Annotated in this window: 48 protein-coding genes and 1 tRNA gene (2 of these 49 only partly in view); 36 read left to right on the top strand and 13 right to left on the bottom strand. The window is 60.4% G+C overall.

The features are described from left to right. The 7 genes from ACHZCU_RS06555 to galE all read left to right on the top strand — a co-directional run. Nucleotides 1-1109, top strand: partial view of a sn-glycerol-3-phosphate ABC transporter ATP-binding protein UgpC gene (locus ACHZCU_RS06555; RefSeq protein ID WP_319518132.1) — the 3' portion only. The gene continues 1 nt to the left of window position 1, outside the view; the window shows 1109 of its 1110 coding nt (coding positions 2-1110); the start codon is cut by the window's left edge — 2 of its three bases fall inside, at nucleotides 1-2; the stop codon is at nucleotides 1107-1109. Nucleotides 1110-1145: 36 nt separating this feature from the next. Further along, nucleotides 1146-1880, top strand: a complete 735-nt coding sequence (locus ACHZCU_RS06550) for a DUF624 domain-containing protein (RefSeq protein WP_319518131.1) — start codon at nucleotides 1146-1148, stop codon at nucleotides 1878-1880. A 14-nt stretch (nucleotides 1881-1894) separates the two neighbouring features. Further along, nucleotides 1895-3154 carry a sugar ABC transporter substrate-binding protein gene (locus tag ACHZCU_RS06545; RefSeq protein ID WP_319518130.1) on the top strand — a complete coding sequence of 420 codons (1260 nt, stop codon included), beginning with the start codon at nucleotides 1895-1897 and terminating at the stop codon, nucleotides 3152-3154. Nucleotides 3155-3324: 170 nt separating this feature from the next. Beyond that, complete coding sequence (locus ACHZCU_RS06540) at nucleotides 3325-4482, top strand: galactokinase (protein WP_319518129.1); 1158 nt, start codon at nucleotides 3325-3327, stop codon at nucleotides 4480-4482. A 41-nt stretch (nucleotides 4483-4523) separates the two neighbouring features. Continuing rightward, nucleotides 4524-5561 (top strand): UDP-glucose--hexose-1-phosphate uridylyltransferase, encoded by a 1038-nt coding sequence (locus tag ACHZCU_RS06535; protein WP_319518128.1) that lies wholly within the window; start codon nucleotides 4524-4526, stop codon nucleotides 5559-5561. 80 nt (nucleotides 5562-5641) lie between these two features. Beyond that, nucleotides 5642-8677 carry a glycoside hydrolase family 2 TIM barrel-domain containing protein gene (locus ACHZCU_RS06530; RefSeq protein WP_319518127.1) on the top strand — a complete coding sequence of 1012 codons (3036 nt, stop codon included), beginning with the start codon at nucleotides 5642-5644 and terminating at the stop codon, nucleotides 8675-8677. 39 nt (nucleotides 8678-8716) lie between these two features. Continuing rightward, nucleotides 8717-9709: a UDP-glucose 4-epimerase GalE gene (galE, locus tag ACHZCU_RS06525; protein ID WP_319518126.1), complete on the top strand. Its 993-nt coding sequence runs from the start codon at nucleotides 8717-8719 to the stop codon at nucleotides 9707-9709. Nucleotides 9710-9734: 25 nt separating this feature from the next. Here galE and ACHZCU_RS06520 read toward each other — a convergent pair whose 3' ends face one another. Then, on the bottom strand, nucleotides 9735-11273 hold the full coding sequence (locus ACHZCU_RS06520; RefSeq protein WP_319518125.1) for a DHA2 family efflux MFS transporter permease subunit: 1539 nt from the start codon (nucleotides 11271-11273) through the stop codon (nucleotides 9735-9737). Then, nucleotides 11266-12441 (bottom strand): HlyD family secretion protein, encoded by a 1176-nt coding sequence (locus tag ACHZCU_RS06515; protein WP_319518124.1) that lies wholly within the window; start codon nucleotides 12439-12441, stop codon nucleotides 11266-11268. Before ACHZCU_RS06515 ends, ACHZCU_RS06520 begins: the two co-directional genes overlap by 8 nt. Nucleotides 12442-12579: 138 nt before the next feature. Between ACHZCU_RS06515 and ACHZCU_RS06510 the strand changes: the two genes are divergently transcribed. Beyond that, the gene (locus ACHZCU_RS06510; protein WP_319518123.1) at nucleotides 12580-13179 is read left to right on the top strand and encodes a TetR/AcrR family transcriptional regulator; all 600 of its coding nucleotides are present in this window, start codon (nucleotides 12580-12582) and stop codon (nucleotides 13177-13179) included. Nucleotides 13180-13206: 27 nt separating this feature from the next. Here ACHZCU_RS06510 and ACHZCU_RS06505 read toward each other — a convergent pair whose 3' ends face one another. After that, complete coding sequence (locus ACHZCU_RS06505) at nucleotides 13207-14373, bottom strand: pyridoxal phosphate-dependent aminotransferase (RefSeq protein WP_319518122.1); 1167 nt, start codon at nucleotides 14371-14373, stop codon at nucleotides 13207-13209. A gap of 166 nt (nucleotides 14374-14539) precedes the next feature. Here ACHZCU_RS06505 and ACHZCU_RS06500 point away from each other — a divergent pair, with 166 nt between their 5' ends. Next, entirely contained in the window at nucleotides 14540-18043 is a 3504-nt protein-coding gene (locus ACHZCU_RS06500; RefSeq protein ID WP_319518121.1) for a PAS domain-containing hybrid sensor histidine kinase/response regulator, read from the top strand. 18 nt (nucleotides 18044-18061) lie between these two features. Here ACHZCU_RS06500 and ACHZCU_RS06495 read toward each other — a convergent pair whose 3' ends face one another. After that, entirely contained in the window at nucleotides 18062-19105 is a 1044-nt protein-coding gene (locus ACHZCU_RS06495; RefSeq protein WP_106307833.1) for a DUF475 domain-containing protein, read from the bottom strand. Between the two features lie 500 nt (nucleotides 19106-19605). Here ACHZCU_RS06495 and ACHZCU_RS06490 point away from each other — a divergent pair. Then, nucleotides 19606-19679: transfer RNA gene (locus tag ACHZCU_RS06490), tRNA-Gly, on the top strand. A 173-nt stretch (nucleotides 19680-19852) separates the two neighbouring features. Here ACHZCU_RS06490 and ACHZCU_RS06485 read toward each other — a convergent pair. The 5 genes from ACHZCU_RS06485 to ACHZCU_RS06465 all read right to left on the bottom strand — a co-directional run bounded on the left by ACHZCU_RS06485 (nucleotide 19853) and on the right by ACHZCU_RS06465 (nucleotide 25651). Beyond that, nucleotides 19853-21370 carry a tripartite tricarboxylate transporter permease gene (locus ACHZCU_RS06485; protein ID WP_319518120.1) on the bottom strand — a complete coding sequence of 506 codons (1518 nt, stop codon included), beginning with the start codon at nucleotides 21368-21370 and terminating at the stop codon, nucleotides 19853-19855. After that, nucleotides 21367-21945, bottom strand: coding sequence for a tripartite tricarboxylate transporter TctB family protein (locus ACHZCU_RS06480; RefSeq protein WP_319518119.1), 579 nt, complete (start codon nucleotides 21943-21945; stop codon nucleotides 21367-21369). The genes ACHZCU_RS06485 and ACHZCU_RS06480 overlap by 4 nt, the downstream gene beginning before the upstream one ends. A gap of 142 nt (nucleotides 21946-22087) precedes the next feature. Then, nucleotides 22088-23080, bottom strand: a complete 993-nt coding sequence (locus tag ACHZCU_RS06475; RefSeq protein ID WP_319518118.1) for a tripartite tricarboxylate transporter substrate binding protein — start codon at nucleotides 23078-23080, stop codon at nucleotides 22088-22090. Nucleotides 23081-23106: 26 nt separating this feature from the next. Continuing rightward, the gene (locus ACHZCU_RS06470; RefSeq protein ID WP_319518117.1) at nucleotides 23107-23931 is read right to left on the bottom strand and encodes a shikimate dehydrogenase; all 825 of its coding nucleotides are present in this window, start codon (nucleotides 23929-23931) and stop codon (nucleotides 23107-23109) included. Next, the gene (locus ACHZCU_RS06465) at nucleotides 23921-25651 is read right to left on the bottom strand and encodes an FAD-dependent oxidoreductase (RefSeq protein WP_319518116.1); all 1731 of its coding nucleotides are present in this window, start codon (nucleotides 25649-25651) and stop codon (nucleotides 23921-23923) included. The genes ACHZCU_RS06470 and ACHZCU_RS06465 overlap by 11 nt, the downstream gene beginning before the upstream one ends. Nucleotides 25652-25827: 176 nt before the next feature. Here ACHZCU_RS06465 and ACHZCU_RS06460 point away from each other — a divergent pair, with 176 nt between their 5' ends. From ACHZCU_RS06460 to ACHZCU_RS06445, 4 genes are read left to right on the top strand one after another with little or no spacing between them, the layout of a single operon-like run. Continuing rightward, nucleotides 25828-26667, top strand: a complete 840-nt coding sequence (locus tag ACHZCU_RS06460) for an IclR family transcriptional regulator (protein WP_319518115.1) — start codon at nucleotides 25828-25830, stop codon at nucleotides 26665-26667. Beyond that, entirely contained in the window at nucleotides 26664-28469 is a 1806-nt protein-coding gene (locus tag ACHZCU_RS06455; RefSeq protein ID WP_319518114.1) for an FAD-dependent oxidoreductase, read from the top strand. Before ACHZCU_RS06460 ends, ACHZCU_RS06455 begins: the two co-directional genes overlap by 4 nt. Further along, nucleotides 28456-29073, top strand: a complete 618-nt coding sequence (locus tag ACHZCU_RS06450; RefSeq protein WP_181190782.1) for an NIPSNAP family protein — start codon at nucleotides 28456-28458, stop codon at nucleotides 29071-29073. Before ACHZCU_RS06455 ends, ACHZCU_RS06450 begins: the two co-directional genes overlap by 14 nt. A 7-nt stretch (nucleotides 29074-29080) precedes the next feature. Beyond that, nucleotides 29081-29905, top strand: coding sequence for a sugar phosphate isomerase/epimerase (locus ACHZCU_RS06445; RefSeq protein ID WP_319518113.1), 825 nt, complete (start codon nucleotides 29081-29083; stop codon nucleotides 29903-29905). A gap of 99 nt (nucleotides 29906-30004) precedes the next feature. Here the strand turns inward: ACHZCU_RS06445 and ACHZCU_RS06440 are convergent, their stop codons facing one another. Continuing rightward, nucleotides 30005-30724, bottom strand: a complete 720-nt coding sequence (locus tag ACHZCU_RS06440) for a GntR family transcriptional regulator (protein ID WP_106307809.1) — start codon at nucleotides 30722-30724, stop codon at nucleotides 30005-30007. 327 nt (nucleotides 30725-31051) lie between these two features. Here ACHZCU_RS06440 and ACHZCU_RS06435 point away from each other — a divergent pair, with 327 nt between their 5' ends. The 16 genes from ACHZCU_RS06435 to ACHZCU_RS06360 all read left to right on the top strand — a co-directional run bounded on the left by ACHZCU_RS06435 (nucleotide 31052) and on the right by ACHZCU_RS06360 (nucleotide 47862). Next, nucleotides 31052-32296 carry an ABC transporter substrate-binding protein gene (locus tag ACHZCU_RS06435; RefSeq protein ID WP_106307806.1) on the top strand — a complete coding sequence of 415 codons (1245 nt, stop codon included), beginning with the start codon at nucleotides 31052-31054 and terminating at the stop codon, nucleotides 32294-32296. 82 nt (nucleotides 32297-32378) lie between these two features. Next, complete coding sequence (locus ACHZCU_RS06430) at nucleotides 32379-33317, top strand: sugar ABC transporter permease (RefSeq protein ID WP_319518112.1); 939 nt, start codon at nucleotides 32379-32381, stop codon at nucleotides 33315-33317. A gap of 11 nt (nucleotides 33318-33328) precedes the next feature. After that, the gene (locus tag ACHZCU_RS06425; RefSeq protein WP_319518111.1) at nucleotides 33329-34159 is read left to right on the top strand and encodes a carbohydrate ABC transporter permease; all 831 of its coding nucleotides are present in this window, start codon (nucleotides 33329-33331) and stop codon (nucleotides 34157-34159) included. 40 nt (nucleotides 34160-34199) lie between these two features. Beyond that, nucleotides 34200-35126: a dihydrodipicolinate synthase family protein gene (locus ACHZCU_RS06420; protein WP_319518110.1), complete on the top strand. Its 927-nt coding sequence runs from the start codon at nucleotides 34200-34202 to the stop codon at nucleotides 35124-35126. A 51-nt stretch (nucleotides 35127-35177) separates the two neighbouring features. Next, entirely contained in the window at nucleotides 35178-36512 is a 1335-nt protein-coding gene (locus tag ACHZCU_RS06415) for a mandelate racemase/muconate lactonizing enzyme family protein (RefSeq protein WP_319518109.1), read from the top strand. A gap of 161 nt (nucleotides 36513-36673) precedes the next feature. Continuing rightward, nucleotides 36674-37735, top strand: a complete 1062-nt coding sequence (locus ACHZCU_RS06410; protein ID WP_319518108.1) for a sn-glycerol-3-phosphate ABC transporter ATP-binding protein UgpC — start codon at nucleotides 36674-36676, stop codon at nucleotides 37733-37735. Further along, nucleotides 37732-38706, top strand: a complete 975-nt coding sequence (locus ACHZCU_RS06405; protein ID WP_319518107.1) for a 2-dehydro-3-deoxygalactonokinase — start codon at nucleotides 37732-37734, stop codon at nucleotides 38704-38706. The genes ACHZCU_RS06410 and ACHZCU_RS06405 overlap by 4 nt, the downstream gene beginning before the upstream one ends. Nucleotides 38707-38751: 45 nt before the next feature. Continuing rightward, complete coding sequence (locus ACHZCU_RS06400) at nucleotides 38752-39543, top strand: TIM barrel protein (protein WP_319518106.1); 792 nt, start codon at nucleotides 38752-38754, stop codon at nucleotides 39541-39543. 242 nt (nucleotides 39544-39785) lie between these two features. Continuing rightward, nucleotides 39786-40934, top strand: a complete 1149-nt coding sequence (gene dgoD / locus ACHZCU_RS06395; RefSeq protein ID WP_319518105.1) for a galactonate dehydratase — start codon at nucleotides 39786-39788, stop codon at nucleotides 40932-40934. Then, nucleotides 40928-41578, top strand: a complete 651-nt coding sequence (locus ACHZCU_RS06390; protein WP_319518104.1) for a 2-dehydro-3-deoxy-6-phosphogalactonate aldolase — start codon at nucleotides 40928-40930, stop codon at nucleotides 41576-41578. Before dgoD ends, ACHZCU_RS06390 begins: the two co-directional genes overlap by 7 nt. Before the next feature lie 132 nt (nucleotides 41579-41710). Next, nucleotides 41711-42649: a 2-hydroxyacid dehydrogenase gene (locus ACHZCU_RS06385; RefSeq protein ID WP_319518103.1), complete on the top strand. Its 939-nt coding sequence runs from the start codon at nucleotides 41711-41713 to the stop codon at nucleotides 42647-42649. Between the two features lie 188 nt (nucleotides 42650-42837). After that, a complete protein-coding gene (locus ACHZCU_RS06380) occupies nucleotides 42838-43650 on the top strand; it encodes an IclR family transcriptional regulator (protein ID WP_319518102.1) in 813 nt (270 codons plus the stop codon). A 5-nt stretch (nucleotides 43651-43655) separates the two neighbouring features. Then, nucleotides 43656-44639 carry a 2-dehydro-3-deoxygalactonokinase gene (locus ACHZCU_RS06375; RefSeq protein ID WP_319518101.1) on the top strand — a complete coding sequence of 328 codons (984 nt, stop codon included), beginning with the start codon at nucleotides 43656-43658 and terminating at the stop codon, nucleotides 44637-44639. 143 nt (nucleotides 44640-44782) lie between these two features. Further along, nucleotides 44783-45742 carry a tripartite tricarboxylate transporter substrate binding protein gene (locus ACHZCU_RS06370; protein WP_106307771.1) on the top strand — a complete coding sequence of 320 codons (960 nt, stop codon included), beginning with the start codon at nucleotides 44783-44785 and terminating at the stop codon, nucleotides 45740-45742. Between the two features lie 63 nt (nucleotides 45743-45805). Beyond that, on the top strand, nucleotides 45806-46312 hold the full coding sequence (locus ACHZCU_RS06365; RefSeq protein WP_106307768.1) for a tripartite tricarboxylate transporter TctB family protein: 507 nt from the start codon (nucleotides 45806-45808) through the stop codon (nucleotides 46310-46312). Nucleotides 46313-46338: 26 nt separating this feature from the next. After that, nucleotides 46339-47862: a tripartite tricarboxylate transporter permease gene (locus tag ACHZCU_RS06360; protein WP_106307765.1), complete on the top strand. Its 1524-nt coding sequence runs from the start codon at nucleotides 46339-46341 to the stop codon at nucleotides 47860-47862. Between the two features lie 218 nt (nucleotides 47863-48080). Here the strand turns inward: ACHZCU_RS06360 and ACHZCU_RS06355 are convergent, their stop codons facing one another. From ACHZCU_RS06355 to ACHZCU_RS06345, 3 genes are all read right to left on the bottom strand, one after another. Then, on the bottom strand, nucleotides 48081-48269 hold the full coding sequence (locus tag ACHZCU_RS06355) for a hypothetical protein (protein WP_319518100.1): 189 nt from the start codon (nucleotides 48267-48269) through the stop codon (nucleotides 48081-48083). After that, nucleotides 48197-48400, bottom strand: a complete 204-nt coding sequence (locus ACHZCU_RS06350) for an ROK family protein (RefSeq protein WP_319519755.1) — start codon at nucleotides 48398-48400, stop codon at nucleotides 48197-48199. The genes ACHZCU_RS06355 and ACHZCU_RS06350 overlap by 73 nt, the downstream gene beginning before the upstream one ends. A 343-nt stretch (nucleotides 48401-48743) precedes the next feature. Then, nucleotides 48744-50582 carry an SLC13 family permease gene (locus ACHZCU_RS06345; protein WP_319518099.1) on the bottom strand — a complete coding sequence of 613 codons (1839 nt, stop codon included), beginning with the start codon at nucleotides 50580-50582 and terminating at the stop codon, nucleotides 48744-48746. Between the two features lie 451 nt (nucleotides 50583-51033). On the opposite strand from ACHZCU_RS06345, the gene cysD reads away from it, so the two are divergent. The 6 genes from cysD to ACHZCU_RS06315 form a co-directional block, all read left to right on the top strand. Further along, a complete protein-coding gene (gene cysD / locus ACHZCU_RS06340) occupies nucleotides 51034-51939 on the top strand; it encodes a sulfate adenylyltransferase subunit CysD (protein ID WP_106307762.1) in 906 nt (301 codons plus the stop codon). Continuing rightward, entirely contained in the window at nucleotides 51939-53837 is a 1899-nt protein-coding gene (gene cysN / locus ACHZCU_RS06335; protein ID WP_319518098.1) for a sulfate adenylyltransferase subunit CysN, read from the top strand. The genes cysD and cysN overlap by 1 nt, the downstream gene beginning before the upstream one ends. A gap of 5 nt (nucleotides 53838-53842) precedes the next feature. Further along, complete coding sequence (gene cysQ, locus ACHZCU_RS06330) at nucleotides 53843-54637, top strand: 3'(2'),5'-bisphosphate nucleotidase CysQ (RefSeq protein ID WP_319518097.1); 795 nt, start codon at nucleotides 53843-53845, stop codon at nucleotides 54635-54637. A gap of 99 nt (nucleotides 54638-54736) precedes the next feature. Further along, entirely contained in the window at nucleotides 54737-56011 is a 1275-nt protein-coding gene (locus ACHZCU_RS06325) for a WcaI family glycosyltransferase (protein ID WP_319518096.1), read from the top strand. Next, the gene (gene gmd / locus ACHZCU_RS06320) at nucleotides 56008-57126 is read left to right on the top strand and encodes a GDP-mannose 4,6-dehydratase (RefSeq protein WP_106307750.1); all 1119 of its coding nucleotides are present in this window, start codon (nucleotides 56008-56010) and stop codon (nucleotides 57124-57126) included. The genes ACHZCU_RS06325 and gmd overlap by 4 nt, the downstream gene beginning before the upstream one ends. Before the next feature lie 6 nt (nucleotides 57127-57132). Beyond that, nucleotides 57133-57671, top strand: the 5' portion of a protein-coding gene (locus ACHZCU_RS06315) for an acyltransferase family protein (RefSeq protein ID WP_319518095.1). Its footprint extends 430 nt past the window's final position; the window shows 539 of its 969 coding nt (coding positions 1-539); it begins with the start codon at nucleotides 57133-57135; its stop codon lies beyond the right edge, outside the window.

Raw genomic sequence — 57671 nt, 5'->3', positions numbered from 1 at the left:
TGTCCGGTATCTCGCTGAGAAAACTGAGAAAAACATACGGCGCGCTGACAGTCGTTCACGACATCGATCTGGAAATCGCCGACAAGGAATTCATCATTCTGGTGGGCCCCTCCGGCTGCGGCAAATCGACCACGCTCAGGATGATTGCAGGGCTGGAAGAGGTTTCGTCGGGCGAACTCTATATCGGTGACGAACTTGTCAACGATGTGCCGTCAAAGGAACGCGATATCGCCATGGTCTTTCAGAATTATGCGCTCTATCCGCATATGACGGTCTACAAGAACATGGCATTTGGTCTTCAGCTCAGAAAGGCGCCGGAAGCCGAGATCGATCAAAAGGTCCGCGAAACGGCGAAAATTCTCGATATCGAACATCTCCTCAACCGCAAGCCGAAGGCGCTTTCCGGCGGTCAGCGCCAGCGCGTGGCGCTGGGTCGCGCCATGGTGCGCAATCCGGAGGTGTTCCTGCTCGACGAACCGCTGTCGAACCTCGACGCCAAGCTGCGCGGTTCGATGCGCACGGCAATCACCAAGCTGCACCGCCAGCTCGACAGCACCTTCATCTATGTGACCCACGACCAGGTGGAAGCCATGACCATGGCCGACCGGATCGTGGTGATGAAGGACGGTTACATCCAGCAGGTCGACACCCCGCAGATGCTCTACGACCACCCGGTCAACATGTTCGTGGCCGGCTTCATCGGCGCGCCGCAGATGAACATGCTGCCGGTTACCGTCGAGCGCGACGGCGACAACTGGATCGGCCGGTTCCATGAGACGGCGTTTCCGCTGCATGTTGGCGACAAGGCAGACAGGCTGGCGCCCTATGAGGGCAAGGAAATCATGCTCGGTCTCAGGCCGGAGAATTTCCATGAATCCCAGCCCTACGATATCGAACCGGAGCTTACCTGCCCGTTTTCGGCGCTGGTCGATCTGGCCGAACCGATGGGGGCTGAAATCCACCTCAACATGACCGCGCACGGCCATGACATGATCGCGCGGGTGTCTCCGCGCTGCACGGCGAAGGATGGCGAAACCATCGAACTGATCGCCGATCTCGTCAATCCGCATCTTTTCGACAAGGAAACGGAGCAATCCATTCTTTACTAGCACAACGGGTTTGAGGGGCGCGGGAGGCGTCTTCATATGAACTGGCTGACCAACTGGATGATGCGTGAAGGACCGGGCATTCCCAAGAATGCGCCGAAGAAGAAGGGTCTTGCCCTGTTCGCCTTCATTATCGTCCGCGAGGCCTGGGACCTATTCAGGCTCAACCTGCTGATGCTGGTGTGTTCCATTCCCGTGGTCACCGCGCCTGCCGCGCTGGCCGCCGGCATGAGCATCACCACTGTGATGATCGAGGACGAAAACGTCTGGCTCTGGCGGGATTTCCGCCGCGCGTTTGGCCGTTATTTTCTAAAGGCCACGGGCTGGGGGCTTCTGGCCGCGCTGATCCTCGGCCTGTCAGGCTACGCGGTTTATATCTATGGCCAGCTTGCCCGCCATGCGCTGGTTTATGTCGTTCCGGTCGCCATTGGTGTCTGTGTCATTGCTTTCGTGGCTGCGGTCACGGTCTGCCTGTTCTCAGCGCTGACGCGGTTTCCGCTTTCCGGCAAGAGATTGCTGCAGGTGGCGCTTCTGGCAGCCCTTGCCCGGCCGCTGCCCGTGCTGACGGGCCTCGTCTTCGTGGCGGCGCTCTGGCTCATCCATATCGCCTTTTATCCGGTCACCGTGTTCACCCCGGTGGTCTTCAACTTTTCCCTTGGCGCGCTCGCACTGGCATTTTCGGCGCACAAGGCAACCGGTTTCGCGTTCTCCCGTATCAGGGGGGTGGATAGTCCGGACGCGCAAACCATGGCAACGGCGCAAAAGCGCGCCTAAACGGAGGAGTAATCATGAAAAATCTGCTCAAACTGACCCTTCTGGCAACAGTCGGCCTGATGCCGCTTGCTGCCCAGGCACAGGACAAGACGACCATCAACTGGGCGCTCTGGGATTGGGATGCAACGGCCTATTACCAGCCGATCATCGATGCCTTCGAGGCCAAATATCCCGATATCGAGGTTGAACACACCGATCTTGGTTCGGCCGACTTTCCGGCAATGCTGATGACCCAGCTTTCCGGTGGCGGCTCGGACCTCGATGTTGTTCTGGTGAAGGACACGCCAAGCTATGCAAACCTTGTGCGGACCAATCTCCTGACCCCGCTTACCGAAGATATCAAGGAAAACGGCATCGATACCGAAGCCTATGGCGGGCTGATCGAGGCGCTGACGGTTGATGGCAACATCTACGCCCTGCCGTTCCGTTCGGATGTCTGGATCCTTTACTATAACAAGGATCTGTTCGACGAAGCGGGTGTCGAGTACCCGACCAACGACATGACCTGGGACGAATTTGCCGAAAAGGCCCGTGCGCTGACAACCGGTTTCGGCGCCAACAAGACCTATGGCGGCCTGTTCCACACATGGCGTTCGACCGTGCAGCTGCCCTGCATCATGGATGGCGAACACACGCTTGATGGCGGCTCCTACGAGTTTCTTGCGCCCTGCTATGAGCGTGTGCTGAGCCTTCAGGAAGATGGCGCGGTACAGTCCTACGCCCAGCTGAAGACCTCCGGCACGCATTATTCCGGTCCGTTCTACAACGGCGCTGTCGCGATGATGCCGATGGGCAGCTGGTTTATCGGCACCCAGATCCAGAAGGTCGAATCCGGTGAATCGCTGGCGACCAACTGGGGTATTGCCCGTTATCCGCATATCGAGGGCGTTGAGGCCGGCACCACGGCGGCCACGGTCACTTCGATCGGCGTTGCGGCCAATTCCGAGCACAAGGATGCGGCCATGAAGTTCGCCAATTTCATCGCCGGACCGGAAGGCGCAAAGGTGATCGCGGAAACCGGCACCTTCCCGGCACTGATGACCGATGATGCCCTGGCGACGATCGCCGCCAAGGAGGGCTTCCCGGAAGACGAGACCAGCAAGGGCGCCCTGAAGACGGTTCGCAGCTATCTCGAAATGCCGGTCAACCTGAAGGCGGCCGATATCGAGGTTGTGCTCAACCGGGCGCATGACAACATCATGACCGACAACATCTCGATTGAAGATGGATTGGCGGATATGGATGAGGGCGTTCAGCAGGTCCTGAACAAGTAACCCGCTTCGTAAAATTGCACGCTCCGGTCTTGCGGCCGGGGCGTGCCGTGTCTTCAGCGCACTTCATTCTTTCGGCAGCCCTGCCAAAAAAAGTCCGTCTTCTTGATATGTCAGGTTGACGATACCGTTGTTTCAGCATCACATGCGCGTCGTAATTCAGGGAGGGGATCATGGTTGACACCGTTTCACTGCGTGAGGCTTTTGCGGAGCGTTTCGGCGGCACCCCGCAGCTTTTCCGCGCGCCCGGACGGGTGAACCTGATCGGCGAACATACCGACTACAATGATGGCTTCGTCATGCCGGCAGCGCTCGAATTCGAGGCGCGGGCCGCGGCATCCGTGCGCGATGACCGCATCGTCCGCATTCACTCGCTCAACAATGGCCAAAGCGCCGAAATCGACCTTTCTGCGGAAGGAAACACGCCGCGCGGTGACTGGACGGATTACGCCTTCGGTGTTGCCGTCATGCTCGCGGCCGCCGGAAAGCAGTTTTCCGGCGCGGATATCCTTGTGTCCTCGAGCGTTCCCGTCGGGTCCGGCCTTTCGTCTTCGGCCGCACTTGAGGTGGTGGTCGGCTACACCCTGCTTTCGCTCTCCGGCCATGCTGTCGATACCGTCGAACTGGCCCAGATCTGCCAGAAGGCGGAAAACGACTATGTCGGTATGCGTTGCGGCATCATGGACCAGTTCATCTCCTGCAACGGCGTGCATGACCATGCGCTGATGATCGATTGCCGCTCGCTTGAGAAAAAGCCGGTGCCGATCGATCCGAAAGCGCGCATCGTGGTGGCCAATTCCATGGTGCACCATGCCCTTGCTGATGGCGAATACAACAAGCGCCGGAACTCCTGCGAGGAGGGCGTGCGCCTGCTGACGCCTGCGCTCGGCGATATTGCGGCGCTGCGCGATGTCAGCTTCGCCGCGCTTGAGGAAAACCGTGATTTCCTGCCCGAACTCACCTATCGCCGCTGCCGCCATATCGTCACCGAGAACGAGCGTGTGCTGACAGCTGCCGACGTGCTGGAGCGCGGAGATCTCGACGCCTTCGGGCAACTGATGAACGCGTCGCACGCCTCGATGCGCGATGATTACGAGATTTCCTGCGCGGAGGTCGACACGCTGGTGGAGATCGCGCAGTCGCAGGCCGGCGTGTTCGGCGCGCGGATGACCGGCGGCGGTTTCGGCGGCTGTGTGGTCGCTCTGGTTGCCGCCGAGGCCGTCGATGGCTTTATCGAAAATGTGCGTTCGGCCTATCGTGAGGCCACGGGCCATACTTCCGATATCTTTGCCTGCGCGCCGCAGGATGGCGCCGGTCCCCTTGACGAATAAAAGGGATGGCCGGATGAACGAGACGACAAGGACTTGAGCCGATGAACATGTTTTCCGATCACCCGCACCGCCGTTACAATCCGCTTTCCGGCGAATGGGTTCTGGTTTCCCCCCATCGCGCCAAACGGCCCTGGCAGGGGCAGGTCGAGGATGCGGTGGTGCCGGATATGCTCGCCCATGATCCGGAATGCTATCTTTGCGCCGGCAATACCCGCATCAACGGCGAGAAAAACCCGGACTATGAAAGCACCTTCGTCTTCGACAATGATTTTGCCGCGCTGACCGAGGACGCACCGAAACAGCGCTTCGAGGATGGGCTGCTGCTGGCCGAAGGCGAAAGCGGCATCTGCCGCGTCATCTGCTTTTCGCCGCGTCATGATCTCACACTCGCCCGTATGCCGGTTGCCGATATCGCCAAGGTGGTCGATACCTGGGTCGCGCAATATGAGGAGCTCGGCATCCACCCCCATATCAGCCATGTCCAGATTTTCGAAAACCGCGGCGCGATGATGGGTTGTTCCAATCCCCATCCGCACGGCCAGATCTGGGCAAGCCGCAGCCTGCCCAATGAAGCGGCGAAGGAAACCGAAAATCAGCGTGCCTATTACGAAAAGCACGGCACGCCGTTGCTGATGGCCTACCTGCAACAGGAACTGGCGCTTGGCGAACGCATCCTGTTCGAAAATGACGGCTTCGTGGTGCTGGTGCCCTATTGGGCGGTCTGGCCGTTCGAGACCATGGTGCTGCCGAAGCGCCATATCCGCTCGATGGAAGAAATGACGGAGAAGGAACGCGAGGATCTCGCCGAGGCGTTGTCGAAGATCACCATACGCTACGACAACCTGTTCAAGACTTCTTTCCCCTATTCCATGGGCTTTCACCAGCGCCCGACCGATGGTCATGATCATGATGAATGGGTGATGCATGCCCATTTCCTGCCGCCGCTGTTGCGCTCGGCAACGGTGAAGAAATTCATGGTCGGTTTCGAACTGCTCGGCTCGCCGCAGCGTGACCTGACCGCCGAACAGGCCGCCGAGCGGCTGCGTGATCTCCCCGAAACCCATTATCTCGCTGGCTGATCAACCGGCAGAACCAGGATATGAAGGCCGGCGGCAGACTGCTGCCGGTGACGACGCGCGAAGACGCAGAAAGAGGAGCAATGTCTTCACAGCCGAACATCGCATGGCTTGCCGACCCGCAGGTGTTTGCGGTCAACCGTCTCGATCCCGTCTCCGATCATATTGCCTGGCCGTCTGCCGAAGCCGCATCACGCGGGACCGACAATCCGTTGCGGCAGAGCCTTTCCGGCCGCTGGGCCTTCAGCCTGGCGGAAAATGTCGATGCGCGTCCCGAAGGCTTTCATGCGCGCGATTTTGATGTCTCCGGCTGGGATGAAATCGAAGTGCCCGGCTATATGCAGCTTCAGGGGGTCGGGAAAAACCAGTACGTCAACACGCAATATCCCTGGGAGGGCCGCGAGGCCCTGCGGCCGCCGGAGGTGGCAAGGGACAATCTCGTTGGTTCGTACATACGTGATTTCACCTTCAGCAGCATACCCGGAACCGGCCGGGTGGTGCTGACATTCGACGGTGTCGAGACGGCGTTCTTCGTCTGGCTCAACGGCGTGTTCGTGGGCTATGGCGAGGACAGTTTCACGCCCTCGCGTTTCGATGTCACCGACCTGATCGCCGATGGCGAAAACCGGCTGGCGGTGCAGGTGTTCCAGCGCTCGTCTGCAAGCTGGATCGAGGATCAGGATTTCTGGCGGCTGACCGGTATTTTCCGCGATGTCTGGCTGGAAAAGCAGCCGGCGCTTCATCTCGAAGACCTGTTCGTCACCACCGATCTTTCCGACGATTTCACCGCGGCAAAGCTGAAGCTTGCGATGAAAATCGCGTTCGCGGACCCCGGTGCGCGTGTTGAAGTGGCGCTTTCAGACCGGGACGGCAATTGGGTGGTCGAACCGCAGCACTTTGCAGCGGCAGATGACATGGAACCCGTCTTCGATGTCGCGTCACCGGACCTGTGGAGCGCCGAAGCGCCCAATCTCTACGATCTGGCCATTACCCTGAGGAACGCCGACGGGACGACCGCCGAATTCATCGCCGAACGTATCGGCTTCCGCCGTTTCGAGATCATCGACAGGGTCATGCATCTGAACGGCAGGCGCATCGTCTTCAACGGCGTCAACCGGCACGAGTTCAATCCGGTCCGGGGCCGGGCGGTGACATATGAGGACATGCTGTTCGATGTGCGCTTTTTCAAACGCAACAACATCAACGCGGTGCGCACCAGCCATTATCCCAACCAGTCGGCCTTCTACCGGCTGTGCGATGAATACGGGCTTTATGTGATCGATGAGGCCAATCTGGAAAGCCACGGGTCTTGGCAGAAGGATAACAAGATCGAGCCGAGCTGGGTGGTGCCCGGCGACCGGCCGGACTGGCGCGACTGCGTGCTGGACCGGGCCCGTTCGATGCTGGAGCGCGACAAGAACCACGCTTCCATCCTGATCTGGTCCTGCGGCAATGAAAGCTTCGGCGGCCGCGTCATCTACGACATGTCGAACTGGCTGCGCGCGCGCGATCCCTCGCGGCTGGTCCATTACGAAGGTATCTTTCACGACCGGCGGTATGATGGCACATCCGACATGGAAAGCCGGATGTATGCGCGGCCCGGGGATGTCGAGGCGTGGCTGAAGGACGATCCGCAAAAGCCGTTCATCCTGTGCGAATATACCCATGCCATGGGCAATTCCTGCGGCGGTATGCATCTCTATACCGATCTTGCGGACAAATATCCGCACTATCAGGGCGGTTTCATCTGGGACTATATCGATCAGGCGCTGGCGTTGGGCGATGGCAAGGTCGACCGCCGTCTCGGCCTGGGTGGCGATTTCGATGACCGGCCGTCCGATTACACCTTCTGCACCGATGGCATCGTGACCGCGTGGCGGGAGGAAACGCCGAAGGTGCAGGAAGTCAGGGCGCTCTATCAGTCTTTCGCCATCAGTCCTGCGCGTGAGGCGGTGACGATCCGCAACCGCAACCTGTTCGTCTCTTCCGCTGCATTATCGCTTGGCATCCGGCTTTTGAAGGATGGCGTGGCGGTGTTTTCAACCACGATGGAACCGCAGATTGCGGCGGGCGAAACCGTGACCGTGCCGTTCGATCTGCCCGACGACCTTGCGCCCGGTGAATATGCCGTACAGGCATCGCTGTGCCTGAAGGCGAAAACGCTGTGGGCGGAAGCAGGCCATGAGGTTGCCTTCGGCGAACATGTCTTCCAGGTGGAGAGCGATGTTGCAGCATCTGCGCCGGTGGCGCTGAAACCGATCCGCGGTGATCTTCACCTCGGTGTTGAAACGTCGGACTGTTCGGCGCTGTTTTCGGAAATTTTCGGCGGCATGACCTCGCTGAGGGCGGACGGCATCGAGTTCATGCGCCGCCCGCCGCGTCTCACTTTCTGGCGGGCGATGACCGACAATGACCGCGGCCGCAATCACGGCTTCGATAGTGCCGTCTGGCAGGCGGCAAACCTTTATTACAAGCGTGGGCCGGTGGTGGTTGACGCCGAGGGCGACGAGCCATCCGTGCGCTACCGTTTCTCGCTGCCCGGCCTTGCCGTTGAGCCGGAGGTCACCTATCGGGTCGGGCACGACGGGCGTATCCATGTCACGGCTGATTTTCCGGGGGGCGAGGGGCTGCCAAATCTGCCGGTCTTCGGCCTGCAGTTCACCATGGCGCCGGCATTCGACCGCTTCCGTTATTACGGGCTCGGGCCGGAGGAAAACTATGCCGACCGGTGCCGCGGCGCGCGTCTGGGTATCTACGAGCGGTCCGTTGCCGGCAATCTCACGCCCTATTCGGTGCCGCAGGAATGCGGAAACCGCACCGGCACGCGTTTTGCCGAGGTGATGGATGAAAACGGCCGGGGCCTGCGCTTTGTCGCCGAAGGAAAGCCGTTTGAATTCAACGCGCTGCCCTATGGCACGATGGAGCTTGAGACGGCGGAACGGCCGGAGGAACTGCCGCCGGTTACCAAAACGATGGTGACGATCGCCGCGCGGCAGATGGGTGTCGGCGGTGATGACAGCTGGGGCGCGCCGGTGCACGACCCCTACAACATACCTTCCAATGAACCGCTTTCTCTCGCATTCTCTGTCGTGCCGATCGGTTTAAAAGGCAATTCGTGATTTCAGGGCACGTTTCGTGCTGACAAGGAGATTGATGAAATGGCAATACTCGTAACAGGCGGCGCCGGCTATGTCGGCAGCCATATGGCCCATGCACTCACCGACCGCGGCGAAGATGTCGTGGTGATTGACGATCTTTCGACCGGGCACCGCGAACTGATCCCGGAAAAGGCGAAGCTGGTTGAAGGCGACATTGCCGACAAGAAGCTGGTCTCGAAGCTGATCGCCGATGAAAACATCAATGCCATTGCCCATTTCGCCGGCTCTATCGTGGTCTCAGATTCCGTCTCCGATCCGCTGACCTATTACGAAAACAACACGGTCAAATCGCGCGCGCTGATCGAAACGGCGGTTGCCGCGAAGGTCGAGGCCTTCCTGTTTTCCTCCACCGCTGCCGTCTATGGCGAGCCGGGCGTCGATCTGCTGGACGAGGAGCAGAACCTGCAGCCGGTCTCGCCCTATGGCTGGTCCAAGCTGATGACCGAGGTGATGCTGCGTGACAGTGCGGCAGCCTATGGCCTGAAATATGCGGCCTTGCGTTATTTCAACGTCGCCGGCGCCGATCCTCAAGGCCGTACCGGCGAGACCCGCGAGCACGCCACCCACCTGATCGAGATCGCCGCGCAGGCCGCCACCGGGCGGCGCAACCGCATGCAGATCTTCGGCACGGATTATCCCACGCCGGACGGCACCTGCTTGCGCGACTATATCCACGTCACCGACCTGATCGACGCCCATGTGAAGGCGCTGATGCACCTCCTGAACGGCGGCGACAACTTCGTTGCCAATTGCGGCTATGGCCACGGCTTTTCGGTGCTTGAGGTGGTCGGCGCCATCAAGCGCGTTTCCGGCGTCGATTTCCGCGTCGACATGGCCGAACGCCGCCCCGGCGATCCGCCGGCGCTGGTGGCCGATTCCGCCCGGGTGCGTGAAATCCTCGGCTGGGAGCCGCAATATGACGATCTCGAAACCATCGTCCGCCACGCGCTGGCCTGGGAAGACCAGCTGGTGAAGGGCCGCGTCAAGCTGTAACAGAGAACCCGTCGAGGCCGGGCAGTCAGTGTCCGGCGTCGGCGGGCGAAACCTTGATCGCGCCGGGTTTGCGCATGATCAGCACCAGCGGCATCAGTGCGATGGTCACGAGCATCATCAGCTTGAAATCGTCCAGATAGGCGATCATTGCCGCCTGCAGGTTGATTTCCGAATTGACCAGGAACACCAGAATATGGTGGCCGAAGCCGGTTTTTTCCGCCACATCGGCAAGGCGCGGGCCGCTTTCGACGATCTTTGCGGTCATTTCCGTGCGGTTGGTGGCGATGTTCCAGGCAAGCACTGTCGAAAGCAGCGAGATGCCGACGCTGGAACCGATATTGCGCACCAGGTTGAACACGCCGGCCGCCTCCGCCCGGTAGCGCGCCTCGAGCGTTGCATAGGCAAGCGCGGAGAGCGGCACGAAGACGAGGCCGAGACCAAAACCCTGAATGATGCCCGTCACGATGATCGGCTGTTCGCCCATGCTGACGGAAAAACCGGTCATCATATGCATGGACCAGGCTGTGAGCGACAGGCCGAGCAGGATGGCGATGCGGCTATCGATCCGGTTGGAGAGCCGGCCATAGATCATCATCGCGATCATCGTGCCCAACCCGCGCGGGGCCATGATCAGGCCCGAACGGCTGGCGGTATAGCCGAGCACGTCCTGTAACATGGCCGGCAGCAGCGCCGAACCGCCGAGGACCATGGCGCCGACCAGTGCGCTCAGGGCAAGGGCTGTCAGCAGGTTCTTGTCCTTCAGCACATGCAGTGAAATGAACGGGTCGCGGGCGTTGCGGATATGGATGCCGAAAACCCAGAGGCCGGAGACGAACAGGCCGGTCTCGATCCAGATTTCCGTCGACTGGAACCAGTCTTCGGCCTGCCCGCGGTCGAGCACCAGTTGCAGCGCGCCGATGGCAATGGCCAGCATGGCGAAACCGAAAAAGTCAAAGCGGCGCACCTTTGGCGGCGTCTTTGGCAGGAACAGCATCATGCCGACAATCGCCAGAATACCGACCGGCAGATTGACGTAGAAGACATAGCGCCAGCCCCAGTTCTCCGTCAGCCAGCCGCCCAGCGTCGGGCCGATGATCGGGCCGAGCATGACGCCCATGCCCCATATGGCCATGGCCTGACCATGGCGTTCGCGGGGGTTGATGTCGAGCAGAACGGTTTGCGACAGCGGCACGAGGCAGGCGCCGAACAGGCCCTGGAGCACGCGGAAGACGACCATTTCGTTGAGGCTTGAGGCCATGCCGCAGGCCATCGAGGCGACAACGAACCCGGCTGCCGAGACAATAAAAACCTGCCGAAGGCCGAAGCGGTCAGACAGCCAGCCGGTGACCGGCGTGATGATTGCCGAGGCAACGATATAGGAGGTCAGAACCCAGGTGATCTGATCCTGGCTGGCGCCAAGCGAGCCGCGCATGGATGGCAGCGCCACATTGGCAATGGTGGTATCCAGCACCTGCATGATGGTTGCCAGCATGATGGATATGGACAACAGGCCCTTGAAGGGAACGTTGAGCATATCCATCGGCTCGGCCGTGGCGTCACTCATTCCGCGCACCGGTTGCGGCAATTGCCGTCTCGCCGAGACCAAGCGCTGCCAGCCCGTTTTCAACGAAGTGCGGCAGGCCGCGCGCATGTCCGGTATCGACGTCGACCGTGGCGCTCATGCCGATGCGCAGCGGCGGCGCACGGTCATCGAGGTTGAGCGCGATGCGGACCGGAACGCGCTGGACCACCTTGACCCAGTTGCCGCTGGCGTTCTGGGCGGGGATCAGTGAAAAGGCCGAGCCGGTGCCGGCGCCGATGCTTTCAACCGAACCGCTGATGGTCGTGTCCGGATAGGCATCGATCGTGACTTCGACCGGCTGGCCGGCCCGCATGTGGGTCAGTTCCGTTTCCTTGAAATTCGCCTCGATCACGGTCGAAGCGGTTTCGACAAGGGTGAGCACACTGGACGCGGTGGAGACATACTGGCCGGGCCTGAGCGACGTGGTCTGGGTGACGATGCCATCGGCAGGCGCCGTGACCCTTGTGCGTTCCAGGTTGAGTTCGGCCGCCGAAAGCCTTGCAAGGGCGGCCATGACATCGGGATGTTTGTCGGTTTCGATTTCCGGGTCACCGCCAAGGGCGGCCCTGGCGCTGGCGACGTCCTGTCTGGCGCCGGTGACCGAGCCTTCGGCTGTCTTCAGCGTCAGGTCGGCCTCGTCGAGCGCGGTCTGGCTGACTGCGCCCTGGCCAAGAAGAGTCTTCTGGCGGCTCTGGCGCGTGCGGGCGATGTCCAGCGCCTTTTCGGCAGTGTCGAGCTGGGCAACGGCTTTCAGATAGTCGGTTTTCAGTTTCTCGACATCCAGTCTCGCCGAAGCGACCGCGGCTTTCGCCTGGTCGACGGCGTTTACATAGGTTGCATCGTCGATCCGGAACAGCAGGCTGCCTTTGCCGACCCGGTCGTTTTCGCCGGGGCCGATCGCGACAATCTCGCCGCTGACCTGCGGCACGATCCGCACCTGATCCTGGCTGATATAGGCATTTTCGGTCGAGACGATGCGTCCGCCGGTGACATAGACATAGCTGCCGATGACGGCCAGCAGCACCGGCACCGAGGCCATCAGGATAAAACGGCCCGGCCTGCGGCGCTTTGCGGAAACCGTGTTTGCATTATTTTCGTCGGCAACCATTGTCGGCTCGACCGAAACATTCTGGTCGGAGGAACTGCTCATGACCTTTTCCTGGTAGAATGGCCGTTGTCGCGGCGGAATTGTCAATTGGGACATTGGCAAATAGGATACATTAATGTATCTAATATTACCGATGTGTCCTGTCAATAGGATTCATTGGTGTTTCTTATCGAGGTGTAGATGTCGAATCCGAAGCCCGAACGCAGACGTGGCGAAGCACTGGAAGCCGCGATCCTTGAGGCCGCGTGGGACGCGCTGATGGAATCGGGCTATGCCGCGTTGACCATGGAGGCGGTCGCAAGGCGCGCAGGCACCAGTCGCCCGGTGCTTTACCGCCGCTGGCCGAACGTCGCAGAGCTGACGGTTGCGGCCATGCGCCACCATCTGGCGGCCAATCCGCTCGAGATTCCCGATACGGGCAATCTGAGAGACGATGTGATCGGCCTCATGCGCCACATCGTCGAACGGCGTACGCGCATGGGTTCGTTGATTTCGGTTGAGCTCAGCGGTTTCTTCCGCGAGACCAATTCCAGTCCGGCCAAGCTGAAAACCCAGATCGTCTCGCGCGAACAGCATGTCATGGAAATATTGCTGAGCCGGGCAATCGCGCGCGGCGAGATCGAGGACCGGGTTATTCGACCGCGCGTCATCTCGCTGCCGGTCGATCTCCTGCGCAACGAGATGATGATGACGCTGGAGCCGGCGAGCGATCAGTCGATCGCGGAGATCACGGACGAAATATTCCTGCCGCTTGTTGGTTATCGCCGCGGCCGTGAATAGAGCCCGAGAAGATCAAGGCAGGGGGAATTAAAGCCTACGGATATAGTCGGCCAGCCGTTCGGCCGCGTCTTCCAGCTGGCCGGCATTGCGCAGGAAGCAGGCCCTGAGGAACGGTTCGCCGCCCGGCCCGAAGGCGGAGCCGGGTGCAAGGCCGACGCCGGTCTTGTCGACGATATCCAGTGCTGCCCGGCGGCTGTCGGTGATGCCGTCGATCTTCAGGAAGGCATAAAGCGCACCGTTGGGCTTCAGCGTCTCGACCCTGTTGGTGGCCAGAAGCCGGTCGCAGAGAATGTCGCGCCCGGCGCGGGCGCGCTCGAAATTCTCGGCAATGACGTGGTCGCCGTCGCGTATGGCGGCAAGCGCGCCCTGCTGCATGAACTGGGCCACGCCGGAGGTGGTGTATTGCACGAGGTTTTCGATGGTGTCGCCGATTTCCGGCGGCGCCACCAGCCAGCCGACACGCCAGCCGGTCATCGACCAGTTCTTGGAAAACGAATTGACGAACACGATCCGGTCGCCCTCTTCCATGATGTCGAGGAAGGAGGGCGCGCGGCCGCCGGCGAAATGATAAAGGGCGTAAATCTCGTCCGCCAGGATCCAGATGCCATGCCGCCGGGCGATCTCGAGCAGGGCGGAAAGGTCTGAAAGGCTTGCCGTCCATCCGGTCGGATTGGCCGGCGTGTTGACGAAGATCATCCGGGTTTTGTCGGTGATCGCCGCCTCCACCCGGGCCGGATCGAGGTTCCAGCGTCCGTCGATAAATTCGAGCGGCACGCCGACCTGTCTTGCGCCCGAAACGCCGAGAGCGGCTGCGATGTTCGGCCAGGCGGGGGTGAAATAAATCGCCTCCTCGCCGACATCCGTCATCGCCTCGACCATGATCTTGATCGCATGCATGCCCGAGCCGGTGACATAGATATGCTCCGGCGACAGTTTTGCGCCGAAATGGCGGGCATAATAATCGGCGATTGCTGCGCGCAGCGGCGGAATGCCGCGCTGATGGGTATAGAAGGTTTCGCCATTGTCGAGCGCAACCCTGGCCGCGTCGGAGATGAACTGCGGCGTCGGCAGATCGCCTTCGCCGGCCCACAGCGGCAGAAGATTGTCGCGCTCGCGGCCATAATTGATGATTTCGACGATGCCGCTTTCCGGCGCTTGCGTGGCCCTTCGGCTGAGGCTGTCTGTCAATGTCATGCAGGGTTCTCCGTGGTCATCCTGTTGTAATGCGGAGAACCGTCTGCGTTCCATCAAATTCGGGCCTGGAATCATTGTTTTTTGTGATGGTTCCTGCTGCAACAGTCGCATTTCAAACCGGGCGTCGATAGCCTATGGTGAAACCGGTCCCGAAGGGAGGCGTTTCATGCTGCCGGGCTGGCTGATATTGTTGGCGGCGCTGCTTTACATCATGCTGCTGTTTGCCGTGGCGAGCTATGGCGACCGGCGGGCAAAGCGCGAGCTTGCGCCGCGGTCGGGCCGCAATTTCGTCTATGCGCTGTCGCTGGCCGTCTACTGCACCTCCTGGACCTATTTCGGCGGGGTCGGCCTTGCCTCAACGCGCGGGCTGGAATTTCTCGGTATCTATATCGGCCCCATTCTGGTGTTCACCGTCGGCATGCCGGTGGTCCGGCGTATCGTCTCACTGGCAAAATCGGAAAAGCTGACCTCCGCGGCGGATTTTCTCGCCGCCCGCTATGGCAAAAACCCGATCGTGGCGGGACTTGTGGCGCTGATCTCGCTGGCGGCTGCCATTCCCTATATCGCGCTGCAGCTGAAAGCGGTCTCGGATTCGGTTTCGGTCATGGTCGGCGGCACGGTCGATCTTTCCTCTCTCGGTGCGGCCTTCGGCGTCGGCCTGCCGCTGGTCGTCACGCTGGCGCTGGCAAGTTTTGCCATCGTCTTCGGCACCCGCCATACGGACGCGACCGAGCATCAGGACGGGCTGATCCTGGCGATCGCGATGGAATCTGTCGTCAAGCTGGTGGCCTTCGGTTCGGTGGGCCTGTTCGTGTTGTTCGTGCTGTTCGACGGGCCAGCGGATCTTCTGGCCGCCGCCCGGGACAACGTAGCGGCGTCGGCCGCGCTCACCTATGAAACGCCGATCAGCCGCTGGGTGCTGCTCACGGTGCTCTCCGGCTTCGCCATCCTGCTGTTGCCGCGCCAGTTCCATGTCACGGTCGTTGAAAACCGCAGCGAGGGAGAACTGAACCTCGCCCGTTTTCTGTTTCCCGCCTATCTGATCGCGATCAACCTTCTGGTCATGCCGGTTGCCATCGGCGGTGCGATGACACTCGGTCCGGGTGTCGATCCCGATCTTTACGTGCTGCAATTGCCGCTCACCCAGGGCCAGCCGCTGATCTCGCTGGTCACCTTTCTCGGCGGGTTTTCGGCGGCAACGGCAATGGTCATCGTGGCCTCCGTGGCGCTGGCGATCATGCTGTCCAACGATATCATCACCCCGATCCTGCTCAGACGGCGGATGATTGCCGGTGAGGCACACCGCCAGGATTTCCATTCGCTACTGCTCAATATTCGCCGGGCCTCCATCCTCGGCGTCATGCTGCTCGGCTACGCCTATTATCGTCATATCGATGGCGACCGGGGCCTGTTTTCAATCGGGCTTCTGGCATTCGCGGCGATTGCGCAGGTGGCGCCGGCATTGTTTGTCGGTCTCGTCTGGCGCACGGCCAATGCACGCGGTGCCATTCTCGGGCTTTCGCTCGGCTTTCTCACCTGGGTTTACCTCTTGTTCGTGCCCAGCCTTGGCGGGCCCGACCATTCGGCCATTGCCGGAACGGTGATGAATTTCATCCTGCCGGGCACCGGGCTGTTTACCGGTCCCGATGCCGATATCCTGCTGAATGTCACCTGCCTGTCGCTGCTCATCAATGTCGCGGGCCTCGTGCTTGGATCGCTCAGCCGTCAGGCCCGGCCGCTGGAGCGCATCCAGTCGGGCATTTTCGTCAAGCGCCAGCCACGCTGGCAGTCGTCGGCGCGTGGAATCGGCACGGGCGTTTCCGTCGGCATGCTGCGCGAAACGCTGAACGGCTATCTCGGCACGGAACGCACCGCCCGTTCCTTTGCGACCTTCGAACGCAATGCCGGCCGCCGGATGAGCGATGATGAACAGGCCGATATGGCGCTCATTCACTTCTCCGAACAATTGCTCGGCAGTGCCATCGGCTCGTCCTCGGCGCGGCTTGTGCTGTCGCTGGTGCTGCAGCGAGCGGAGGCTGCCTCGGGCGATGCCGCCTTCCTGCTCGATCAGGCAAGCGAGGCGCTGCAATATAATCAGGGCCTGTTGCAGACCGCTTTGGCCCAGATCGATCAGGGGATCGCCGTTTTCGATGCATCGAACCGGCTTACCGTCTGGAACAAGCGTTTTCGGGCGCTGCTCGATCTGCCGGAGGAGGTCGGTCAGGTGGGCTATCCGCTGATCAACATCATGGGCCGGCTGTCTTCGCGCGGGGATCTGACCGGCGACGAGGCGCGCGAGGCGCTCAGGCGTCTGCGCGCCCATGAAAGCGCCTTTCCGATGGTGCTCGACAGTGGGCGGCGGATCATCGAGGTGCAGTCGCGTGCCATGCCGGAAGCCGGCATGGTCGTCACCTTCACCGACGTCACGCAACGGGTGGAAGCCGATCTGGCGCTCAAACAGGCCAATGAAACGCTGGAGCAGCGCGTTGTGGCCCGCACGGCCGAACTCACCGAGGTCAACAAGGCGCTCAGGGTTGCGCGGGCGGCGGCCGACGAAGCCAATATCGGCAAGACCCGGTTTTTTGCCGCCGCCGGTCACGATATCCTGCAGCCGCTCAATGCCGCGCGGCTCTATGCCACCGCGCTTGGCGAGCGCATGCCGGCGGAGGGGGAAGAGCGCGGATTCACTGACAAGATCGATTCCGCATTGCAGTCGGTCGAGGATATTCTCGGCGCCGTTCTCGATATTTCCCGGCTCGACGCGGGCGCGATGAAACCGCATTTCACGGCAGTGAACCTCGGCGATATGCTGAAACGGGTCGAGACCGATTTCCGCCCGCTGGCCGATGAGCGCGGACTGACATTCACAGTGGTGAAATCTTCACTCAAGGTGCGTTCGGACACCCAGGGCCTCAGGCGGCTGGTGCAGAACCTGGTGTCGAATGCGATCAAGTATACGATGACCGGCAAGGTTCTGGTCGGTGTGCGTCGTCGCGGCGATCATGCGGTAATCGAGGTGCATGATACCGGGATCGGTATTCCGGCCTCGAAGGCGGAAACCGTGTTCGGCGAATTCACCCGTCTGGACGAAGGGGCGCGTGCCGCGCAGGGGCTCGGTCTCGGTCTTTCGATTGTCGACCGGCTTTCCCGCATGCTTGCCCATCCGGTTTCGCTGGCTTCGCGGCCGGGCGAGGGAACGGTCTTCAGGATTACCGTGCCGCTGGCCGAAGCCGGCACGGAGACAGCGGCACAGGCGGGCAGGGCGGCAGGTCGATTGCCGGATCAGGCAATCTCCGGCCTCAAGGTGCTCTGCATCGACAATGAGATGGCCATACTGGAAGGCATGCGCGTGCTGCTCGGAGGCTGGGGGGCAGAGGTCTACACCGCCGCGAATGCCGATGCCGCCTGCGCTCTTGAAACGCGCCCCGATGTCATCATCGCCGATTATCATCTCGATGGCGGAGACAGCGGGGTGCAGGCCGTTATCAGCCTGCGGGAGCATTTCGCACGCCATATCCCGGCGCTGCTTTTGACCGCCGACCGGACGCAGGATGTCCGCGATCTGGCGGTGGAAGAGGACATCGTCGTGCAGCACAAGCCGCTGAAACCGGCGCTCCTGCGCGCCTTCCTCAACCAGATCGCGATTTTTCACAGGGCGGCGGCCGAATAAGGCCGCCACCCCGGTGATCTACAGGGCTTCCTTCAGCTGCTTGCGCCAGCGCAGCGATGACCAGAGCGACAGTCCGATCAGGCCTGCGCCGACAAGGCCGGTTACCGCTTCGGGAATATGAACAAGCGTCTGGGTGAACATGATCACCGCCAGCACCAGGATCGCATAGAAGGCGCCGTGTTCGAGAAAGCGGAAATGGGAGAGCGTCTGGCGATCAACGAGCAGGATTGTGAGCGAGCGCACATACATGGCGCCGATCCCGAGCCCGATGGCAATCACCAGCAGGTTCTTGGTGAGCGCGAAAGCGCCGACCACGCCGTCGAAGGAGAAGCTGGCATCGAGGACCTCCAGATAGATGAAGGCGCCGAGCCCGCCCTGGGCGGCCGTCTTTGCTGCCTTTGCCTGACTGGCGTCGAGAAATCCGCTCAGGATTTCGACGGCCAGAAAGGTGATCAGGCCGTAAAGAGCCGGGTAGAGAAAATCTTCGGACCGCTCTTCCGCCACAAGCCCGGAGAAAATCAGAATGACGATAAGCGCAATTCCGATTTCAATGCCCTTGATCGAGGCGGAGCGGGCCATAGGTTCTTCCAGCCATGGCAGCCAGTGCACGTCCTTGTCGCAATCGAAGAAATAGGTCAGCCCGACCATCAGCAGGAAGGTGCCGCCAAAGGCGGCAATCGAAAGATGGGCGTTGTGCATGATCGCGGCGTAGGCGCGCGGCTCGGCAAAGGCGAGGTGCACTGCGGCGAAAGGGCCGATTTTTGCCGCGAGCGCGACGATGACCAGCGGAAACAGCAGCCGCATGCCGAAGACGGCAATCAGAATGCCCCAGGTCAGGAAGCGCCGCTGCCATGCATGGCTCATGGCCTTGAGCTTGTTGGCGTTGACGACGGCATTGTCGAAGGACAGCGAGATTTCAAGGACAGCCAGCACGGCCGTAATGAACAGGAAGGTGAGGGCGCCGCTGAACCCGAAGCTGAAATAACCATAGATGCTGCTGGCCAGCAGGCCGGCGACGGTGATGATGAAGGCCCATTTGAAATAGGAAAGGGTGGACGTCATGGCCGCGCCTCCGGTCTCTTAGAGGCGTGGCAACGGGTAAAAGCGCATACGTTGAACGCATGCGTCACGGGTAACGGGATTTGAAGCATGATAAACATGTCCGCCGGCTATTTTGCGGGCGGTACCGACATCACGAGAGCGCCGTCAAACTCTCGCCAGAGGGGCCCGGCACCGGGTTTGCCGTCTGCATTCCGTCAGCGTCCCCTGAAAAGAACAGGTCTCAATCCCCGTGGGAGGCGTCTCCGGCCGGCCATTTTTGGCGGGCCGGTCAAGAATGCGATCAACAGATACAGAGATAGCGAACCGGCGCAAGGCGTCAACCCCTGCGGTCAAGGCACAGGTAAAAGCTGCCGCCGATTTCAGCGCACGAGCGCCGCAAAACGAATGATCGCCCGGTTCCCGCGACTGTCCTTTGCACAACGTCCCGTCGTCGCCGGTTTTTCAGCTTGCCGGAAAGCCGGCGGTGGTGGTAATGAACGGCGGCGGGCCGTTTCGGTTCTGCGGGTATGATGTAATGGTAGCCTGTCAGCTTCCCAAGCTGAACGCACGGGTTCGATTCCCGTTACCCGCTCCAGTGATTTTAGATAGTTATTCCAGAAGCGTTTCACTCGTTACACTCGGTCGATTTTGGCAGCCGGATGCTAACTCTCGCTTCCGCGATTCTTCTGGACACTACCAGCTTGTCGCCGTGAGCGTATCGTTCTGTCATTTTCACAGTCGTATGCGTCGCCAATATCTTGGCGCCTTCTAGAGTTGACCTGTAGTCCGTTTCACAGCCCGGGGTTTCAGCAGCTTGAAAAGCGGGGTCTGGGACAGAATGATCACGATGCAGACCAGCAGCAGCGACAGCGACAGCGGACTGGTCAAGATGCCTGTGAAGAAGGCGCCGAGGTCTTCGCGTTCAGAGATGATCGCACGGCGCCAGTTGTCGTCCAAGAGGCGCGACAGGATCACGCCCAGGATCACTGGCCCCAGCGGATAGCCGTAATGCCGCATGAAATAGCCGAAGACTCCGAAACCCAGCATCCAGTAGACATCGGTGACCGAGTTGTTGACCGCATAGGCGCCGACCACCGACAGCAGCATGATGAGCGGGATCAGCACCGCGCGCGGCATCTCGACGATCTTGGTGAAGAGCTTGATCCCCGTCAGGCCGCAGATCAGGATAAAGACATTGGCGGTCAGCAGCGCGCCGACGATGAACCAGAACATCTGCGGCTGATCGACCATGAGCATCGGGCCGGGGTTCAGCCCGTGGATGAAGAGCGCCCCGATCATGATCGCGGTCACCGCGTCGCCGGGGATGCCGAGCGTCATCATCGGCACGAAGGCCCCGCCCACCGCGGCATTGTTTGCCGTCTCGGGCGCCACCAGCCCTTCCATCGCTCCGGTGCCGAAGGGGCGTGTCGGATTTTTCGTCACGCGCTTGGCGTGGTCGTAGGCCATGAGCGCCGCGATGTCGCCGCCGGTGCCGGGAAGGGCGCCGATGATGACTCCGATCGAGGAGGTTTGCAGCGACAGTGGCAGGTATTTCCGCACGGTCCCCCAGGACGGTATGATGCGGTCGATCTTCTGCCGCATCACCTCGGCGTTGACATGGTGGAGTTGCAGCAGCGCTTCGGAGATGCCGAACATGCCGATCATCACAGCGATGAAGGAGATGCCGCCCTCCATGATCTGAAAATCAAAGGTGAAGCGTTCGGCAAAGGTGAGCGGGTCGCGGCCGACCGTGCCGATGGCGATGCCCAGGGCACCGGCGAAAATACCCTTGAGCAGGCTGCCTGCGGAAAGCGAGCCCACCAACAGGATGCCCAGCACTGCGAGCAGCATGTAGTCGCGCGGCTGGAAGGTCAGCGCGAACTCGGCGACGAAGGGTGCCGCCAGAGCCAGAACGGCGATCCCCACGAGCCCGCCGAAGAAGGACATGACGGTGGTGACGCCGATGGCCTCGCCGGCCTCGCCGCGCTGTGCCATGGGATAGCCGTCCATGGCCGTGGCGATGGCCGAGGGCGCGCCGGGAATGTTCAGCAGGATCGCCGTGCGCGAGCCGCCATAGACGCCGCCCATGTAGATGCCCACCATCAGCGAGATCGCCGGGTAGACATCCCAGGCAAAGGTGAAAGAGATCAGGATAGAGACCGCCATGGTGACGGACAGGCCCGGAATCGCACCGATATAAACGCCGAGGAAAGTGCCCAGTCCCACCAGAAGAAGAAGCTCCGGTTGCGTGAAGACGGTGAGAAGCGCCAGCAGGGTATCCATCATTTCGCTCCTCCGCCGGTGCTGGGGTTGTGGAAGAATTGCAGCAGTTCTGCCTCCGGCACGATGCCGGCGGGCATCAGTACGGTAAAGACGATACGGAAGACCACCCAGATCAGCAGCAGGCTGCCCAGCGAGACCGATAGGGTGAAGCCCCAGCCACGGCCGGAGAGATACTTGATCGCCACGACCAGAAAGAGCGCAGCGGTCGGCAGGAAGCCCAGCGGCACCAGCAGCAGGCCGAAACAGACCAGCAGCGCACCGAAGAGGATCACTTTGAACGGCAGGATGTCGCGCGCCAGGCTCTCCGTCGACACTTTCGGCAGCCGCGCGGTGCGCCACACGATGACAAGCGCCGAAACCGCCATTGCCGCCGTTGTCGCCATCGGGACGGCTCCCGCCGAGGACAACGCCTCGAAGCCGGCGATGCCGTACGCCTCCCAAAGCAGATAGAGGCTTGCCGCGAGCAGGAACAGGGCGAAGGCCAGCTCTCCGGGTCGGCGCTCTGCCTCATAGCCGCCGGGCGTGGCGTCGGATGTGCCGTCATGATGATCGGCGTCACCGCGATAGTCGATTTTCATGGGAATCTCCTCTGGCAGAGCCATCGCTGGCGGGCGGCTCTCCGGGCCGTCCCCGGCAGCGCCGGCCGGTACCGAACGGTGCCCACGCCGGGGCGCCGTTCGGCCTTCATATCATACCGTTTCCCGGTTGATGCGCCGCGGCTCAGGGGCGCGGAATGTCGAATTCTTCGGGCGATTTTTTCGAGAAGCCCGCGTCATGCACCAGCCAGGAGGAGGTGGACCGGTAGCTTTCGAGGAAATCCATCGCCTCGTCACCGGCGATCGACATGACGATGAAGCCGCGATCTTCCATCAGCTTGATGAAGTCGGGATTTTTGGCACCTTCGGCATAGGCGGCTTGCAGTTTGGCCACGACCTCGTCCGGCGTGCCTTCCTTGACGAAAACGCCGAAGAAGGGGCCCCAGGGCAGGTAATCGGTGAAACCGGGGATCTCCTCGGTGATCGGCACGACGCCAGGCAGCAGATCGTTGGGCTGGGTGTCGACCAGACCGATGACCTTCATGCGCCCGGCTTTCACGCCTTCGATGGCAGCCCCCAGCACCGCGGGCATCACGTCGATGGCGCCGCCCTGAAGAGCGGTTAGCGCGGGGCCGTCGCCGTCATAGGGCACGCGGGTGAATTCGACATCCTCGTGGTTGGTCAGCATGGCGAGCACGATCGAGGTTAGTCCGCCGGGACCGGTCGAACCGACGCGGACCTCGCCGGGGTTGGCCTTGGCGTATTCGACGAATTCCGTCATCGTGTTGTAGGGCGCGTCATTGTTGGCGACGAACATCGGCACGCCGCGCGCCAGCACGCTGATCGGCACCATATCGGTGTAATCGTCGGTACCGAGGCCGAGAACCTTGTACATCTGCGGGTTCTCGGCGCCCATCAGCAGCGTATAGCCGTCGGCCTTCTGCTGCTGGACGTAGCGCAGGGCGATGGCGCCCACGCCGCCGGTCTTGTTCTGCATGACGATATTGCCGCCGAGCGCCTCGGCTGCATGCGGCGTCACCGCGCGCATCACCGTGTCTGTGGAGCCGCCGGCTCCCCACTGGATGATCCCCTGGATCTCCTTCGCGGGATAATCGGCGGCGAACGCGCTGCCGCCGGTCATGGCCAGCAGAGTCAGGCCTGCAAGTAACGTTTTCATTGTTTTCCTCCCATTGATTGACGGCCCTATGCCGCCGCTTTTTCTGCCGGATCCGAGGGCAGCCCCTCTCCCAGCAGGAAATCCACCAGCCTTTCGGCTTCGGCGTTGAACATGCCCGCCCCGGTCATCGTGTTGCAGCCCCTGGCGCGTGCGGCGGCCACCATGGGCGACACTTCAGGGCGAGTGATGGCATCGGCGACGAAGGTCTCGGGTGACATCAGTGCGGGATCGGAGGGGAAGGGGTCGCCCTCGCGCATACCGCAGGGGGTGACGTTGGCCACCAGATCCATGCCCGTTGGGTTGTTGCCGCCAGCCGCGACGCGTCCGGGGAACTTCTTGTCCAGCGCCGCGACAATGCGCGACAGCCGCGTTTCGTCGAGATCGGAGATGGTCAGATGCGCGGCGCCACGATCCAGGATTTCGAAAGCCACGGCGCTGCCCGCGCCGCCGGCGCCGATCAGCAGCGCCGTCTTGCCCGCCGGCTCGAAGCCGAGTGCCTTGATCCCATCGAGGTAACCGATGCCATCGACATTGTCGCCGATGAAGCGGCCCTCTGAATCCTTGTGGATGACATTCACCGACCCGACAAAGCGGGCGCGGTCGCTGACCACGTCGCAAAAGGCGAGCGATGCCATCTTGTGCGGGATCGTGATCACCAGGCCGCGAACGTTCTGCACGTGGCGAAAGCTTTCCATGGCGGCGGACACGTGATCGGCATGGATGTGCAGCGGCGGTACGAGCGCGTTGACGCCGCGCGCGGCCAGGATTTCACTCAGGAAGCGCGGAGAGCGGACCTGCGCAATGGGGTCCCCGATCACCGGGAACAGGATGGTTTCGCCGTCAAGCTGCACGGGTCTGTCCTTTCTCTTGATGCGAACGGGCGGCGGCATGGCGTCCGGCGATGGCGCCAAAGACGAGACCGGGGCCCAATGTGATGCCGGGGCCGGGATAGGTGCCGCCCATGATGGAATGCAGGTCGTTGCCCACTGCATAGAGCCCGCCGATCACGCTGTCGTCGTCGCGTAACAGTCGGGCCTGGGTGTCGCCGCGCAAGCCTTGCGCCGTGCCGATATCGGCGGGTTGCAGGCGCACTGCGTAGAACGGCGCGGTGGCTATCCGGCCCAGCGTCGGATTCGGAGTGACCGTCGGGTCGCCGTTATTGCGCTGGTAGGGCGATCCGCCCCGGCCAAAGCTTGCATCCTCGCCCTTTTCCGCGGCCGCGTTGATATCGGCGATGCTGGCAGCGAGCGCCTGCGGATCGGTGCCGGTCCCGGCGGCCAACTCGTCCAGCGTCTGCGCTTCGATCAGATAGCCATCTGCGACATGAGGTTTCGGATTTTCCCCGCCCGGGTGGACCATGCCCAGTCCGAATTTCGCCAGCGTCGGCGCATCGGTGACGATCCAGGCGCCGGCAGTGTCGGGGCCGCCCGCCAGCATCGCCTTGCCAAAGGCATGGTACGAGAGCGTCTCGTTTACGAAGCGGCGGCCTTTGAGGTCGACACAGACGGTGCCGGGTTTCGAACGGTCGAGTACGAAATGCGGGAAGACCGCGGTGCTGCCGTCAGCGCGGCGGCGGGTAGAGCAGGGCGCCCAGAAGGCGCTCTGGTCGTTGCCCTGTCCGTAGCCGGCGCCGAGGGCGAAGGCCAGGTCATGCATGGTTCCGGTGTGGCCGGGAGCCGAAGGGCTTTCGGCGGGCAGGGTGTCGGGCAGATAGGCGGCGCGGCGGCTTTTTGAGCGTCCGAAACCGCCGGTGGCGAGGATGACGCCGCCGTCCACGGACACGGCACGTTCCTTGCTGCCCGCCCGCAGGCGCAATCCGGTCACCTGACCGCCGGCTTCGGTCAGTGCCGTCACTTCGGTGCTGCGCAGGATGTCGACGTCCAGATCCAGCGCGGAGGCCAGAAGCCTGGCCACCAGGGCGCCGCCCATGACCACCCGCGTGTGCCGACCATGCAGCGCGCGGTCGCGCATGTAGCGGGTCACGATCCTGGTCACATGCAGGAAGCTGGCCGGGGATTTGTAGCGGTTCAGCAGGTGGCCGATATCCACCCGGTCGATATTCATGCCGCCGAGCACGGTGAATTCCGGAATCGGCGGACGGATCATGTTGCGCGCGGCACCCATGGCGCGGGTGTCGAAGGGCACCGGCTCGATCGCGCGGCCATTCAGCGTGGGGTTGGGGTGATCCCATTCGTAGTCGGGGTGACGCGGATAGGGGCGGAACTGCACCTGCGTGCGCGCCTGAAGCGTGGCTATGGCCTCGGGTGCGGCGTCGAGGAAGGCCTCGCGCATGTCGCGATTGCCGAAATTGCCCACGACGCTGTCGAGGAAGGCGGAGACCTTTTCGCGGGAATTGTCGGGATTCACCGTGCGCCCGGTTTCGGTGCCCGGCGCCCAGACCGTGCCGCCGGAGAGTGCCGAGGTGCCGCCTATATAGTCTGTCCGTTCGACCAGAATGACGCGCGCCCCTTCGAGCGCGGCAAAGATCGCCGCGCTGAGGCCGGCCGCGCCCGAGCCGATAACGGCGACATCGTAACGGTCAGCGATGCTGTTGATGGAAATATCGACCATGTCGTCCTCCCTGACGCCTGGTGACCGGCCCGCCTCCTGCGAGCCTTCGAATCGCGTCTGAACCCACCATTTTCATAAAATGACATACCATTCCATTTTTTAATAGTCTTCACATTCGGATTTTTTTTCCATATTGTTGGGCAGACAACAACGAGAGGCCTGTTATGAGCAGCGCATTGGAAAAAGGACTGGGTGTTATCAGCTTTCTGGCCGAACGGCCCGAAGGGGCTTCAGTGAGCGAGATCGCCAAGGCACTGGATTTACCCCCGTCGGGCGTGCACCGCCTTTTGAAAGAGCTGGAAACGCTCGGCTACACGCGCCAGAGCCGCGAGCATGGCGATTACATGCTGACGCTGAAGCTGGCGACCAACGGGCTGGCCTTCCTCGCCCGCACCGGCATTCCTGACCTGAGTCAGCCGATTCTCGACCGGCTGGCGCAGTCGACGAAAGAGCTCATCCGGATGGCCTTGTTCGACGGCGAGGAACTCGTCTGGGTCGGTGTCTCGCAGGGCGCGACTTCGGGGCTGCGCTATGATCCCGACGCGGAGCACGGGCAAATCGTGCACCTTGCCTCCGCCTCCGGCGGGCAGGCCTGGCTGTCGGGGTTGAGCGATGACGAGGCCGTCGCCTCGGTGATGCGGCAGGGGCTCGAAAGACCCGGCGGTTCCGGTGTTTCGGCGCCCAAGGGTGTGGCCGAGCTGTTGCAGATCGTGCAGACCGCGCGGGCACAGGGCTACGCGCAGAACACCTCCAGCTTCATGCTCGGGATGGCGGCCATCGCCGTGCTGATTCGCCATCCCGATACCGACGAGCCGATTGGCACCGTATCGATTGCCGGCCCATCGGCCCGGGCGACACCCGATCTGTTGCACTCGTTCCTTCCGGAGCTGCGGCAGGCTTCGAAGGATCTGGCGGAGGCCAGCCTGGCGGGACGCAGCTTTACCCGTTGGTACGACGAAACCATGGGCCGCCGGCTGACGCAGTCCCGGACGGGAGAAAGGCGCGAGCGGTCGTGACGCAAGAGGGGAGGAGCATCGATGCGCGTCCCGAGTCGGGAGCGAGCTACGATCTGCTGGTTGTCGGATCGGGTGCCGGTGGGCTTGCCACGGCGGTGACCGCCGCCGATCTGGGCCTGTCCGTCGCCGTGCTGGAGAAGGCGCCGGTGCTGGGCGGGACCTCAGCCTGGTCGGGCGGCTGGCTATGGGTGCCGCGCAATCCTCTGGCGGTCGAAGCCGGGATCGACGAACCGCCCGAAGCGCCGCTGAATTATCTTGCCGGGATCATGGGCAACCGCGTGGGCGATCCGCGGATAAAGACCTATCTCGACACCGGCCCCGAGATGGTGCGGTTTTTCCGCGACCGCTCCGCCGTGGACTGGATCGACGGCAACAAGGTTCCCGATTTTATCGAAAGGCCGGGCGCCGCTGCCGGTGGCCGCTCGGTCTGTGCCGCGCCATTCGACGGGCGGCGGCTCGGGCCCTGGATTGCCAAGCTGAGGCCGCCGCTTGATGTGATCTCGCTGGCTGGCATGGGCATCGCTTCGGGCAAGGACATGGCGCATTTCTTCAAGGCGACGCGCAGCCCGGCCTCGGCGCTTTACGTGGCGCGGCGGCTGGCGAAACACGGGATCGACCTGGTGCGGCATGGGCGCGCCATGCAACTGGTCAACGGCAATGCGTTGGTGGCGGGGCTTATGCGGTCCTGTCTGGATCGGGGGGCGGAGCTTTTCACCGATGCCGGCGTCACGGCGCTGCTGCATGACGAGGGACAGGTTACCGGCGTGACCCTGGCAGATGGCACCCGGCTGCACGCGCGGCGCGGTGTTGTCCTGGCCACCGGCGGCTTTCCCCATGATCCGGAGACACAGGCACGGCTGTTCGGATCCGATACCGGTCCGGCCCATTACTCGGCTGCGACGGAGGACAACACCGGCGACGGGATTCGCCTTGGCATCAAGGTCGGCGGCCACCTGCGCGAGGACCTGGCCAATGCGGGTGCCTGGGCGCCGGTCTCGCTGGTTCCCGACGGCAAAGGGGGCTTTGCCCATTTCCCCCACCTGATCGACCGCGCTAAGCCGGGCATCATAGCGGTGCGCGGCCGGGGTGAGCGCTTTGCCAACGAAGCCGACAGCTATCACGCTTTCATGCGCGCGCTGTTCGATGCCACCCCGGCCGGTGAGGCGCCCGAATGCTGGCTGATCGCCGATCATCCGGCGCAGCGTCGCTGGGGACTGGGCTGGGCGCGACCCTCGCCTTTCCCGCTGGCTCCCTTCCGGCGCTGCGGCTACCTGCGGTCGGGCCGCACGCTGAAAGATCTGGCACGGCGCTGCAATCTCGACCCGCAGGTGCTGGAGACGACGGTCGCGCGCTTCAACACCCAGGCCATGGCTGGCGAGGATCTCGACTTCGCCCGCGGTGCATCGATCTACAACCGTGTGCAGGGCGACCCGGATAGCCGACCCAACCCCTCACTGGGGGCGCTGCGGCGCGGCCCCTTTCATGCGGTGCGCATCGTGCCCGGCAGCCTCGGCACTTTCGCGGGCCTCGATGCCGACGATCGCGCGCGGGTGCTTGACGCTGGTGGCGCGCCGATCCCGGGGCTGTTCGCCGCCGGCAACGACCTCAGCTCGATCTTCGCCGGGCAGTATCCCAGCGGGGGCATCACGCTGGGGCCGGCCATGACCTTTGGCTACATCGCCGCCCATGTGGCGGCGGGCCTCTGGGACCCCGGCCAGGGGGGCGACACCGTTTCCGAAATGCAAGATCCGCCGGCCCGAGTGGCCGGAAACACTGAAGGAGCTACCCATGCCGCTTTTTGACATCGTCACCCTGAAGACCGCGCTTTTCGTCACACCCAAGGTGGCACCCGCGCTCCAGGAGTGGCTGGCCGCCTCGGAGGCCAAGGGCACCCTGATGGGCGCCTGGGCTCCGGATATCGGCAGCCTCAACGACATCATCCTGCTGCGTCAGTTCGAAAGCGCCGAGGACCTGATTGCCGAACGCACCCGCACCCACTTATCGGAGAACCCGTTCGGCTGCATGGAGCATCTGCGCGGCTGGACCTCCGACAGCTACATCCCGCTGGATTTCACACTGCCGGTCACGCCGGGCGAATACGGCAAGGTCTACGAGATCCGCAGCTATCAGCCCAAACTGAACGGCATGGGACCGACCATCGACAAATGGCGCGAGGCCGTGCCGGTGCGGGCCGGGTACTCACCGCTTTCCATCGCCATGTATTCCCTCGACGGCCCGACCCGGTTCACCCAGATCTGGCCTTATGAGAGTGCCAACCACCGCGCCGAGACCCGCGCCAAGACGGTTGCGGATGGCATCTGGCCGCCGAAGGGCGGGCCCGACTGGCTGACGCCCGAGATGACCTCGACCCTGGCCATGCCGTTGCCCTTCTCTCCGCTGAAATGAGGCGGACATGGGATATCGTTATTCACTGGCCTTTCTGACCGTTGCCGAACTCCCGCCGCCCGAGGCGGTGCGCGTGGCAGCGGAAGCCGGCTTTGACTTCGTCGGCCTGCGGCTTCTGCCCGCAGGTGCCGACGGGCCGTATCCGATCATGACGGACAGAGCGCTTCTGGAGGAAACCCGCCGGGCGGTGCTCGAAACCGGCATACGGGTGGCCGATGTCGAGATCATCAGGATCACGCCCGATTTTCGGCCGAAAGAGACCCTGGCCTTTCTGGAGCGAGGAGCCGAATTGGGCGCCCGCAACATCCTGACCGCGGGCTACGACCCGGACATGTCGCGCATGACCGACAGCTACGGCGCCTTTTGCGAACTGGCCCATCAGTATGGGATGACGGCGGATCTGGAGTTCATGCCGTGGACCGATATCCCCGATGTTGCCGCGGCGGCGGCGCAGGTGCAGGCCGTGAACCATCCCGCAGCAGGCGTCTTGATCGATGCTCTGCATGTGCAGCGCTCCGCTACCACTTTCGAGGAAATCGCGGCGCTTGACCCCGCGTGGGTCCATTATGCGCAGCTGTGCGATGCCCCTGCGCAATATGATCCTTCGCCCGAAGCCCTCATCGCGACGGCGCGGGGAAATCGCCTGATGCCCGGTGACGGAGATTTTGATTTCAACTGTCTCCTTCGCGCACTCCCCAAAGACATCGTCCTCAGTGTCGAGGTGGCTCAGCCACACCGGACGGACGAAACTCCGGCGTTGCAAAGAGCGATCGAAGCGATGAACAAGACGCGCGCGGTCATCTCCCGCGCAAGGGGAGGGACGTGCCCCTAGGTGTTCGGTCCCGGCATTTGCAAAATCTGGACTTCTGAACCCCAACGGTTCAAACTTAATCCGGTCCACCAAATGCCGGGACCGAACAACAGCGGAATCTCACTTTCTTTGGCGGTCTTTCTGAAGCTTTTCGAAAGCAGAAAGCACGTCATGAAGCGTTGCCTTGACATGTTGTTCCGCGACCCGACGCGCTGTGGAGGCATCCCGTTTGTGGAAGGCGTCAATCATCATGTGGTGTTCGGAGGTGACACGCTCGGCGAAGTCGGCACTGCGTCCGCTTTGGTTCATCAAGCCGAGACTCAGCCAATAATAGCGGCGCAAGAGTTGGGCGGCTTCGATATTGCCCCCGTAGGAATTGATCAGGTTGTGAAACCGAGTATTGGCGTCATCCATCGCTTGCCAGTCCCGCCCATTCGCCGCCCGATCATGATCAACCTGAATGGATTCAAGAGTCCGAATTGCTGAGAGCGAGGCCTCTTCGGCGAATTGCGCTGCGAGGAACCCTTCCAATGCCTGACCGATCTCATGTGCATAGATCAGGCGATTTCGATCAATCGCCGAAACCCGGGCACCCTGGTTAGGAACGATCCGTACCAGGCCTTCTCCCTCCAACTGCTGCAAGGCTTCCCGCACGGGCTGTACGCTGACGCCGTACTGCTCTGCGAGAGCCGCCATTGGGAGGCGGCTGTCTTGCGGGAGCTCCCCTGCGATAATTGCCGCTCTCAGCTGCTTCGTAACACGCATATAGCTTGTTTCGACCGTTTCGCTATCGTCCGAAAAGCCGAGTTCTGGGCTGTTGGTTAAGCGCGAATTTCTCATTTCATCCACCCTGGCAAAATTCTGCGACCGGCCGATCGGCGCAGCGCGTGCAGGCTCTCCAATCGGATGCTTTTATCGCATTTGATGGGACAATGCCCGAATTGCATCCCTTACGCCAAGTTTGGTCATCGGCTCAAGGGTGATTGCATACGATATTTATTTATTTGATACGATATTGACATGTTTGATACGATAGTACACGATCCATCACGAAATCGACGGAAGTAAAAGCGTGGTTCTGATCGCTTGCTTATCGGTTTCGCGTTTTTGAGGAGCGGGTTGTTGGCGTCGTCAGACGCGGCCCCGAAAAGAATCAGGGAGGAATGAATGCTGAAAAAGCTCTTGCTTTCAGCTGTCTTCGGACTCGGTGTTGCAGCCGCTCCGGGATTGGCGAGCGCGCAGGTCAATCTTACCTTCGCATCCTGGCAGTTTCAGGAGCCAGGGAATGCGGACTGGTGGAATGCGGTGATTGACGCATTCGAGGAGGAAAACCCGGATATCTCCATCGAGGAAATCTATATTCCCTTCGCCGATTACCTGCCGCAGATGACGATCCGCTTTGCATCCGGTCGTGCGCCTGCCGTCATGCAGCTCAATGAGCAGCTGTTCGGCTCGTTTGCCGCTCAGGGCTGGCTGGCGCCGCTCGATGACCGGATTGAAGGCACGGATATCGCCACCGACTGGGCCGCGCCGCAAAAGGCGTTGACATGGGACGGTGCAACCCGCGGCGTTCTCCTGTCCAACAACGCCTACCAGTTCTTCTATAACAAGGACATGCTGGCCGAGGCGGGCCTGCCGGTTCCCGACAGCTGGGAAAGCTTCAAGGAAACCGCAGCGGAAATGACGGATCGCGACGCCGGTATTTTCGGGCTGTCGGCTGTGACCACCGAGCACCCGACGGCTGTGGAAGACGTGCATCGCTATGCCATCTGGGCCGGTGCGAACCTCATCGAGGACGGCCAGTACAACCTGACCTCACCCGAGGTCATCGATGCGATGAATGCCTATCGCGAAACGGTCGGGCAGAACGCCCCTCTTGGCAACAATTCGTCAGTTGCGCGTCAACTGTTCATCGATGGCAAGACCTCAATGCTGATCGACGGGCCCTGGGTCTGGTCCTGGCTCGAACGGGCCACGCCGGAAATGCGTCCGAAGCTTGTCATGGGACGGCTACCCTTTGATCCGCAACTGGCCCCCGGCGGCCTGATCATGAACATTTCCGAGGGTCTTGATGAAGAGGTCGAGGATGCGGCCTGGAAATTCATTACCTTTGCCAATTCGGAGGAATGGCAGCGCGCGTATCTGCTCACCACCGGTCAGCCGCCCGGCCGCGCCGCAAATGTTCTGACACCGGAAGACGAGGAGGCCCATCCCAATCTTGCCATCGCCAGCGCATCGGCTCTGGACGCCGTGCCGCTGTTTCCCAAGGAACAGCCGATCCAGGCGAATTTCACCGAGTATTCCTCGATCCTGATGGAAGCAGCGCTGCGCCTGCTGTCCACCAATGATCCGACCGAGGAAATCATGGCGGACGCTCAAGGCCAGCTCGAACGGGCGATCCCGCTCGACTGAACCTGATCTCCCGCAGGCCGCCGCACTCTCTCTCCCGCTGTGGCCTGCGGGCTGAAATCCAACCTCAATTCGGGAAAAGCCCATGTCCATGTCTTCGGATGCCGAGCACGGTAGCCAGGCCGGAACGCGCTTGAACTTCTATCGCCGGCAGCAAATTTTATCCTATTCCCTTATCCTGCCAGCAGCACTCGGCGTGCTGACGCTCATTCTCTATCCGCTTTATCAGGTCGTCGACATCTCGCTGCGCGAGGGCCGCGTGATGAATTTCGCGCGCATTCACGATCTGCCTCTGGGGTTCGGAAATTACGTCAGAGTACTGTCGGATCCTCAGTTCTGGAACAGCGTCTTCGTCTCGGTGGTTTATGTCGGTGGCAGTATCGCGATCGCCTATGCCATCGGGCTTGGGATCGCGCTTCTTCTGAACGAACGCCTGCCGGGCAACCGGATCCTGCGCACCATCGTGCTCATCCCCTGGGCAGTGCCCGGTATCGTGCTCGGCATCATGTTCCTCTGGATCCTCGATTCCTCCTATGGCGTCTTCAACGCCATGCTGCGTGACCTTGGCATCCTGTCAGCCGATTTCCCGTGGTTCGTCGACAGGCGCACCGCGCTGATATCGGTGATGGTGCCGACCATCTGGAAATCCTATCCGATGATCACGCTCACCGTTCTTGCCGCGCTGCAGTCGATCCCGCGCGAACTCTACGAGGCCGCGAATGTCGATGGCGCCACGCATATCCAGAAGTTCCGCTTCATCACATGGGCGGGGATTCGCGGTCCGTCGATGTTGGTGCTGATGATCAGCGCGCTCGGCATCTTCCGCGATGTCGATATCGTCTTCGGCACCACCGGCGGTGGACCGGCGCATGCGACGGAAACCATGTCGCTCTACGTCTACCGTGAGGCTTTCAACTATTTCCGCATGGGCACCGCCACAGCAGTCGGCACGGTGATGATCATCGTCGCGCTGATGATCGGCGCCATCTTCACCATCTTCGCACAGCGCTCGAAGTTCAAATAGGAGATGCCGTGATGACATTGAGACGTTTCATCAGCTGGGCGATTCTCGTCCTCGTCGCGATCGTGACGCTGTTTCCATTCTACTGGATGGTGATGACGGCGATCATGCCGACCGACGCCATCCTGTCGCGCAACCCGTCCCTTTTGCCGGATTTCTCGCGGGTCAGTTTTTCCGCTTTCGCGGAAGTCTTCCGTGCCCGGCCGTTTCTCAGCTGGACGATCAACAGCCTGATCATATCGATCGGAAGTTCGGCCATCAGCCTGGTGCTTGCGACGCTTGCCGGCTATTCGCTGTCACGATTTACCAGCCGTCCGCAGCAGGCGCTCGGTGCCAGCCTTCTGATCAGCAAGCTCATTCCGGCGACGCTGATCCTCATTCCGCTGTTCATCATCTACAACAATATCGGGCTGTTCGACACCTATATCGGCCTGATCCTCGCCAACATGACGGTGGGCATTCCGCTCGCCACCTGGCTGATGAAGGGATTTTTCGACCGCATTCCTCGAGAGCTGGAACAGGCTGCAATGATCGATGGCGCCAGCCAGCTGCAGGCGCTGAGGATTGTCATCCTGCCGCTGACCAAGCCGGGGCTCGCGGCTTCGGGCGTCTATCTGATCCTCACCAGCTGGTCGGAGTTCATCTTCGCCCGCACGCTGATCTCCTCGCCCGAAAAACAGGTGCTGACCGTCGGAATGCAGTCCTTCGTCGGCGAACAGTCGGTGGACTGGCAATTGCTGATGGCGGCGGGAACGCTCTCCGTCGTGCCGGCGATCATTCTGTTCATTCTGCTCGAGCCTTTCCTGGTCAGCGGCATGACCAAGGGGGCGCTGTCGGCCTCGTAAGGGGCCGGACCGCAAACAACGAAACCAAAGAGACATCAAGATGGATCGCAATACGTTCCGGGGCATCTTCGTCATTGTCACGACGCCCTTTACCGAAGACCTCGCCATCGACGAGGATGGCCTGCGCAGCACGCTCCGATTCTGCCTCGACAGCGGCGTCCACGGCGTTGTGTCCACCGCCAATGCCAGCGAGGTCGGTTATCTTTCCGACGCCGAGCGCCGGCGTGTTGCGGAAATCGTCGTCGAAGAGGCGAAAGGCCGGGCCCAGACCGTCGTCGGCGTTTCCGCCAATCACTGGCGCATGTCTGCCGGTTTTGCAGACCATGCCGGCGCGATCGGCGCCGACGCGATCATGGCCATGCCGCCGACCTTCCATCCGGCAAACCGGGCGGAGATCAAGGCGCACTACCAGGCGATCAGCGCGGCGAGTGACCTTCCTTTGATACTTCAGAATGCGATTGGCCTGGGCGCTACGGTGATGAGCGCCGAGCTTCTCGTCGAACTCGTCAATGAACTGCCGAACGCCCGTTTCATCAAGGAGGAGACGGCCTATCCGGCACAAATGACCGGCGAGGTAAAGGCGCTCGCGGGCGACCGGCTGATCGGCGTCATGGGCGGACGTGCCGGCAAGACGCTGATGGAGGAATTGCCGCACGGCATCTGCGGCACCATGCCGGCCTGCGAATTTGCCGATGTGCATGTGGCGCTGTGGACCGCGATCGAGGCCGGTGACATGGCGCTTGCCCGGACGATCTTCCGCTGCCTGCTGCCACTCCTCGACTACGAGGCGACCTACGGCATTCCGCTCTGCAAGGAGGTCGAAAAGGCGCGCGGCATCATTGCCGGCGCCCACTGGCGTCAGACCGGCTACCGGGCGCTCGACGATCATGCCCGCGCCGAAATGCTGACGCTGCTCGACGGCGCCGTCGAATACATGAATCCGAAATATCCGCATCGCCCGGCCTGAGCCCGGCGATGCGACGACAATACAAATCCCCGAACATTCAAGAGGTCAGACATGTCTGCAAACACGAGGGAAAACGAAGAAATCGGCCGCGTCGAGGACGCCGTGAACACCCATTCACGGCCCACCGACATCAGGATCACCGACATGCGGCTGGCGGTGGTCGCATCGAACTACGATTATCCAATCCTGCGCATCGACACCAATCAGGGCGTTTATGGCATTGGCGAGGTTCGCGATGCCGGCCATGTCGAGAATGCGTTGCAGTTCAAGAGCATGCTGATCGGCCAGAACCCCTGCAACGTCGACATGCTGTTCAACGTGATGAAGAAATTCGGCAGCTGGGGCCGTGAGGGCGGCGGCGTCTCCGGCATCGAGATCGCGCTCTGGGATCTGATCGGCAAGATCTATGGCGTGCCGTGCTACCAGTTTCTCGGCGGCAAATACCGGGACCGCGTGCGTCTCTACGGCGACACGCCGACGCCGGACAATCCGAGCGTCGAGGACTTCGTCAAGGCCGTCGAAGGCCGCCGCGACATGGGCCTCACCTTCATCAAGTTCGACCTGCGCCCGAGCCTGTTCGAGCGCGATGAGAAGATCCTGATCGGCCATGATGCGCCCTATGACTACGACTTCTGGCCAGCCAGTATCTTCAAGGCACCGGGCGCGGGCCGCGGCGTCAAACTGACGGAAAAGAGCATCCAGAACGCCGTCGAAGTCGTCGCCGCCGTTCGCAAGGCCGTCGGGCCCGACATCCAGCTCTGTGTCGACCATTTCGGCCAGGGCTATATGATGACCGATGAGGCGATCCGCTTCGGCAAGGCGCTTGAGCCCTATGACCTCGTCTGGATCGAGGATCCGGTTCCCTTCTTCGACATGGCCGCCCACAAGCGCGTCGCCGACGCGCTTTTGACCCCGATTGCCGCCGGCGAGGAACTGTTTTTGCGCGCCGGCTTCAAGGAAGCGATCGAAATGCGCGCCTTCGACATCATTCATCCCGACCTCCTCACCTCCGGCGGTATGCTGGAGACCAAGCGCATTGCCGACGACGCCGAGGAAGCGGGTATTCCGACAGCACTGCATTTCGCCGGCTCGCCAATCGCCTTCATGGCGAACGTTCATTGCGCGACGGCGATCTCAAGTTTCCTCGCGCTCGAGCATCACGGGCTGGACCTGCCATTCTGGAAATCGCTCGTGACCGGCCTCGACGACAACTACATGGATGGCGGTTACGTGAAGGTTCCTGAAAAGCCGGGCCTCGGTGTCGACCTGAACTACGAGGCGATCGAGGAAAATCTCAGGACGCCCGGTACCGCGTTTTTGCCGACAGATCAGTGGAACACGCCGAAGCTCGCCTTCTGGCGGCCGGATGATCGCTGGCCGGAATAGGTCCGGGAAAAGGGGCAGCGGAGCGTGAGGAGCGTCTCTCCGCTGCCCGTCGGAAGATTAATTCAGGAGCAGTTCCGGTAGAACCGATTTCACCGGTGCGTTGAAGGACAATGAGCGCCTGGCGGTTTTGACGCCGCTCCGCTTACGGGAGGTCAAAAATCATGGCTTCAATCACGATCGACAAGGTTCGCAAGTCATACGGTGCCCATGAGGTTCTGCATGGCGTGTCCATTGATATAAGGGATGGCGAGTTCGTCACGCTGGTCGGCCCGTCCGGTTGCGGGAAATCGACGCTTTTGCGCATGATCGCAGGGCTCGAACCGATTACCGGCGGCAAGCTCTCATCCGACGGCAGGGTCTTGAACGACCTAGCGCCCAAGGAACGCGACATCGCAATGGTGTTCCAGAACTACGCGCTTTATCCCCACATGACGGTGGCCCAGAACATGGGGTTCTCGCTGCGCCTGCGCAAAGCCGGGAAAGCCGAGTTCGACGAGAAGGTCAACCGCGCCGCCGACATTCTGGGGCTGAACGATCTTCTGGAACGTTATCCCGGACAGCTATCGGGCGGCCAGCGTCAGCGGGTTGCCATGGGGCGTGCGATCGTCCGCGACCCTTCAGTCTTCCTGTTCGACGAACCGCTGTCGAACCTTGATGCGAAACTCCGCGTGCAGATGCGCATCGAGATCAAGGCGCTGCATGAGCGGCTGAAGACCACAACGATCTACGTCACCCATGATCAGGTAGAAGCGATGACCATGGCTGACAAGATCGTCGTCATGCGTGACGGCGTGATCGAACAGATGGGTTCGCCGCTCGATCTTTATGACGATCCCGATAATCGTTTCGTCGCCGGCTTCCTTGGATCGCCATCGATGAATTTTCTAGAAGCGCGATCGGTCGATCCAGCGACGGGCCGGATTACAATAAATGATGAGCTGAGCTTTCCGGCAGGCATGCCGGGAACACATGCCGGGCCGGTGACAGTTGGCATCAGGCCGGAGCAGGTGCGTATCGAAGCAGACGGCCTGCCTGCGAAGGTCGAAGCCCTGGAGCCTATGGGGGCAGATACCCACCTGGTCGTTTCGGTCGAGGGGCAGAGCCTGGCGATCGTGCTTCACGAGCGCATCAAGGCCGCGATCGGCGAGGAAATCCGGATCCGCTTGCCGGAGGATCGGCTTTACTTCTTCGAACCGGCGAACGGGGAGCGTATTCGATCATGACCGGCGACGCGAAAGGGGGGCAGGCGTCGCTGATCGCGCTCGACTGGGGCACGTCGGCCCTTCGTGCCTATCTCATGGATTGTGACGGCGCGGTTCTGGATGCGCGGTCAAACAATTGCGGCATTCAGAACCTGCCGCAGCCGGGCGAAGTCGGGTTCGAGAAAGCCTTTTCCGATATCCGCGCAGGCTGGCCGGAGGGTCTCCCGGTGATCGCCGGCGGCATGGTCGGCAGCGCCCAGGGCTGGAAGGAGGCGCCATATATTCTCTGCCCGGCCGATTTTACCCAACTGGCGGATGCTTCGGTCCGCGTCACGACCGCGATCGGAGAGGATGTCGTGATCGCGCCCGGCATGATCTGCCGCCCCGGCCACGGTCAGCCGGATGTCATGCGGGGCGAGGAAATCCAGATCGCAGGCGCTCTTGCGCAAAACCCCAAGCTTGGCGTCAACGCCGAGTTTCTTCTGCCGGGCACACACTCAAAATGGGTTCGCGTCTCCCGGGGCAGGGTCGTCGACTTCACCACCTATATGACCGGTGAGCTGTTTTCGGTGCTTGCGCGCCATTCGATACTGGGGCGTCTGATGTCTGAAACGCCTGCGGAAAGAAACGCTACGGCTGCGGCATTCGTAGAGGGCGTGGCGGCCTCGGCGGCAGAACCGGACCGTCTTCAGCATCTCCTGTTCGGGGTGCGAACGCGCGGGCTGACCGGCGATTTGGCCGGGAATGTCCTCAGCGAATACCTTTCCGGATTGCTGATCGGCAACGAGATGGCGGCGGGTCTGGGGCGGCGGACAGATCCGGACGCTCCGTTGATATTGATTGGTGAGCAGGCTCTTTGCGACCGTTATCAGAAAGCCTTGCGGGTTCTTGGTGGTCCGCCTGCCGAATATATCGACGACGCATCCCCCTCCGGGCTCTATCTGGTTGCCAGAAAGGCAGGGCTTCTCAAAGCCGCTTCACTATCCGGCTGAATGCCATACAGATAGCAGCCCGCGCCACACCAGATGAGGACCGTCATGTCGAAACCTGAATTTTCCGCCTGTCTCGAATGGCTTTTTGCCGAGCCCTCCGATGTGTTTGTCGACCGTATCACCCGCGCGGCACAAGCGGGCTTCGATGCTTTCGAGTTCTGGCTGTGGTCGAACAAGGATATCGACGCCATCTCTCGTGTGGCGGAGGAACACGGCATTGCGGTGGCCGGTTGCGTGGTCGAACCGCTGATCGCGCTGACGGATCCGGCAAACCACGCGAAATGGCTGGCGGGTCTTGAGCAATCCATGGCGGTTGCCGAACGGCTGGGAGCGCCGGTCCTCATTGCCCAGGCCGGCGATGTGATGCCGGGAACCGACCGGCGGTCGCAAGCAGAGGCGCTTGTCCGTGCGTTGCGGCAGGCCGCCGACATTCTCGCCGGGACCGGTGTGCGCCTTGGTCTTGAGCCACTCAATACCCGTGTCGATCACCCGGGCTATTTCCTCGATTCGACGTCCGAGGCGTTTGAGGTCATTGAAAGGGTCGGGCGGGCAGAGGTCGGTGTCGTCTATGATCTCTATCACTCCGCCGTCATGGATGAGCCATTCGAGGAAACGCTTTCGGGCCATGTCGACAAGATCGTCCACGTCCATGTTGCAGACCATCCCGGAAGGCATGAACCGGGCAGCGGCTCGGTCGACCTGGTCCGGCGGCTCCGCTGGCTGCGCGACAATCATTATGCAGGACGCATCGGTTTCGAGTTCAGACCCACGACGACAGATCGCGGATCTCTGGCCGGTATGCGCGCGGATTTCGCAACGCGCCTTGCCGCATGCTGACCCTGAATTCCGGGGACACGATACCGTCAATCTTGTGCGGGCGATTGGCCCTGACACAAAATTCATCTGCAATCTATTGACGAATATCTCATTATATGAGATATAAAATCATTATTTGACATAATTTCTGTCTAAGCCTAAAACACCACCTGCGACCTGATGGTTTGCGGGTGCAAAGACATATGTCCTTGGCATCCTGCACGCCGGTCAGGCCGGCATCGTGCGAATAAAAGGACGTGGACATGAAGATCACCGCACTCAAAACCTGGCAGGTGCCCCCGCGCTGGATGTTTCTCAAGATCGAGACGGACGAAGGCATAGCCGGATGGGGCGAACCTGTCATCGAAGGCCGTGCCGCCACCGTGGAGGCCGCCGTCGAGGAGCTCGCCGATTATGTGATCGGCAAGGACCCGCGCAATATTCAGGATATCTGGCAGATGCTTTACCGCGGTGGTTTCTACCGCGGCGGGCCGATCCTGATGAGCGCGATCGCCGGTATCGATCAGGCGCTCTGGGACATCAAGGGCAAGGCGCTTGGCGTGCCGGTGCACCAGCTGCTCGGCGGTGCGGTGCGTGACAGGATGCGCATGTATTGCTGGATCGGCGGTGATCGTCCCGGCGATATCGGCCGTCAGGCGAAGGACGTCGTCGCCAAGGGGTTCACTGCCTTCAAGATGAACGGCACCCCGGAAATGCAGATCGTTGACAGCCACCGCAAGGTGGATGAAGCGGTGGCTCGTGCCGCCGAGGCGCGCGAAGCCGTTGGTCCCGATGTCGGCATCGCGATTGATTTCCACGGCCGCGTCCATCGCCCGATGGCTAAGACGCTGCTGCGCGAACTGGAGCCGATCCAGCCGCTGTTTGTCGAAGAGCCGGTGCTTACCGAGCAGCTCCATTGCCTGCCGCAGATCGCCTCCGGACTTTCCTACCCGATCGCCACCGGCGAACGCATGTTCACCCGCTATGATTTCCGCGCCGTCATGGAAGCTCGCATGGTCGATATCGTCCAGCCTGACCTCTGCCATTGCGGCGGCATCACCGAGGGTATGAAGATCGCGACGCTGGCGGAAACCTATGATGTCGCGCTTGCGCCGCATTGCCCGCTCGGCCCGATCGCGCTTGCCGCCTCGCTGCAGCTCGACTTCATTTCCCACAATGCCTTCATCCAGGAACAGTCGATGGGCATTCATTACAACAAGGGCAATGACGTCCTCGATTATGTGACAGACCCGACGCCGCTGAAGATCGAGAACGGTTATCTGCCCGTTCTCGACCAGCCCGGCCTCGGCGTCAGCATCGACGAGGAGAAGATTATCGAACGTTCGCAGGAAGGACACCGCTGGCGCAATCCGATCTGGCGGCATGAAGACGGGAGCATCGCAGAATGGTAGAAGGTCTTGATATTCTGGACGACGCATTTGCGGCCATGCCGCTTGTCGCCATCCTGCGCGGTGTTACCGTCGATGAGGTCGATGCGGTGGCTGATGCGGTCATTGACGCAGGCTTCCGCTTTATCGAAGTGCCGCTGAATTCGCCCGATCCCTTCACGTCGATCGCCAGGCTTGCGGCCAGATTGCCCGACAATGTCCTTGTCGGGGCGGGAACCGTCTTGACGACCGACGATGTCGACCGGCTTCACGATGCCGGCGGCACGCTGATGGTGTCGCCGAATGTCGATCCTGCCGTTATCGGCAAAGCCGTTTCCTACGGCATGGCGACCATGCCCGGCGCGCTGACGCCGACGGAATGCTTTCAGGCGCTGAAGGCCGGCGCCAGCGCGGTGAAGATCTTCCCCGCCGGGCGCATGGGGCCTGGGTACCTGCCGGACATCAAGGCTGTCCTTCCGAAGGGAACGCGACTTCTGCCCGTCGGCGGCGTCGATGTCACCAATATGGCGGCCTTCATGGAGAAGGGCGCTGCCGGCTTCGGCTTCGGCTCGACGCTCTATAAATCCGGAAAATCCGTTGAGGAAATCGCCGTGTCCGCCAGAGCGCTGGTGGCCGAATATCGCCGGATCACCGGTACATCCGGCTAAGTTCGGCGCATCAAAGCGAGCGCTTCTGCAATGCTACGGCTGGCGAAGCGCTCCCCATCATCATCGCTGGGGACGGGCCGGGAGATATCAGCCGACCCCGCCGGCGAAGCTTTGCCCAATAAGGAAATCAGAATGCCTATCGATGTGCTTTCCGTCGCGCCGCTGCCGCCCGGGCTCGACCGCCAGATGGAGGAAACCTACGCCTATCACCGCTACGACGACGTCGTGGCGCGCGGTGACTTCGAGGCGCTTGTTCCCCGTATCCGTGCGCTTGCCGCCAATGGCGAATCGACCGTCACCGCCGACTTCATTGCTCAATTTCCCAATCTCGAAATCCTGTCGGTTTTCGGCGTTGGCTATGACGGCGTCGATGCCGCCGCCGCCCACAGGCAGGGCGTTATCGTCACCCACACGCCCGGCGTTCTGACGGATGACGTTTCCGATCATGCCATCGGCCTGATGCTTTCAGTCGCCCGCCGTACACCGGTTGCCGATCGTTTTGTTCGCGAAGGCAAATGGGTCGATGGCGGCTTTCCGTTTACGAAAAAGGTCAGCGGATCACGCCTCGGCATTGTCGGCCTCGGACGGATCGGTACGACTATTGCCAGACGCGCAGAAGCGTTTTCCATGGATATCGCCTATACCGATCGCGCGCCGATCGACGGCGTGTCCTATCGTTTTCATCAGACGCCGGAAGAACTGGCGGCCAATGTCGACTTTCTCGTTGCCACCACCTATGGCGGCCCGTCGACCCGTGGTCTCATCAGCGCAAAGGTCCTTTCGGCCCTTGGTCCCGAGGGCTATCTGATCAACGTTGCGCGCGGAACGGTTGTTGACGAGGCCGCGCTGATCGCAGCCCTTCAGAACGGAACGATCGCGGGCGCGGCGCTTGACGTCTTCGAGAACGAGCCGCATGTGCCGGACGCGCTGAAGGCGCTCGATAACGTTGTGCTGACGCCGCATATGGCAAGCGCCACCAACGAAACGCGCAAGGCGATGTCGGATCTCTTCGCCGAAAACCTGGCGGCCCATTTTGCCGGCCGGCCGATTCCGGCCAAAGTGCCGCAATAACCGGGTATCTGCCGCCTCCGAAACCGGTTTTTCAGACCAGATTGCCTGAATTATTCCTTCGCGCCGGCAGGCGCGAAGGGGGTGGTTTTCTCTTTCCTTTTGCTGTAATGTCTCATATAGTGAACAATAAATAATTTATTTGACACACTTATTGCGTAGCAGTAGGACAGAGGCAAAGGTACAAACCAATGACGCCAACCGAAGACAAAAACCCTATAGATGGCCCGAAAAGCGCCCCCGCCGGCACGCAGACGCTGAGCCGCGGCCTCGCCATTCTCGAATGCGTGGCGGACGGGATCTCCGACGTGAAGGGGATTTCCGCGGCGATCGGGAAGCCCCGCAGCACAGTTCATCGCATACTCGGCAATCTGGTTGCCGAGGGCTATCTTCATCATGTGCCCTATAGCGGCTACCTGATCGGGCCCAAGCTCATCCGGCTTGGCATGGCGGGGCTGGAACAGCGCCCGCTGGTCGCACTGGCAAAGCCGCATCTTGAGGCGCTGGCCCGCAAGACCAGTGATACTGTCCATCTTGCCGAACTCGATGGGGCAACGCTGTTTTATCTCGCCAAGATCCCCGGTCGCCGCGGCCTCGAAATGCGCTCGCGCATCGGCAAGCGCATGCCCGCCGCATCGACCGGCGTCGGCAAGGGGCTGATGCTCGGCCTGCCGAAATCGACCTGGAAGGGCCTTTACGAACAGGCTTGCGCCTTCAGCGCCCAGAGCGAGGAGCGGCCACAGCTGGCGCCGTGGAGCGAATTCGAACAGGGCATGGACGCCTATGTCGCGGAGGGCTTCTCACTCGATTTCGAGGAAAACGAACTGGGCATCCGTTGTGTCGGAGCACCGGTTTTTGATGTCCGTGGCGAGGCCGTGGCCGGTATCAGTATCGCCAGTGCGGTGCCGTACATGCCGGAAGAACGCATGCGTTCACTCGGGCCGTCGGTCAGAGCCACGGCAGATGCGATTTCCGCCGAACTCGGCTGGAAACCAAAGGAGTAACAGGAATGGCTGCGCTGATAGCGCTCGATTGGGGTACATCCAGCCTGAGGGGCTTTCTCATGGATCAGGACGGCAAGGTGCTGGAAACCCGTGCCAGCCGGCATGGAATTCAGAACCTGCCGGCTTCCGGCCCGCAGGGCTTCGAACAGGCGTTCGTTTCCATGTGTGGAGAATGGGTGGAGCGCCACCACATCCAGGCGGCGGTTGCCTGCGGCATGGTTGGCAGTGCGCAAGGCTGGCGCGAGGCGCCCTATGTGCCATGTCCTGCCGACACACACAGCCTCGCCTCGCAAGCTGTCAGCGTAAATGCGCCACTCGGCGTCAAAATCATGATCGCGCCGGGTCTGAGCTACGATCCGGCAAATGGCCGTCCCGATGTTATGCGCGGTGAAGAAATTCAGATCGCCGGCGCACTCGGCGATGATGCCAATACCGATTCCGAGCGCCTGATCGTGCTGCCCGGCACCCATTCCAAATGGGTGGAAGTGAAGGACGGCAGCATCGAGGCCTTTCACAGCTATATGACCGGCGAGCTGTTCAGTGCGCTCAGGCGCGCCACGATTTTGGGGCGGTTGATGCCTGATGGTGAAAAACCTGCTGCGGATGTTGCCGCCGGGGCCTTCGCCAAGGGAATAGGTCTGGCGCTGGAAAGCGGGCCGGGCGATCTCGCCCACCAGGTGTTCTCGGCCCGCACGCTCGGCCTTTTCGGCCGCATGGAGCATGCCGCGCTTGCCGATTATCTCTCCGGTATCGTCATCGGTCACGAGCTTGTCTCGGCGCGCAACAGGTTTGGCGCGCGGATGACGGAAAGCGTGTCGCTTCCCGTTATCGGCGATGGCGATCTCTGCGCCCGTTATGTCGAGGGGATCAGGATTGTTTGCGGTTGCGCGCCAATCCTGCTCGGAAACACCGCGCCTGCAGGGCTTCATCGCTTTGCCGCCGCACTTGGACTGTTTTCATCCGCTTCTTTCGCCCGCGCGTCGGGCTGAAGCGAAACCCGGCGATCCGCGCCGGGGGCTGTCACCTTTTCTGGCAGCCCGGTGCGGATCGCTTCAACCGCGAAAGCCTTCCCGACCTTCGCAACCCTGCGCCCGTCTGGGCGCACCTCAAAAAGTAACCCTGGGAGGTTCAATTGAAATTTCTTCCTGCATTCGCTGGCGCGCTCCTTGGCGTGGCTTCGCTTGTAACAGCCGCCCCTGCGGCAGACTATCCCTCACGGCCTGTAGAAGTCATCGTCCCGACGGCTGCCGGCGGCGGTACCGATCTGCTGACCCGTGCCTTCGCCGATCATGCCAACAAGGTCTTTCCGCAGGCGCTCGGCGTCGTCAACAAGGCCGGCGGCGGCGGCGCGGTCGGACTGACCCAGCTGATGGCCGCGCGGCCCAACGGCTATACCATTGCCATGGGTTTCGTTGAAATCACAACGCTGCCGCATCTGGGCCTTGCAGCGTTCCAGGCCGACTCCTTCCAGCCGATCGCGCGGCTGAACGCCGAACCGGCCGCCATCACGGTGCGTGCGGATTCGCCCTGGCAGACGCTTGAGGAATTCCTGGCTGCAACCAAGGAAGAGCCCGGCAAGATCCGCGTCGGCAATTCCGGCACAGGCGCGATCTATCACCTGGCCGCCGCCGCTTTCGGTGAAGCAGCGGGCGCCGAGTTCAACAACGTGCCCTTTGACGGCGCCAACCCCGCCGTTACAGCGCTGCTTGGCGGCCATATCGAGGCTGTCAGCGTCTCGCCGGCGGAAGTCTCGAACTATGTCGATGCCGGACAGCTCCGTATTCTTGCCGTCATGGACGATCATCGTTCGGCACTCTATCCGGACGTCCCGACGCTGACGGAACTCGGCTATGACGTCAATGTCGGCACCTGGCGCGGCCTGTTTGCGCCCAAGGGCACGCCGGAAGATGTCGTCAACACTCTGCGCGAACTCGTCAAGACCGTCGTCGAGGAAGAGTCCTTCCAGGAGCAGATGAAAGCCATGAAGATGACCTTCGCCTATCTTGACGCGCCGGAATTCGAAGAAGCGATCCAGCATGACGATGCCTTCTTCGCCGACCTCGTTCCGCGTATTGGCCTCACCCAGAACTGATAACCACTTTTACGGACCCGGCGCCTATGCGCCGGGTCTCTCCGGCAGCCGGGAGGAACGGCAGTGACTGAAACGAACCAGACCAACCCAACACGTCAGACCATTACGCGGGGCGAGAGGATTGCCCTCGTCGTTATCGCGATTGTCCTGAGCATCATCTCCGTTCTAGCCATTCTCGAAACCCGAAATTTTCCCCAGATCCGTCTCAGCGCCGATGTGGGCCCCGGCCGTTTTCCCGTGATCTTCGCGACAATTCTGATCGCTCTGTGCATCATCATGGTTGTTCAGGCGTTCCGCGCCGAACTCGTTGCGGCCGAGACTGAAGACGAAACGCCGCGATACGCCAATGTTGTGCTCGGCGTGGTGATAACCTGCATCTGCGTGGCGGCGATCAACTTCGTCGGCTATCCGATCCCGGCGGCGATCCTTCTTTTTTCGCTGATGTGGTTGATGGGCCGCCGCAATGTCGTCGTCAACGCCCTGATCGCGATCGGGCTGACCGCCGTCATCTATGTCGCCTTCGCGCGCGGTTTGATGGTTCCGCTGCCGATGGGCAGCTTCTTCGAATAAGTCGAGCCTGAAGAAGGAAAAACGATATGTATCAGCTCGATATGCTCATGCAGGGCGTTGCCAATCTGGCCGCCAATCCGTTCGCGCTTGTGCTTGCTGTCTGCGGCGTGGCGCTCGGCATCGTCATCGGCGCAATGCCCGGCCTGACAGCGGCCATGGGCGTTGCCATCATGCTCCCCTTCACCTTCGGAATGGACCCGATTTCCGGCCTCCTGATGATTTGCGGCGTCTTTTTCGGCGCCGTTCATGGGGGAACGGCAACTGCGATCCTGCTGCGTATCCCCGGTACGCCGGCTGCGGCCGCCACAGCACTCGACGGTTATGAGCTCACGAAAAAGGGCAAGGCGGGTCTGGCGCTCGGAACGGCCGCGATCTCCGCCTTTCTCGGCGGGACCGGCAGTGTGATCGTGTTGATCTTTCTGGGGCCGATCATTGCGCGCTTCGCCCTTAATTTCAGCGCGGCAGAATCCTTCGCCCTTGCTGCTTTCGGTCTGTCGATCATTTCGGGAATTTCCGGACGATCGCCAATCAAAGGGTTGATCGCCGGCTTTCTCGGTCTGCTCCTTGCCACCGTCGGGATGGATCCGATGGGAGGATTTCCTCGCTTCACCGGTGGCTTTACCGAACTTTACCAGGTGCCTTTCATTCCGGTCATGATCGGGTTGTTTGCGGCTGCCGAGGCATTCTCCACGTTGGAGAAAGCCGCTGTAAGCCTGAAGACAAAAGCGGCGCTGGGCCGTCTGCTGCCGCCATGGAAGGTCTATAAAGGGCTTTTGCTGACTGTTTTCCGTTCGGCCGGCATGGGCACCATGATCGGCATGATCCCCGGCGCCGGATCGGACATCGCTGCCTATGTGGCCTATAATGAGGCTCGCCGGTTCTCAAAAACACCGGAAAATTACGGAAAGGGTGAGGTCACGGCCGTGGCCGCCTGTGAGGCCGGCGCAAACGGCTGTACCGGTGGTGCGCTTCTGACCATGCTGACACTGGGCATTCCCGGCGATGCGGTAACGGCAATCATGCTCGGCGCTCTTACTCTGCAAGGTCTGCAGCCCGGGCCTCTGCTGTTCCAGGAACATGCAAATCTGGTTTTCACCCTCTTTGTCGGTATGCTTTTCTGCTACGCTGTCATGGTGTTCATGTCCTTCGGCGCCATGCGCATTCTCGGTCGCGTGCTCCAGGTTCCGCGCTCCATCCTGACGCCGGCGATATTGGCGCTCTGCATCGTGGGCACCTATGCCCTGAATAACTCGATGTTTGACGTCTACATCATGCTTGCTGCGGGCGTGGTCGGATATTTCATGCAGAAATGGGGGTTCCCTGCCTCCCCGATTGTTCTCGCGTTGATCATGGGCCCTATGGCCGAAGCGAACTTTCGCCGGGCGCTCTCGCTTTCAGGCGGCAGCTATGACTTCCTCTACACGCGTCCAATCACCGTTGTACTGTTGACGGCGGCCATACTGACGCTGGCGGTTCCGCTGATCCGTTCCCTGCTTCGGTTTAGGGGGAGGACCCCCAATAAGCAGAGTTTGAGCAACAACCAGGCTTGAATGGGGATGTCCATCAAGGCGAGCCGAATGACCCCGCCCTGCCGGCGTCATTCGGTTTGCTGGATTCCAGGGACTATTTGTTGTCGAAATCTTCCAAGCGCCATTCCTGATACCGCTTCAGCAGGAGTGCGGAGCCATCTCTTGTGAGCACGTTCTGCTTCAGCAGAACGGCAGGCCCGTCAGGCGCCCGATTTCACTCGGGGATGCGGCTTCGATGATCAGGTCACCAGCGGCAGACAGCGTTGATAAGCCCGCTCGCGCACGCCCGCGACCAGGTGTTCCTGCGATGCGGCCAGCGTGCCGCCGATCCTGATCGTTCTGGGATTGAGAATACTCACGACATCGGCAACCACACTCGCCGAGTGCGTATCCTCTGCCTTGAAGGCAATTCGCGCGCGATCGCCCATCCGGCGGCATGGGCCTCAATACAGCCAACCTTGCCGCAACGGCAAAGCGGTGCCCTTTCCCGGTTGAGCTGGATGTGACCGATATCACCGGTAGTGCCGTTGGCGCCGTGGTAGAGGTGCCCATCGGCAATCAGACCAGAGCCGATGCCCGGTGCCGCGATTTTTGCCGTACAGATATTGTGAATACGAGAAAAACGGATCGGAGCGGGCGAGGTTGGTCTTGAAACGAAGCGTTGTTTTTACGCGTATATTCGATAGCTTCCCGAACTGAACGCATGGGTTCGATTCCCGTTACCCGCTCCAGTGATTTCAACGCACTCAGTTTTACCCGCTATACTGCTTTTTACTCAGCCACTTTGTGGTCGCCGATTGTGCGTCGGTGCTGGAAGCTCTTTATCCTGCGGATGTTTGGCACCCGGCGGCCTGCTTGGTCTGAGGCGTTTTGGGGCAGTCGGCGTTTTTGTCCGCGTCCGGTCAGAGATTGTAATAGACCGGCGCCAGAATCGCGAAAGCGGTTGCAATGATGACCACGAGCGGAAGGCCGCCTCTCAGGAAATCTGCGAAGCTGTAGTGCCCGGGCCCCATGACCATCAGGTTGGTCTGATAGCTGATCGGCGTTGCGAACGAGCAATTGGCGGCGTAGATCACGGCTGCTGCGAAGGCGAGCGGCGGTGCGTTGATCTGATGGGCCATGTTGAGGGCGATCGGCATGAAAAGCGCTGCCGCCGCGTTGTTGGAAAGAATATTGGTCATGATCGCGACGGCAACGAATAGTATCGTTATCGCCATGACCGCGGACGAGCCTCCGGCGAGGGCAATGGCCCCCTGTGCAATCAGTGATGCGCCACCGGAAACCTCCAGAGCCGTCGCCAGCGCGATCGAGGCGCCAATCAGGAGAAATATCTGACGGTCGAAGGCGCGTGCTGCCTGCTGCAAAGTCAGGCATCCAGTCGCAATCATCGCCAGTGCGCCAAGCACGGCGTTGACGGCAATCGGCGAAATTCCAAGGGCCGAGAGCCCGATGACCGCAGCAAAGATGATGAAGGAAACAAGCGCGCGGCTGCGGGGCGGAACGGATTGAGCCGAATGCTCAAGCAGCAGAATATCGTGATTGCCGCGCATCGACATGATGTCTTCTTCGGTGCCGCCAAGAAGAAGTGTGTCGCCGGCCTCAAGCCGCAGGAACCCGAAAGCGCCGCGCCCCATCCTGTTCTTGCGGCGGATGCCGACGATCGTGACATGAAAACGGGGCTGAATGCCACAGAAGCGAACCGTTCGGCCCTCGAACCGTGATCCCGGTGCGATGACGGCTTCGGCGAGGTGGTAATGCGGACCTTGCCTGCGACCGGCATTGATATGCGTCTCTTCTTCCGGTTCGCCAAAGGTGACGGCTTCTCCACTGGCAATGAGATCCATAAAGGCCTTGCGGCTCCCCGAAATCTGCAGAAGGTCACCGGGTTGAAGCTTCAGATCTTCGCTGAAAGGCGGGAAAAGCACCTTGTTTTCGCCACCCGCACTGCGAACGATCGAGTGCAGGGAGAAGGGTCTCAGTTGAGGAAAGAAACCTGTTATCGGCAGCAACCCGGCAAAGCGGCTTTCTGCGGCGATGGCGATTTCTCCGATGAACTGACCGCCGTCACCGTCCATGTTTGTGCGCAGTTCGGTCTGTCGCGCGCCGAGAAGCCGCGGCAGGAACAAAAGCACATAAGCATATCCGATCAGCGCCAGGATGATGCCCATGCCGGTGATATCGAAAAATCCGATTTCAAGGCCGCTGTCGGCCGCCATGCCGACGGCGATCATATTCGTCGACGAACCGATAACGGTTGTCATGCCGCCGAGGATGGTGATGAACGAGAGCGGCATGAATATCTGGTAGGCCGGCAACCGAAAGGTCGCGGCAAGCGACGTGAGTACCGGAATGAAGATGACGACCACAGGCGTATTGTTCAGGAACGCGGAAATTGATCCCGCCACCACAAGGATGATTGCCACCCCCATACGCGGACGACTGCCGCACAGCCTGCCGACATGGCGGGTGATGCCCTCCATCGCATCGGTGGCAAAAAGACCTTTCCCGACAATCAGAAGTGCCAGAACCGTGACAAGTGCGGGCGAGGAAAAGCCGGATAGCAGTTCCGTCAGGCTCAGCGTTTGGCCGGCAGGCCCCTCGTAAGGAACGATGCCGTAGATCAGAAACAGAGCCGCGAGCACGCCCAACGAGATAGATTCAATCGAAAACCTGTCGAGCGCGAACATAATGATCGCCCCGAACACGACCAGGAATGTCGAAATCAGATAGAATTGATCCACGGTGTGGTAACCCGAAATTTTAAACTAAAAAATGTATTTCTTATAATTTCATACAGGATTATCAAAATCTTTATCCGAGCGCCATGGCCGCTGATCGGCGTGGTTTCAGCAAACAGTCTTTTTGAAACATATCAGAGATATCTGCCTCGCACGGCTAATTCGCCCCTACGTGCCCGCTTGCGTTCAGCCAACTTATATGAAAATATCCTTATAGAAGCGCAAATTCTTTTTAAAGCCATATTGAAATCTGTAAGTGGCCCGAAGCAGAATGAGTGTTGGTGTCTGCGTGGTGCCGATCTGTTTTGAAAGGCGAATTTCGATCTGAATATTTTTTTGCCATAGAATTTTTTTTTATAAACTGCAGACAGTATAGTTGATTTGAGAGTTTTCGCAGAAAACGCATAATTCTAAAGGTCTATCCTTAAATCGCTTTTGAAATTCAATTTCAGGAATAGTAATGTCCCTTACGCACCTGCAACGGTTGGAAGCAGAATCCATCCATATTTTTCGTGAGGTCGCCGCGACGTTCTCACGGCCGGTTATGTTGTATTCGATCGGTAAGGATTCATCGGTGATGATGCATCTGGCGATGAAGGCCTTTTATCCGGCCAAGCCGCCTTTTCCTTTCCTTCATGTCGATACCACCTGGAAGTTCAAGGCGATGTACGATTTCCGCGCCAAGATGGCGAAGGATCTCGGCATTGATCTTCTGGTTCATATCAATCCGGAAGGCGTCGAAGGGAATGTTAACCCGTTCGATCACGGCTCGAACACCCATACGCATATCTGGAAGACCGTCGGTCTCAGGCAGGCGCTCGATAAATATGGTTTCGATGCGGCTTTTGGTGGTGCGCGGCGCGATGAGGAGAAATCCCGCGCCAAGGAGCGTATCTTTTCCTTCCGTAATGCCCAGCATGCCTGGGATCCAAAAAGCCAGCGCCCGGAAATGTGGAAGACCTACAATACCCGTGTGGGCAAGGGGGAATCGATCCGCGTCTTTCCGCTGTCGAACTGGACAGAGCTCGACATCTGGCAGTACATCATGAAGGAGAATATCCCGATCGTGCCGCTTTATTATGCGGCCAAGCGTCCCGTCGTTGAAAGGGATGGCGCGCTGATCATGGTGGATGACGATCGCATGCCCATCGGACCCGACGAAAAGGTCGAGGAGAAAATGGTGCGCTTCCGTACACTTGGTTGCTACCCGCTGACAGGCGCGGTCGAATCCGAAGCCGATGATCTGCAGGGCATCGTTCGCGAAATGCTGACGGCGCGCACCTCCGAGCGTCAGGGCCGGATGATCGACAAGGATGAAGCCGGGTCGATGGAGAAGAAGAAGCGGGAGGGGTATTTCTGATGAACGAGTTGACCGATTTTTCCGGTGACATGATCGAATATCTCGCCGAGCAGGAAAAGAAGTCGCTGTTGCGTTTTCTGACCTGCGGCTCCGTTGATGACGGTAAATCGACGCTCATCGGACGGCTTCTTTATGATACCAAGCTGATTTTCGAAGACCAGCTTGCCTCGCTCGAGAGCGACAGCGCCAAGCATGGCACGACGGGGACGGATATCGACTTTGCTCTGCTGGTCGACGGGCTTGAATCCGAGCGCGAACAAGGCATCACGATTGATGTTGCCTACCGCTTCTTCGCCACCGCGAAACGCAAGTTCATTGTTGCCGATACGCCCGGCCACGAGGAATATACGCGCAATATGGCGACCGGTGCCTCCACGGCCGATCTCGCCGTTGTGCTGGTCGACAGCCGTCAGGGCATTTTGCGCCAGACACGCCGCCATTCCTATATCGCCTCGCTGCTCGGCATCCGCCACATTGTGGTTGCGATCAACAAGATCGACCTGATGGACTACTCGCAGGAGGTCTACGACAAGATCGTCGCCGACTATCTGGATTTCGCCAAGGATCTCGGCTTTGAAACGATCGTGCCGATCCCGATGTCGGCGCGTTATGGCGACAATGTCACGATGCCGTCTGAAAACATGCCGTGGTATACGGGCCCGGTCCTGCTTGATCACCTTGAAACGGTTCCGGTCGAATCCGATCTCATCGAAAAGCCGTTCCGGATGCCGGTACAACTTGTCACCCGGCCGAACCTCAATTTCCGTGGCTTTTCCGGTGAACTTGCCTCGGGCAAGGTTGCTGTCGGTGATACGGTGACGGTTGCCAAGTCAGGGCAGTCCTCCAAGATCAAACAGATCTCCACCATGGATGGCGATCTTGAGAGCGCAGAGGCCGGCCAGGCCGTAACCCTGGCGCTCGAAGACGAGATTGAAGTCTCCCGCGGCAATATCCTTGTTGCGCCGGAAGCGCGCCCGAACGTGGCCGACCAGTTCCAGGCAAAGATCATCTGGTTCGACGCTGACGCGATGATCCCTGGACGCTCCTACATCCTGCGCACGGAAGCCGACTCCACGCCTGCGACCGTCACGGCGCTGAAATACCATGTCAACGTCAACACCTTTGCTCATGAAGCGGCCAAGGCGCTGAACATGAACGAGGTCGGTGTCTGCAATATATCGACCCAGGCGCCGATCGTCTTCGACGCCTATAAGGACAATCGCACGACGGGCAATTTCGTCATCATCGACCGCCTTTCCAACAAGACCGTTGGCGCGGGCATGATCGATTTCCCGCTGAGGCGCTCGCAGAACGTTCACTGGCAGGCCGTCGAGGTCAACAAGCAGGCGCATTCAGACCTGAAGGCACAGAAACCGGCCGTGCTCTGGTTCACGGGGCTGTCCGGTTCCGGCAAGTCGACGGTTGCCAATGCGCTTGAAAAAATCCTCCATGCCAAGGGCAAGCACACCTATATGCTCGACGGCGACAACATCCGCCACGGCCTCAACCGGGACCTCGGCTTTACCGCTGAAGACCGTGTTGAAAATATCCGTCGCGTCGCGGAAGTCGCGCGCCTGATGGCCGATGCCGGCCTGATCGTGCTGGTCTCGTTCATCTCGCCATTCCGATCCGAGCGCCGGCTTGCGCGCGAAATGATGGATGATGGTGAATTTGTCGAAATCTTCGTCGATACGCCTTTGGAAGTCTGCGCCGAACGAGACCCCAAGGGCCTCTACAAGAAGGCGCAGGCGGGTGAGATCGACAACTTCACGGGCATTTCCTCTCCCTATGAAACACCGGAAAATCCGGAGGTTCATCTCCACACTGTCGGTCATGATCCCTTCGAACTGGCCGGACGGATCGAGGAATACCTGTCGAAGCTTGAGCAGAAGGACTGAGAGTGATGGCAGATATGAACCAGGTCTTTCTGGATGCCGCGCTTGAGGCCGGCGATGCAATTATGACCATCTATGAGAACGGCATCGAGGTATCCTACAAGGATGATGCGTCCCCCGTTACGGTCGCCGATGAAAAGGCCGAGGAGATTATCCTCGGCCACCTCAACAAGGCATTTCCCGATATTCCGGTGGTTGCGGAAGAATCTGTCGCCGCCGGACGCGTACCGGATATCTCCGGCACATCCTTCTTTCTGGTTGACCCTCTCGATGGCACCAAGGAGTTCATCAACAAGCGCGAGGACTTTACTGTCAATATCGCGCTGATCGAAGATGGCGCTCCGGTTGCCGGTATCGTTTACGCACCTGCCAAAGGGGTCGCTTATCGAACTACGCAGGGTGGTGCGGAAAAGCTGGATGTCAGCGATGGCAAGGTTGCCGGGTCGGTTCCGATCGCCTGCAGGACAAAAGGCAAGGAACTGGTGGCGGTGGCCAGCCGTTCGCATAACAGTCCTGAAACCGAAGCATTCATGCAGAAAATTGGTGTGACCGACTTCACCTCGGTCGGTTCCTCCCTGAAGTTCTGCATTGTTGCCGAGGGGCTTGCCGATGTCTATCCGCGCTTCGGCCGGACCATGGAATGGGACACGGCTGCAGGCGATGCGGTTTTGCGCGCCGCCGGTGGCATGACCTACCGCACGGACAACGCAATATTTGTTTATGGCAAGATCAACCAGGATAGCGACAGCGATTTCGCCAACCCCTTTTTTGTCGGATGGGGTTCGAAGACCGATTTGAACTGAATATCGCGGAATGAAATCATCATGATTTCCACCTGATTGTGTTATAATTGATTTTTATTTTTAATATTCACGAGAACCACAACGGATAACGATGCTCATATGCGTCTTCTTATTGTAGGCATTAATTATTCTCCGGAAATTATTTCGACCGCAGTTTACACATCCGGTTTGGCCGAGCATTTCGCGAGCGAAGGCATCAGGACGGATGTTGTCACCGCATTGCCCTACTATCCTTGCTGGAAGGTCTTTGAGGGATGGAGGGGTATACGGTGGCGTCATGAGCAGAGCGAAAGTGGTGTCCGCGCCGTCCATTGTCCGCTTTATGTCCCGAAGAATCCCACAGGCATAAGACGTATTCTGCATCATGCCAGCTTCGCGGTGACGGCGCTGCCCGTTGTTTTCTGGAAGGCTCTGACCGGTCGGCCTGATGTTGTGTTCGTTGTCGCGCCTTCGATGGTGTCTGCGCCTGTCGGTTGGCTCGGCGCCCGGCTGTGCGGTGCGAAGGCCTGGCTTCACATCCAGGATTATGAAGTCGAAGCGGCATTTGCGACCGGGCTGATCAAGGAAGACAGCCGTATCGGGCGCGTGGCGAGAGCTTTCGAACGTTTTGTCCTGACGCGTTTTGATCGTATCAGTTCCATCTCTAAGCCGATGGTCGACAAGCTTCGAAAGAAGAATGTGTCCGAAGAACGGATTTACGAGTTACGAAACTGGGCGAACCTTGAAGAAATTCGTCCCGTTGATGGCATCTCGCCGCTCAAGGCGGAACTGGGTGTCACGACACCCTATGTGGCGCTTTATTCGGGAAATCTTGCAAATAAGCAGGGATTGGAAATTCTGGTCGAGGTTGCCCGGCGGCTCCAGCACCGCAGCGATCTGACCATCGTTGTGTGCGGAGACGGTCCCATGCGGTCCGAACTGGTTCGTGCAAGCGAAGATCTTCCGATGATACGCTTTTTCCCTCTTCAGCCGGTTGAAAAGCTGAGTGACCTTCTGGGTATGGCCGATGTACACTTGCTGCCGCAGATCGCCGGTGCCGCTGATCTGGTGCTGCCGTCGAAACTGACGAATATGCTGGCGTCAGGGCGTCCCGTGATTGCGACCGCTATGCCCGATACCGCTCTTGCCCATGAGGTTGAAGGTGCCGGAATTGTTGTTTCGCCCGGTGACAGTGAGGCCATGTCAGCTGCGCTTGAGGAACTGCTGGAGCAACCGGACAGGAGAGCGGCACTTGGCCAGATGGCTCGTGAGCGAGCGCTGGCGCGGTGGGACATGACAGCGATCCTGGATCGCCTGAAAAGCCAATTTGAAATGCTAATCGGAACGCCAAGAAGAGCAGGTACAGGACCTGAAAACGTGAGGAAATTTCAATGAAAAAAGCGTTGATTACCGGGATTACTGGACAGGACGGTTCCTACCTTACCGAGCTTCTTCTGGAAAAGGGCTATGAGGTGCACGGTATCAAGCGCCGTGCGTCGCTTTTCAATACCCAGCGCGTCGATCATCTATATCAAGACCCGCATATGAATGATACGCGGCTGAAACTGCATTACGGCGACCTCTCCGATACTTCGAACCTGACCCGGATCATCCGCGACATCGAGCCGGATGAAGTCTACAATCTCGGCGCCCAGTCGCATGTGGCGGTCTCGTTTGAAGCCCCTGAATATACGGCCGACGTCGACGCGGTAGGAACGCTGCGCATTCTCGAAGCCATCCGTTTTCTCGGGCTTGAAAAGAAGACCCGGTTCTATCAGGCCTCCACATCGGAATTGTTCGGGCTCGTACAGGAAATTCCGCAGCGCGAGACGACACCGTTTTATCCGCGTTCGCCCTATGCCGTCGCCAAAATGTACGCTTATTGGATCGCGGTGAACTATCGCGAATCCTACGATATGTTTGCCTGTAACGGGATTCTGTTCAATCATGAAAGCCCGCGTCGCGGTGAGACCTTCGTGACGCGCAAGATCACACGCGGTCTTTCGAATATCGCTATGGGCCTGGAGCCCTGCCTTTACATGGGCAATATCGACAGTCTTCGTGACTGGGGGCACGCCAAGGATTATGTCCGTATGCAGTGGATGATGCTGCAGCAGGATGCACCTGAGGATTTCGTCATCGCGACCGGGGTTCAATATTCGGTCCGTGAGTTCATCACCTGGGCAGCGTCAGACCTCGGCATTACCGTTGAATTTTCCGGCGACGGTGTCGAGGAAACCGGTACGGTGACCAGGGTCGAAGGTGATCTCGCCCCTGCCGTCGAACCCGGGCAGGTCATCGTCAGGATCGACCCGCGTTATTTCCGTCCCGCCGAAGTGGACACGCTTCTGGGGGATCCCTCGAAAGCAAAGGAAAAGCTCGGATGGGTGCCGGAGATTACGGCTCGGGAAATGTGCCGCGAAATGGTAGCAGCCGACCACAAGGCCGCCCGCCGTCATGCTCTGCTGAAGGAGCACGGGCTTGAGCTTCCAGTGAGTGTCGAGGGATAGCAATAGATGTCCGGCTCAACAGCAATATCGACTTTTGATATCGCAGAGTTTCGCCCATTGCGGAAACCCAAGGACGGCATACAGCAGTTGGGAGGGCTAGATGTCTTAAAGCATCTTTTGGCTATTTTCGTTGTTATTCAGCATACGTGGTCAGCGACCCGTTATCCTTCAGAGATGAAACTGGGGTATGAGCACCTCACTGATATAATTAACGGTGCTGTATTTGGATTCTTTCTCATATCTGGTTTTTTTTTCAAGGCACCCAAAAAGAATTTAACTTTCATCCAACGGAAGGCGCAACGCCTTCTTATTCCATTTTTCCTATTTTCCATTCTGTATGGCATAATTTTTATTGTTGCATTCGGAGTATCGCCTGAAAAGTTAATATTTTCTACAATTACTTTACAGGGGAATTCGATGCAACTATATTTTCTTCCCTATCTATTTGTTGTGGATATTACAGTTGGGATGTTGTTTTCCTTACGATCTTCTCGTCCTTTCGCTATCCTGTTGCTTGCCTTAGCGTGCTGCATTACAATTACTCT

The organism is uncultured Martelella sp., assembly GCF_963677965.2.
GTDB lineage: Bacteria > Pseudomonadota > Alphaproteobacteria > Rhizobiales > Rhizobiaceae > Martelella > Martelella mangrovi.
Note: the sequence above shows the minus strand (reverse complement) of the source record. Positions and strands in the feature narration are given on the sequence as shown.

Excerpts from the sequence above, each read along its gene's own strand:
- ACHZCU_RS06355 (WP_319518100.1), bottom strand. The coding sequence starts at position 48,269 with ATGGGCGATCGCGCGCGAATTGCCTTCAAGGCAGAGGATACGCACTCG.
- ACHZCU_RS06435 (WP_106307806.1), top strand. The coding sequence starts at position 31,052 with ATGCTGAAAAAGCTCTTGCTTTCAGCTGTCTTCGGACTCGGTGTTGCA.
- ACHZCU_RS06385 (WP_319518103.1), top strand. The coding sequence starts at position 41,711 with ATGCCTATCGATGTGCTTTCCGTCGCGCCGCTGCCGCCCGGGCTCGAC.
- ACHZCU_RS06535 (WP_319518128.1), top strand. The coding sequence starts at position 4,524 with ATGAACATGTTTTCCGATCACCCGCACCGCCGTTACAATCCGCTTTCC.
- ACHZCU_RS06410 (WP_319518108.1), top strand. The coding sequence starts at position 36,674 with ATGGCTTCAATCACGATCGACAAGGTTCGCAAGTCATACGGTGCCCAT.
- ACHZCU_RS06465 (WP_319518116.1), bottom strand. The coding sequence starts at position 25,651 with ATGGTCGATATTTCCATCAACAGCATCGCTGACCGTTACGATGTCGCC.
- ACHZCU_RS06405 (WP_319518107.1), top strand. The coding sequence starts at position 37,732 with ATGACCGGCGACGCGAAAGGGGGGCAGGCGTCGCTGATCGCGCTCGAC.
- ACHZCU_RS06550 (WP_319518131.1), top strand. The coding sequence starts at position 1,146 with ATGAACTGGCTGACCAACTGGATGATGCGTGAAGGACCGGGCATTCCC.
- ACHZCU_RS06375 (WP_319518101.1), top strand. The coding sequence starts at position 43,656 with ATGGCTGCGCTGATAGCGCTCGATTGGGGTACATCCAGCCTGAGGGGC.
- ACHZCU_RS06430 (WP_319518112.1), top strand. The coding sequence starts at position 32,379 with ATGTCCATGTCTTCGGATGCCGAGCACGGTAGCCAGGCCGGAACGCGC.
- cysN (WP_319518098.1), top strand. The coding sequence starts at position 51,939 with ATGAACGAGTTGACCGATTTTTCCGGTGACATGATCGAATATCTCGCC.
- ACHZCU_RS06445 (WP_319518113.1), top strand. The coding sequence starts at position 29,081 with ATGGGATATCGTTATTCACTGGCCTTTCTGACCGTTGCCGAACTCCCG.
- ACHZCU_RS06500 (WP_319518121.1), top strand. The coding sequence starts at position 14,540 with ATGCTGCCGGGCTGGCTGATATTGTTGGCGGCGCTGCTTTACATCATG.
- ACHZCU_RS06545 (WP_319518130.1), top strand. The coding sequence starts at position 1,895 with ATGAAAAATCTGCTCAAACTGACCCTTCTGGCAACAGTCGGCCTGATG.
- ACHZCU_RS06380 (WP_319518102.1), top strand. The coding sequence starts at position 42,838 with ATGACGCCAACCGAAGACAAAAACCCTATAGATGGCCCGAAAAGCGCC.
- ACHZCU_RS06415 (WP_319518109.1), top strand. The coding sequence starts at position 35,178 with ATGTCTGCAAACACGAGGGAAAACGAAGAAATCGGCCGCGTCGAGGAC.
- ACHZCU_RS06520 (WP_319518125.1), bottom strand. The coding sequence starts at position 11,273 with ATGAGTGACGCCACGGCCGAGCCGATGGATATGCTCAACGTTCCCTTC.
- ACHZCU_RS06540 (WP_319518129.1), top strand. The coding sequence starts at position 3,325 with ATGGTTGACACCGTTTCACTGCGTGAGGCTTTTGCGGAGCGTTTCGGC.
- ACHZCU_RS06475 (WP_319518118.1), bottom strand. The coding sequence starts at position 23,080 with ATGAAAACGTTACTTGCAGGCCTGACTCTGCTGGCCATGACCGGCGGC.
- ACHZCU_RS06530 (WP_319518127.1), top strand. The coding sequence starts at position 5,642 with ATGTCTTCACAGCCGAACATCGCATGGCTTGCCGACCCGCAGGTGTTT.
- ACHZCU_RS06425 (WP_319518111.1), top strand. The coding sequence starts at position 33,329 with ATGACATTGAGACGTTTCATCAGCTGGGCGATTCTCGTCCTCGTCGCG.
- cysQ (WP_319518097.1), top strand. The coding sequence starts at position 53,843 with ATGGCAGATATGAACCAGGTCTTTCTGGATGCCGCGCTTGAGGCCGGC.
- galE (WP_319518126.1), top strand. The coding sequence starts at position 8,717 with ATGGCAATACTCGTAACAGGCGGCGCCGGCTATGTCGGCAGCCATATG.
- ACHZCU_RS06440 (WP_106307809.1), bottom strand. The coding sequence starts at position 30,724 with ATGAGAAATTCGCGCTTAACCAACAGCCCAGAACTCGGCTTTTCGGAC.
- ACHZCU_RS06420 (WP_319518110.1), top strand. The coding sequence starts at position 34,200 with ATGGATCGCAATACGTTCCGGGGCATCTTCGTCATTGTCACGACGCCC.
- ACHZCU_RS06360 (WP_106307765.1), top strand. The coding sequence starts at position 46,339 with ATGTATCAGCTCGATATGCTCATGCAGGGCGTTGCCAATCTGGCCGCC.
- ACHZCU_RS06510 (WP_319518123.1), top strand. The coding sequence starts at position 12,580 with ATGTCGAATCCGAAGCCCGAACGCAGACGTGGCGAAGCACTGGAAGCC.
- ACHZCU_RS06485 (WP_319518120.1), bottom strand. The coding sequence starts at position 21,370 with ATGATGGATACCCTGCTGGCGCTTCTCACCGTCTTCACGCAACCGGAG.
- ACHZCU_RS06515 (WP_319518124.1), bottom strand. The coding sequence starts at position 12,441 with ATGAGCAGTTCCTCCGACCAGAATGTTTCGGTCGAGCCGACAATGGTT.
- ACHZCU_RS06400 (WP_319518106.1), top strand. The coding sequence starts at position 38,752 with ATGTCGAAACCTGAATTTTCCGCCTGTCTCGAATGGCTTTTTGCCGAG.
- ACHZCU_RS06450 (WP_181190782.1), top strand. The coding sequence starts at position 28,456 with ATGCCGCTTTTTGACATCGTCACCCTGAAGACCGCGCTTTTCGTCACA.
- gmd (WP_106307750.1), top strand. The coding sequence starts at position 56,008 with ATGAAAAAAGCGTTGATTACCGGGATTACTGGACAGGACGGTTCCTAC.
- ACHZCU_RS06480 (WP_319518119.1), bottom strand. The coding sequence starts at position 21,945 with ATGAAAATCGACTATCGCGGTGACGCCGATCATCATGACGGCACATCC.
- ACHZCU_RS06495 (WP_106307833.1), bottom strand. The coding sequence starts at position 19,105 with ATGACGTCCACCCTTTCCTATTTCAAATGGGCCTTCATCATCACCGTC.
- dgoD (WP_319518105.1), top strand. The coding sequence starts at position 39,786 with ATGAAGATCACCGCACTCAAAACCTGGCAGGTGCCCCCGCGCTGGATG.
- ACHZCU_RS06505 (WP_319518122.1), bottom strand. The coding sequence starts at position 14,373 with ATGACATTGACAGACAGCCTCAGCCGAAGGGCCACGCAAGCGCCGGAA.
- ACHZCU_RS06325 (WP_319518096.1), top strand. The coding sequence starts at position 54,737 with ATGCGTCTTCTTATTGTAGGCATTAATTATTCTCCGGAAATTATTTCG.
- ACHZCU_RS06390 (WP_319518104.1), top strand. The coding sequence starts at position 40,928 with ATGGTAGAAGGTCTTGATATTCTGGACGACGCATTTGCGGCCATGCCG.